General features: G+C 59.6%; 56 protein-coding genes (2 of these 56 only partly in view). 37 read left to right on the top strand and 19 right to left on the bottom strand.

Features of this window, described 5'->3' with window-relative positions:
* Both fabF and mltG read left to right on the top strand, forming a co-directional pair.
* Positions 1 to 1,125, top strand: partial view of a beta-ketoacyl-ACP synthase II gene (gene fabF / locus ACR0DB_RS01390; protein ID WP_170770498.1) — the 3' portion only. The gene continues 141 nt to the left of window position 1, outside the view; only the last 1,125 of its 1,266 coding nucleotides appear in the window; the start codon falls outside the window, past its left edge; it ends in the stop codon at positions 1,123 to 1,125.
* The gene (gene mltG / locus ACR0DB_RS01385) at positions 1,126 to 2,286 is read left to right on the top strand and encodes an endolytic transglycosylase MltG (RefSeq protein WP_480548382.1); all 1,161 of its coding nucleotides are present in this window, start codon (positions 1,126 to 1,128) and stop codon (positions 2,284 to 2,286) included. It abuts the gene before it with no gap.
* 38 nt (positions 2,287 to 2,324) lie between these two features.
* Here mltG and ACR0DB_RS01380 read toward each other — a convergent pair whose 3' ends face one another.
* Positions 2,325 to 3,581, bottom strand: a complete 1,257-nt coding sequence (locus ACR0DB_RS01380) for a DEAD/DEAH box helicase (protein WP_170782625.1) — start codon at positions 3,579 to 3,581, stop codon at positions 2,325 to 2,327.
* Between the two features lie 372 nt (positions 3,582 to 3,953).
* On the opposite strand from ACR0DB_RS01380, the gene ACR0DB_RS01375 reads away from it, so the two are divergent.
* From ACR0DB_RS01375 to ACR0DB_RS01285, 19 genes are all read left to right on the top strand, one after another.
* On the top strand, positions 3,954 to 4,832 hold the full coding sequence (locus tag ACR0DB_RS01375; RefSeq protein WP_480548380.1) for a DMT family transporter: 879 nt from the start codon (positions 3,954 to 3,956) through the stop codon (positions 4,830 to 4,832).
* Positions 4,833 to 5,374: 542 nt separating this feature from the next.
* Positions 5,375 to 6,676 (top strand): DNA-packaging protein, encoded by a 1,302-nt coding sequence (locus ACR0DB_RS01370; protein WP_480549084.1) that lies wholly within the window; start codon positions 5,375 to 5,377, stop codon positions 6,674 to 6,676.
* 87 nt (positions 6,677 to 6,763) lie between these two features.
* The gene (locus tag ACR0DB_RS01365; RefSeq protein WP_480548378.1) at positions 6,764 to 7,162 is read left to right on the top strand and encodes a hypothetical protein; all 399 of its coding nucleotides are present in this window, start codon (positions 6,764 to 6,766) and stop codon (positions 7,160 to 7,162) included.
* Between the two features lie 486 nt (positions 7,163 to 7,648).
* Positions 7,649 to 8,809, top strand: a complete 1,161-nt coding sequence (locus tag ACR0DB_RS01360) for a phage portal protein (RefSeq protein WP_480548377.1) — start codon at positions 7,649 to 7,651, stop codon at positions 8,807 to 8,809.
* Positions 8,802 to 9,020, top strand: a complete 219-nt coding sequence (locus ACR0DB_RS01355) for a GTA head formation protein, RCAP_rcc01685 family (RefSeq protein ID WP_480548376.1) — start codon at positions 8,802 to 8,804, stop codon at positions 9,018 to 9,020. The genes ACR0DB_RS01360 and ACR0DB_RS01355 overlap by 8 nt, the downstream gene beginning before the upstream one ends.
* Before the next feature lie 26 nt (positions 9,021 to 9,046).
* The gene (locus tag ACR0DB_RS01350) at positions 9,047 to 9,592 is read left to right on the top strand and encodes an HK97 family phage prohead protease (protein ID WP_480548374.1); all 546 of its coding nucleotides are present in this window, start codon (positions 9,047 to 9,049) and stop codon (positions 9,590 to 9,592) included.
* Between the two features lie 36 nt (positions 9,593 to 9,628).
* Positions 9,629 to 10,807, top strand: coding sequence for a phage major capsid protein (locus ACR0DB_RS01345; RefSeq protein WP_480548372.1), 1,179 nt, complete (start codon positions 9,629 to 9,631; stop codon positions 10,805 to 10,807).
* A 174-nt stretch (positions 10,808 to 10,981) separates the two neighbouring features.
* Positions 10,982 to 11,581: a head-tail connector protein gene (locus ACR0DB_RS01340; RefSeq protein WP_480548370.1), complete on the top strand. Its 600-nt coding sequence runs from the start codon at positions 10,982 to 10,984 to the stop codon at positions 11,579 to 11,581.
* Entirely contained in the window at positions 11,578 to 11,916 is a 339-nt protein-coding gene (locus ACR0DB_RS01335; RefSeq protein WP_480548368.1) for a head-tail adaptor protein, read from the top strand. The genes ACR0DB_RS01340 and ACR0DB_RS01335 overlap by 4 nt, the downstream gene beginning before the upstream one ends.
* Positions 11,913 to 12,326: a DUF3168 domain-containing protein gene (locus ACR0DB_RS01330; RefSeq protein ID WP_480548366.1), complete on the top strand. Its 414-nt coding sequence runs from the start codon at positions 11,913 to 11,915 to the stop codon at positions 12,324 to 12,326. Before ACR0DB_RS01335 ends, ACR0DB_RS01330 begins: the two co-directional genes overlap by 4 nt.
* 20 nt (positions 12,327 to 12,346) lie before the next feature.
* Positions 12,347 to 12,760, top strand: a complete 414-nt coding sequence (locus ACR0DB_RS01325; RefSeq protein ID WP_170788812.1) for a phage major tail protein, TP901-1 family — start codon at positions 12,347 to 12,349, stop codon at positions 12,758 to 12,760.
* A 4-nt stretch (positions 12,761 to 12,764) separates the two neighbouring features.
* On the top strand, positions 12,765 to 13,082 hold the full coding sequence (locus ACR0DB_RS01320) for a gene transfer agent family protein (protein WP_480548364.1): 318 nt from the start codon (positions 12,765 to 12,767) through the stop codon (positions 13,080 to 13,082).
* On the top strand, positions 13,079 to 13,291 hold the full coding sequence (locus ACR0DB_RS01315) for a rcc01693 family protein (RefSeq protein ID WP_480548362.1): 213 nt from the start codon (positions 13,079 to 13,081) through the stop codon (positions 13,289 to 13,291). The genes ACR0DB_RS01320 and ACR0DB_RS01315 overlap by 4 nt, the downstream gene beginning before the upstream one ends.
* A complete protein-coding gene (locus tag ACR0DB_RS01310) occupies positions 13,275 to 13,940 on the top strand; it encodes a phage tail tape measure protein (RefSeq protein ID WP_480548360.1) in 666 nt (221 codons plus the stop codon). The genes ACR0DB_RS01315 and ACR0DB_RS01310 overlap by 17 nt, the downstream gene beginning before the upstream one ends.
* A gap of 15 nt (positions 13,941 to 13,955) precedes the next feature.
* Positions 13,956 to 14,588, top strand: a complete 633-nt coding sequence (locus ACR0DB_RS01305) for a phage distal tail protein, Rcc01695 family (RefSeq protein ID WP_480548358.1) — start codon at positions 13,956 to 13,958, stop codon at positions 14,586 to 14,588.
* Complete coding sequence (locus ACR0DB_RS01300) at positions 14,588 to 15,475, top strand: DUF2163 domain-containing protein (protein WP_480548356.1); 888 nt, start codon at positions 14,588 to 14,590, stop codon at positions 15,473 to 15,475. The genes ACR0DB_RS01305 and ACR0DB_RS01300 overlap by 1 nt, the downstream gene beginning before the upstream one ends.
* A complete protein-coding gene (locus ACR0DB_RS01295; protein WP_480502553.1) occupies positions 15,472 to 15,918 on the top strand; it encodes an NlpC/P60 family protein in 447 nt (148 codons plus the stop codon). The genes ACR0DB_RS01300 and ACR0DB_RS01295 overlap by 4 nt, the downstream gene beginning before the upstream one ends.
* Positions 15,919 to 19,887, top strand: a complete 3,969-nt coding sequence (locus ACR0DB_RS01290; RefSeq protein WP_480548354.1) for a baseplate multidomain protein megatron — start codon at positions 15,919 to 15,921, stop codon at positions 19,885 to 19,887.
* Positions 19,888 to 19,889: 2 nt separating this feature from the next.
* Complete coding sequence (locus tag ACR0DB_RS01285) at positions 19,890 to 20,186, top strand: DUF7742 family protein (protein WP_480548352.1); 297 nt, start codon at positions 19,890 to 19,892, stop codon at positions 20,184 to 20,186.
* Here the strand turns inward: ACR0DB_RS01285 and ACR0DB_RS01280 are convergent.
* Positions 20,167 to 20,505 carry a TraR/DksA family transcriptional regulator gene (locus ACR0DB_RS01280; RefSeq protein ID WP_480548350.1) on the bottom strand — a complete coding sequence of 113 codons (339 nt, stop codon included), beginning with the start codon at positions 20,503 to 20,505 and terminating at the stop codon, positions 20,167 to 20,169. The genes ACR0DB_RS01285 and ACR0DB_RS01280 overlap by 20 nt on opposite strands.
* 84 nt (positions 20,506 to 20,589) lie before the next feature.
* On the opposite strand from ACR0DB_RS01280, the gene cysE reads away from it, so the two are divergent.
* Positions 20,590 to 21,399 (top strand): serine O-acetyltransferase, encoded by an 810-nt coding sequence (cysE, locus tag ACR0DB_RS01275; RefSeq protein ID WP_170770542.1) that lies wholly within the window; start codon positions 20,590 to 20,592, stop codon positions 21,397 to 21,399.
* A 7-nt stretch (positions 21,400 to 21,406) separates the two neighbouring features.
* On the opposite strand, the gene ACR0DB_RS01270 is transcribed toward cysE, so the two are convergent.
* The 7 genes from ACR0DB_RS01270 to ACR0DB_RS01240 form a co-directional block, all read right to left on the bottom strand.
* Positions 21,407 to 21,643: a hypothetical protein gene (locus tag ACR0DB_RS01270; protein ID WP_480548348.1), complete on the bottom strand. Its 237-nt coding sequence runs from the start codon at positions 21,641 to 21,643 to the stop codon at positions 21,407 to 21,409.
* 154 nt (positions 21,644 to 21,797) lie between these two features.
* Positions 21,798 to 23,096: a pyruvate dehydrogenase complex dihydrolipoamide acetyltransferase gene (locus ACR0DB_RS01265; RefSeq protein ID WP_480548346.1), complete on the bottom strand. Its 1,299-nt coding sequence runs from the start codon at positions 23,094 to 23,096 to the stop codon at positions 21,798 to 21,800.
* Positions 23,096 to 23,404 carry a DUF5076 domain-containing protein gene (locus ACR0DB_RS01260; protein ID WP_480548344.1) on the bottom strand — a complete coding sequence of 103 codons (309 nt, stop codon included), beginning with the start codon at positions 23,402 to 23,404 and terminating at the stop codon, positions 23,096 to 23,098. The genes ACR0DB_RS01265 and ACR0DB_RS01260 overlap by 1 nt, the downstream gene beginning before the upstream one ends.
* A gap of 9 nt (positions 23,405 to 23,413) precedes the next feature.
* The gene (locus ACR0DB_RS01255; protein ID WP_480548342.1) at positions 23,414 to 24,778 is read right to left on the bottom strand and encodes a pyruvate dehydrogenase complex E1 component subunit beta; all 1,365 of its coding nucleotides are present in this window, start codon (positions 24,776 to 24,778) and stop codon (positions 23,414 to 23,416) included.
* A gap of 15 nt (positions 24,779 to 24,793) precedes the next feature.
* Positions 24,794 to 25,783, bottom strand: coding sequence for a pyruvate dehydrogenase (acetyl-transferring) E1 component subunit alpha (pdhA, locus tag ACR0DB_RS01250; RefSeq protein WP_170770551.1), 990 nt, complete (start codon positions 25,781 to 25,783; stop codon positions 24,794 to 24,796).
* A 164-nt stretch (positions 25,784 to 25,947) separates the two neighbouring features.
* Complete coding sequence (locus ACR0DB_RS01245) at positions 25,948 to 26,247, bottom strand: FtsB family cell division protein (RefSeq protein ID WP_170770553.1); 300 nt, start codon at positions 26,245 to 26,247, stop codon at positions 25,948 to 25,950.
* A gap of 128 nt (positions 26,248 to 26,375) precedes the next feature.
* Complete coding sequence (locus ACR0DB_RS01240; protein ID WP_480548340.1) at positions 26,376 to 27,563, bottom strand: phosphoglycerate kinase; 1,188 nt, start codon at positions 27,561 to 27,563, stop codon at positions 26,376 to 26,378.
* 132 nt (positions 27,564 to 27,695) lie between these two features.
* Between ACR0DB_RS01240 and ACR0DB_RS01235 the strand changes: the two genes are divergently transcribed.
* Complete coding sequence (locus ACR0DB_RS01235; RefSeq protein WP_170770558.1) at positions 27,696 to 28,202, top strand: peptidylprolyl isomerase; 507 nt, start codon at positions 27,696 to 27,698, stop codon at positions 28,200 to 28,202.
* A complete protein-coding gene (locus ACR0DB_RS01230; protein WP_170770560.1) occupies positions 28,195 to 28,743 on the top strand; it encodes a peptidylprolyl isomerase in 549 nt (182 codons plus the stop codon). The genes ACR0DB_RS01235 and ACR0DB_RS01230 overlap by 8 nt, the downstream gene beginning before the upstream one ends.
* A gap of 39 nt (positions 28,744 to 28,782) precedes the next feature.
* On the opposite strand, the gene aqpZ is transcribed toward ACR0DB_RS01230, so the two are convergent.
* The 6 genes from aqpZ to ACR0DB_RS01200 all read right to left on the bottom strand — a co-directional run bounded on the left by aqpZ (position 28,783) and on the right by ACR0DB_RS01200 (position 33,790).
* Positions 28,783 to 29,469 (bottom strand): aquaporin Z, encoded by a 687-nt coding sequence (gene aqpZ / locus ACR0DB_RS01225; protein ID WP_170770562.1) that lies wholly within the window; start codon positions 29,467 to 29,469, stop codon positions 28,783 to 28,785.
* Between the two features lie 66 nt (positions 29,470 to 29,535).
* Positions 29,536 to 30,345, bottom strand: a complete 810-nt coding sequence (locus tag ACR0DB_RS01220; RefSeq protein ID WP_170770564.1) for a M90 family metallopeptidase — start codon at positions 30,343 to 30,345, stop codon at positions 29,536 to 29,538.
* 90 nt (positions 30,346 to 30,435) lie between these two features.
* On the bottom strand, positions 30,436 to 30,936 hold the full coding sequence (locus ACR0DB_RS01215; RefSeq protein WP_170770566.1) for a bactofilin family protein: 501 nt from the start codon (positions 30,934 to 30,936) through the stop codon (positions 30,436 to 30,438).
* Positions 30,926 to 32,251 (bottom strand): DUF5930 domain-containing protein, encoded by a 1,326-nt coding sequence (locus tag ACR0DB_RS01210; protein WP_480548338.1) that lies wholly within the window; start codon positions 32,249 to 32,251, stop codon positions 30,926 to 30,928. Before ACR0DB_RS01210 ends, ACR0DB_RS01215 begins: the two co-directional genes overlap by 11 nt.
* A 180-nt stretch (positions 32,252 to 32,431) precedes the next feature.
* Positions 32,432 to 33,247: a ferritin-like domain-containing protein gene (locus tag ACR0DB_RS01205; RefSeq protein ID WP_480549082.1), complete on the bottom strand. Its 816-nt coding sequence runs from the start codon at positions 33,245 to 33,247 to the stop codon at positions 32,432 to 32,434.
* An 81-nt stretch (positions 33,248 to 33,328) separates the two neighbouring features.
* Positions 33,329 to 33,790 (bottom strand): peroxiredoxin, encoded by a 462-nt coding sequence (locus ACR0DB_RS01200; RefSeq protein WP_170782603.1) that lies wholly within the window; start codon positions 33,788 to 33,790, stop codon positions 33,329 to 33,331.
* Between the two features lie 83 nt (positions 33,791 to 33,873).
* On the opposite strand from ACR0DB_RS01200, the gene ACR0DB_RS01195 reads away from it, so the two are divergent.
* The 4 genes from ACR0DB_RS01195 to ACR0DB_RS01180 all read left to right on the top strand — a co-directional run bounded on the left by ACR0DB_RS01195 (position 33,874) and on the right by ACR0DB_RS01180 (position 40,405).
* Entirely contained in the window at positions 33,874 to 37,245 is a 3,372-nt protein-coding gene (locus ACR0DB_RS01195; protein ID WP_480548336.1) for a YhdP family protein, read from the top strand.
* A gap of 44 nt (positions 37,246 to 37,289) precedes the next feature.
* Positions 37,290 to 38,339 carry a tRNA preQ1(34) S-adenosylmethionine ribosyltransferase-isomerase QueA gene (queA, locus tag ACR0DB_RS01190; RefSeq protein ID WP_480548334.1) on the top strand — a complete coding sequence of 350 codons (1,050 nt, stop codon included), beginning with the start codon at positions 37,290 to 37,292 and terminating at the stop codon, positions 38,337 to 38,339.
* 109 nt (positions 38,340 to 38,448) lie between these two features.
* Positions 38,449 to 39,720, top strand: coding sequence for an MFS transporter (locus ACR0DB_RS01185; RefSeq protein WP_170788778.1), 1,272 nt, complete (start codon positions 38,449 to 38,451; stop codon positions 39,718 to 39,720).
* A 109-nt stretch (positions 39,721 to 39,829) separates the two neighbouring features.
* Entirely contained in the window at positions 39,830 to 40,405 is a 576-nt protein-coding gene (locus ACR0DB_RS01180) for a DUF924 family protein (RefSeq protein WP_480548332.1), read from the top strand.
* Here the strand turns inward: ACR0DB_RS01180 and ACR0DB_RS01175 are convergent.
* Positions 40,402 to 40,836, bottom strand: coding sequence for a hypothetical protein (locus ACR0DB_RS01175; RefSeq protein WP_480548330.1), 435 nt, complete (start codon positions 40,834 to 40,836; stop codon positions 40,402 to 40,404). The genes ACR0DB_RS01180 and ACR0DB_RS01175 overlap by 4 nt on opposite strands.
* Positions 40,837 to 41,052: 216 nt before the next feature.
* Between ACR0DB_RS01175 and lpdA the strand changes: the two genes are divergently transcribed.
* The gene (gene lpdA / locus ACR0DB_RS01170; protein ID WP_480548328.1) at positions 41,053 to 42,447 is read left to right on the top strand and encodes a dihydrolipoyl dehydrogenase; all 1,395 of its coding nucleotides are present in this window, start codon (positions 41,053 to 41,055) and stop codon (positions 42,445 to 42,447) included.
* 132 nt (positions 42,448 to 42,579) lie between these two features.
* On the opposite strand, the gene ACR0DB_RS01165 is transcribed toward lpdA, so the two are convergent.
* Complete coding sequence (locus tag ACR0DB_RS01165; protein WP_170782596.1) at positions 42,580 to 43,965, bottom strand: dipeptidase; 1,386 nt, start codon at positions 43,963 to 43,965, stop codon at positions 42,580 to 42,582.
* A gap of 313 nt (positions 43,966 to 44,278) precedes the next feature.
* Here ACR0DB_RS01165 and hemA point away from each other — a divergent pair, with 313 nt between their 5' ends.
* The 4 genes from hemA (at position 44,279) to ACR0DB_RS01145 (ending at position 48,799) form a co-directional block, all read left to right on the top strand.
* Positions 44,279 to 45,502 carry a 5-aminolevulinate synthase gene (hemA, locus tag ACR0DB_RS01160; RefSeq protein ID WP_170782595.1) on the top strand — a complete coding sequence of 408 codons (1,224 nt, stop codon included), beginning with the start codon at positions 44,279 to 44,281 and terminating at the stop codon, positions 45,500 to 45,502.
* A gap of 126 nt (positions 45,503 to 45,628) precedes the next feature.
* Entirely contained in the window at positions 45,629 to 46,843 is a 1,215-nt protein-coding gene (locus tag ACR0DB_RS01155) for a helix-turn-helix domain-containing protein (RefSeq protein WP_480548326.1), read from the top strand.
* Between the two features lie 72 nt (positions 46,844 to 46,915).
* Complete coding sequence (gene ispG, locus ACR0DB_RS01150; protein WP_480548324.1) at positions 46,916 to 48,037, top strand: flavodoxin-dependent (E)-4-hydroxy-3-methylbut-2-enyl-diphosphate synthase; 1,122 nt, start codon at positions 46,916 to 46,918, stop codon at positions 48,035 to 48,037.
* A gap of 93 nt (positions 48,038 to 48,130) precedes the next feature.
* Entirely contained in the window at positions 48,131 to 48,799 is a 669-nt protein-coding gene (locus tag ACR0DB_RS01145; RefSeq protein WP_170782592.1) for a DUF1194 domain-containing protein, read from the top strand.
* Between the two features lie 42 nt (positions 48,800 to 48,841).
* Here the strand turns inward: ACR0DB_RS01145 and ACR0DB_RS01140 are convergent, their stop codons facing one another.
* Both ACR0DB_RS01140 and ACR0DB_RS01135 read right to left on the bottom strand, forming a co-directional pair.
* A complete protein-coding gene (locus ACR0DB_RS01140; RefSeq protein ID WP_170788772.1) occupies positions 48,842 to 49,600 on the bottom strand; it encodes a DsbA family protein in 759 nt (252 codons plus the stop codon).
* Complete coding sequence (locus tag ACR0DB_RS01135; protein WP_480548322.1) at positions 49,597 to 50,979, bottom strand: M48 family metalloprotease; 1,383 nt, start codon at positions 50,977 to 50,979, stop codon at positions 49,597 to 49,599. The genes ACR0DB_RS01140 and ACR0DB_RS01135 overlap by 4 nt, the downstream gene beginning before the upstream one ends.
* Here ACR0DB_RS01135 and ACR0DB_RS01130 point away from each other — a divergent pair.
* The 4 genes from ACR0DB_RS01130 to prfB form a co-directional block, all read left to right on the top strand.
* Complete coding sequence (locus ACR0DB_RS01130) at positions 50,978 to 52,132, top strand: pyridoxal phosphate-dependent aminotransferase (RefSeq protein WP_480548320.1); 1,155 nt, start codon at positions 50,978 to 50,980, stop codon at positions 52,130 to 52,132. The genes ACR0DB_RS01135 and ACR0DB_RS01130 overlap by 2 nt on opposite strands.
* 66 nt (positions 52,133 to 52,198) lie before the next feature.
* Positions 52,199 to 53,419, top strand: coding sequence for an N-acetylmuramoyl-L-alanine amidase (locus ACR0DB_RS01125; protein WP_480548318.1), 1,221 nt, complete (start codon positions 52,199 to 52,201; stop codon positions 53,417 to 53,419).
* 95 nt (positions 53,420 to 53,514) lie between these two features.
* Complete coding sequence (locus tag ACR0DB_RS01120) at positions 53,515 to 56,001, top strand: penicillin-binding protein 1A (protein WP_480548316.1); 2,487 nt, start codon at positions 53,515 to 53,517, stop codon at positions 55,999 to 56,001.
* A 90-nt stretch (positions 56,002 to 56,091) separates the two neighbouring features.
* Positions 56,092 to 56,361 carry the 5' portion of a peptide chain release factor 2 gene (prfB, locus tag ACR0DB_RS01115; protein ID WP_170774573.1) on the top strand. It continues 855 nt past the right edge of the window, so only the first 270 of its 1,125 coding nucleotides appear in the window; its start codon is at positions 56,092 to 56,094; its stop codon lies off the right edge, out of view.

The following is a 56,361-nucleotide window of genomic DNA, read 5'->3' as shown; positions in this document are numbered from 1 at the left end:
ACGACCTATGCCTGCGAGGTTCCACGCGGTGATGGCACGAACGGAACGTTCAACCCCGACGATTGGATGTCGCCGAAAGAACAGCGCAAGATTGAGGACTTTATCCTGTACTCGATTGCGGCTGCCGATATGGCCTGCGAAGACGCTGGCTGGATGCCCGAAGATGAAGAAGCGCGCTTGAGCACGGGTGTTCTGATAGGCTCGGGTATTGGTGGGCTTGGGTCTATCGCGGATACCGCCAATCTGATCCGTGACAAGGGCCCCCGCCGTGTGTCGCCCTTCTTTATTCCTGGCGCGCTGATCAATCTGGCCTCGGGTCAGGTGTCGATCCGTCGCGGGTTCAAAGGGCCGAACCATTCGGTCGTGACTGCTTGTTCGACCGGTGCCCATGCAATTGGCGATGCAAGCCGTATCATTCGTGCAGGCGATGCGGATGTCATGGTTGCGGGCGGCGGCGAAGGCTGCATCTGTGAGATCGGAATTGCCGGGTTCAACGCGTGCAAGGCATTGTCGACCAAATATGCCGATGATCCCAAGAAAGCCAGCCGCCCTTATGACATCGACCGCGACGGCTTCGTCATGGGCGAAGGTGCGGGCATTGTCGTGCTGGAAGAATATGAACACGCCAAGGCGCGGGGGGCGAAGATTTACGCCGAGGTGCTGGGCTATGGCATGTCCGGTGACGCCTATCACATCACGGCTCCATCCGAGGATGGTGACGGGGCCGAGCGCTCGATGAAAGCCGCGCTACGCAGCGCCGGGCTGGAGCCGAAAGATCTGGACTATATCAACGCGCATGGCACCTCGACCATGGCGGATACGATCGAACTGGGCGCGGTCGAACGCCTGCTGGGCGATCACGCGGCGAATGCGACCATGACCTCGACCAAATCGGCGACCGGCCACCTGCTGGGCGCGGCGGGCGCGATCGAGGCGATCTTCTCGATCCTGGCAATCCGCGATCAGGTTGCACCGCCTACGATCAACCTAGATAACCCGGCTGTCGAGACGCCGATTGACCTGGCCCCCAACGCCAAGCGCGAGCGTGAGATCAACGTGGCCCTGTCGAACTCGTTCGGGTTCGGTGGCACCAATGCCAGCGTGATCTTCGGAAAGGTCAGTTAAATGTGGCGGGCCCTTGCATCGAACATGCTGACCGTTTTGGTGGTTGGCTTGTTCCTGATGGGTGGTCTGATCTTGTGGGGGCAATCCCGTTACAAAAACGCGGGCCCGCTTAAAACTGCGATCTGTCTTCAGGTCCAGCGCGGTTCGAACATGGGTGCGGTCAGCCAACAGCTGCAAGAGCAAGGCGCTATCACCAGCGCCGTGCTGTTTCGGATGGCGGCAGACTACACCGACAAGGCGCCGCAGCTTAAGGCTGGCAGCTTTCTGGTGCGCGAAGGTGCGTCGATGGAACAGATCATAGATGAGATCACCAGCAGCGGTGCCAGCACCTGCGGGTCCGAGATCGAATATCGCATCGGCGTCACCCGAATTCAGACCCGCGTGCGCGAGCTGAACCCGGCGACGCTGGATTTTGATGAGATTGCGACTTTTGATGTGACCTCGGACGAGGTGCCTGCCGCCTATGTCGAGAAACGCGAAGATGCGGATACGCGCTATCGTGTTTCGGTGGCCGAGGGTGTGACCTCGTGGCAGGTGGTCGAAGGGCTGAAGCAGATCGACGCGTTGACGGGCGAGGTGGCTGAGATACCCGCCGAGGGGATGTTGGCGCCTGACAGCTACGACATCGCGCGCGGAGCCGACCGGACGGCCGTGCTGAGGGGGATGCAGGACAAGCAGCAACTTCGGATCAACGCGATCTGGGAAAGCCGTCAGGATGATCTGCCGATCTCGAACCCCGAAGAGATGTTGATCCTGGCTTCGATCATCGAAAAGGAAACCGGCGTCCCGCATGAGCGTGGGCAAGTGGCCAGTGTCTTCGTGAACCGGTTGGAGCGCGGTATGAAACTGCAAACGGACCCGACGGTTATCTATGGCGTGACCGAGGGCAAGGGCACGCTGGGGCGTGGCTTGCGCCGCAGTGAACTGCGCCGCGCAACTCCTTGGAATACCTATGTGATTGACGGTCTGCCACCGACCCCGATTGCCAATCCGGGGCTGGCCAGTCTTGAGGCCGCCGTGGCACCGGAGGAGACAAACTTTGTGTTCTTCGTCGCGGATGGAACAGGTGGGCACGCTTTTGCCGAAACGCTGGAAGAGCACAATCGAAACGTCGCCAAGTGGCGCGAGATTGAGGCCGAGAGAAACAGTTCGGGCAACTAAGAAAAAAGGGCCGCGTCGAAATCGCGGCCCTTTCTTTTTTACGCAGCGGGGCGTCTGCGCGGACGCCGCCGTTTAGACGCTGAAGGCTTGGAGGATGTGTTGCCCCCCTGTGGCCTACGCGCCCGAAAACCGCCCTGTTTGCGCGGCTTTTTGGGCTCGGCGAATTCGGGCATGGTGCCGCTGGCGACCGGAATGTCGATCTTCATCAGCTTCTGGATCTGCTTCAACTGGTCCAACTCGTCCGGGGCACAGAAGGCGATGCCTTCGCCCTCGCGTCCCGCGCGGGCTGTACGACCAATGCGGTGGACATAGTTATCGGGCACCTCGGGCAGGTCATAGTTGATCACATAGGCTACGCCGGGGATGTCGATGCCACGCGCGGCAACGTCTGTCGCGACGAGGATGTTGATCTCGCCAGCGCGGAACGCCTTGATGGCGCGATCCCGCTGACCTTGGCTTTTGTTGCCGTGGATCGAGGCCGCGTTGAAGCCATCCCGAACGAGGTCCTTCATCAACCGCTCGGCCCCGTGTTTGGTGCGGGAGAAGACCAGCGTCAGAGCGTCCAAGTCGGCCGAGAGGATTTCACGCAACTTGCGGGGCTTGTCCGCGCGGGACAGGAAGTGCACGGACTGAGTGATCTTGTCCGCCGCCTTGCCAGGAGGCGACACCTGTATGCGCTGTGGGTTGGTGAGGTAGGACTGGCTTAGCTCCTCCATCTGTTTGGGCATAGTGGCCGAGAACAGCATCGTCTGGCGCGGCGTGCCCAAAGCGGGCGCGATTTTGCGGAGCGCGTGGATAAAGCCCATGTCCAGCATTTGATCAGCCTCGTCCAGCACCAGATGGCGCACAGAACCAAGATCGACGGCTCCACGCTCCATCAGGTCGATCAGCCGTCCCGGGGTGGCGACCAAAATATCGGTGCCGCGCGATAGGAAAGAAATCTGCTTGCCGATTGATTGCCCACCAACAACGGTGGCGACGCGTAGTTTTGTCTTTTGCGTGAGGGTACGCAGGCTGTCAGCGATTTGGTTCACCAGTTCGCGCGTCGGGGCAAGGATCAGCGCCTTGACTGTCTTGGGGGCAGGTTTGGCCGGTTGCGCCAGAAGGTGATCAATCAGCGGCAGACCAAAGGCCAGCGTTTTACCAGTGCCGGTCTGAGCCAGCCCAAGAATGTCATGTCCATTCAGCGCCATTGGGATGGCCTGGTTTTGGATCGGTGTGGGTTGAGTAAAGTTTGCCCGTTTCAGGGCGTCATTCAAAGCCGGGGCAAGGCCCAGCATGTCGAAGTCGAACACGTAATAATCCTTTGATATCCGCAACTTTGCGCGCGGATGCGTGTGACCGCGCAAAAGCGCGGCAGGCAGGGTTTAGCGAGACCTCGGGACGCACAGGCGTATCCTGCGCCATCCGGCCGTCGCATCAAGAACCCTGCGTGAAGGGGAACCAGGAGAGATATGGTGCGCCGTGGGGGCAAAGGCCCGGATGCTCACGCGGCGGCGCTGATGGACGGCACATGAGCGTTGGCGCGGGCATTGTCAAGTATTTGTCTGATGGACTGGCGGTCGGAGTTCTAAATTCTGCTGGCGTTCTCAATCAGTTTGAGCCATCGATTTCCGAGTGGCGGTTCAGCGCGTCGTAGCATTGCGAGGCGAAGTTTGGGGTTGGGAATGACGGGAAGTGCACAGCAGGGCCATAGCCTCAAGCTCGCCAGTGGTGCCCTGGTTCTTGGCGGTATGATGTGGGGACTGTACTGGATCCCTGTCCGCTACTTCGTGGATCAGGGGCTGGAAGGGGCTTGGCCGGGGATCGTGATGTATTCGGCAGCGCTGCTTTTCCTTTTGCCGCTTTTGTGGCGCGACCGGCATGGTTTGGCACGGCGCTGGCAGGATTTGATGTTCAGCGGCATGTTCACGGGTGCGGCCTTTGGTCTGTTCACGATCAGTCTGGTCTATACGGATGTCGTTCGAGCCATCCTGCTGTTTTACCTGACGCCGGTTTGGGGCACGATCTTAGGCCGGGTTTTTCTAGGCGAGCATCTGACCAGAACTCGCGTTTTGGGGTTGATATGTGGCCTAGGCGGCATGGCGATCGTCCTTGGCGGCGGTCAGGGGATCCCTTGGCCCAGCAATGTCGGAGATTGGGCGGCGCTGGTATCCGGCATGGCTTGGGCGGTGGGCACGCTGGGTTTGTATCGCTCCTCGGGCATTTCGGTTCCGGGGCAGGTTTTTGCGTTTATTGCCGGGGCTCTGATGCTGTCGCTGATCAGCCTGGTGTTCAGCGCGGGCGGAGTGCAAGAGCAAAGCGCGATTGTCGGTGTGCTGCCCATTGCGATACTGTCGGTGCTGTACACTCTGCCGATGATCTTTCTGACGATCTGGCCCGCGACCTTACTGACACCGGCTCGGGTGGGGTTGTTATTGATGAGCGAGGTTGTGGTCGGCCTGATTTCGGCGGCTGTGTTTTCGGGCGAGCCCTTTGGGCTGCGCGAGGCCGCGGGGGCGGTACTGATTGTAAGTGCCGCCGTGCTGGAGATCGCTCGGGGTTGAGCGAGTTTACCGCTGGATAGACAGATCAAACGCCAACAGTCTTAACAGGCAGTGCTGTTCCTGTTGCATGGGTGTTGCGCAACATATTGACTTTGCGTGCTTTTTGTCGTATTGATTGTGTCATGCTAGAAGAAATGAGCAACGGCCGCGGGGCAACCCGGCGGTCGTTTTTTCGTTTCTCTCGTGCGGAGAAAACTCACGCATGAGGTCACAGGCACACATGACTTTAATTACCCCGGAAGAGCGGATGTCCCAGACGGCGGAACTGTTGCAGTCGCTGGAAACATCCATTCGCGGTTTGCGCCAAGCAGCAGAAGAACTGCGCAGGCAAATCGGAACCGGGGAGGATGCAGATCTTGCCGGAACGGCAAAACAACTGGGTCAGTTAGAGGGGCTGATCCGAAGTTGTCAAAAAGTGGAGACAAGCTTTGTCGAACAACATCACAGGCAAGCCGGAATTGCCCAAGGGGGATATGCGCTCGACCTTGAGCGCGCTCGATTTGAAATCGGGTGCAGGCTGGCTCGCCTCCGCCGATGCTGCGATGAGGGACAGATTTCTGAGTGAGATCGGGGAGGGGGGGCTGTGTGCCCTCCCTTTCCTGTTTGAATTCTGGGCGCTGCCGCATCAACTACCGCCTGAGGGTAACTGGCGGTCCTGGGTGATCATGGGCGGGCGCGGGGCTGGCAAGACGCGGGCGGGGTCAGAATGGGTGCGGTCGATGGTCGAAGGGTCCAAGCCGCTGGACAAGGGCGAGGCCAGCCGGGTGGCGCTGGTCGGGGAGACCTTTGATCAGGTGCGCGATGTGATGATCTTTGGCGATAGCGGCATATTGCAATGCTCGCCTCCGGATCGTCGGCCGGTGTGGAAAGCGTCGGAGCGCAAGCTGATCTGGCCAAACGGGGCCGAGGCGCAGGCGTTTTCGGCGCATGATCCTGAGGGGCTGCGGGGCCCGCAGTTCGATGCGGCTTGGGTGGACGAGTTGGCCAAGTGGAAAAAGGCGGGTGAGACTTGGGATATGTTGCAATTTGCTTTGCGCTTGGGTGAGCGTCCGCGTGTTTGCGTGACCACGACGCCGCGCAATGTGAAGGTTTTGAAGGAGTTGCTGGCGTCTCCGTCCACCGTACAGACCCACGCGCCAACCGAGGCGAACCGGGCCAATCTGGCGGACTCGTTTCTGGCTGAGGTTCGCGCGCGCTACGCTGGAACGCGGCTGGGGCGGCAGGAGTTGGACGGCGTGCTGTTGTCGGATGCCGAGGGCGCGCTGTGGACCGGCTCGATGCTGGATGCGGCGCGGGTGGAGGATGTGCCCAAACTGGACCGTGTCGTGGTGGCACTGGACCCGGCAGTAACGGCGGGGTCCAGTGCGGATGCCTGCGGGATCGTGGTTGTGGGGGCTCAGCTACTGGGGCCGCCCGAGGAATGGCGGACCTACGTGCTGGCTGATCGCACCGTACAGGGCGTTGGCCCGGCGGGCTGGGCGCAGGCGGCGATTGACGCGATGGATGAATTCGGGGCCGAACGGCTTGTGGCCGAGGTCAATCAGGGCGGGCAACTGGTCGAAGAGGTCGTGCGGCAGGTGGACCCTCTGGTCTCGTTCCGCGCGGTGCGGGCCTCACGCGGCAAGGTTGCGCGGGCTGAGCCGGTGGCAGCGTTGTACGAGCAGGGGCGGGTGAGCCATGTGGCCGGACTGGACGCACTGGAGGAGCAGATGTGCCAGATGACCGCGCGCGGGTTCGAGGGGCAGGGTTCGCCAGACCGGGTCGATGCGCTGGTCTGGGCGCTGCATGAGTTGGTTGTGGGGCCTGCGGGGGCGTATCGGCGGCCTAGGGTGCGGAGTTTGTGATCCCACTCTGGATTCGGTTCAGAGAAAATGATTGAAAAACATGTGCCTGCCACCAATGTTCTATCATTGAATACTTGGAGATTGTGAATGCTCGCACGGCTTGTTCGAAACTATAAGTTGCTCAGAGCGCAACGACTGGTTGCAAAATGTGAGTATTCCAAAGCAGAGCGAATTATTTGCCGACTGTTGGAGAAACACCCCCGTTCGGTAGGTTACAATCTGTTTCTAGCGGATATCAAGTTGTTCGAAGGCGACATCGAACGAGCTTTGCAGATGTATAGCGCAACAAAGCAGATACTGGATAGCGAGCAGGAAGTGACTCAGGAAAACAGACGGTTCTATGCGGCTTATATGAACTTTGGAACAACCGCGATCCAATTTCATAAAAAGGGTCAAGATTTTGCGAAATGGCGTGAGTTCGCTACGCTGATAAATAAACTTGAGGCTGACCGTCTTATCAAAAGGCTGTTTCCGTTACCTGAGTAGCCCCTGCTACGCCTTTTCGAACTAGTCTACATCTTTCTGAGTTGTTCTTTGTGCCCGGCAGGCAACAGGTCTTCGGCATCGTGTGCCGCTTGTGCGACCCGCTGGTAAAATCCGTCGAGACTTTTTTGTAGTCATCGACCGTGCTCATTTCTTTATGCAACACATAGCGTAGGTCACACAGAACTTCGTAGATTTCGATTATCTTTTCGTCTTGTCTGCTCACTACTAGTTTCTCAAGTTCGAATGCTAAGAAGACAGGCTTTTGCTGTACGGTTCGGAACCGCATTTTATTGGCAGCAAAGAACCCGGGCTTCCCGTTTCTTCAAATGGTTATGTCATTCGACTTTGCAATAAAACTACAAACTCGCACCTTCTTTGACTTACCCGTTGCCCTCCCCCCGTACGCCCCATTCCCAAGGCTTAAACTTCTTTCCTGCATAACTCCTTTCAACAAGCCGGACACAGCGGCGAAAGAAAGGAGCACAGATGGTATTCGATTTCTTGCGTCGTGGAGCGGCCGGGGAAACGCCCGAGGTGAAGGCCAGCGCGGCGGGCCCCGTGGTGGCGTGGCAGACGGGCGGGCGCGTGGCGTGGAGCCCTCGGGATGCGGTGTCGCTGACCCGCACGGGGTTCTCGGGGAACCCGGTGGGGTTTCGCTCGGTCAAGCTGATTGCCGAAGCGGCGGCGGCGCTGCCCCTGGTGTTGCAGGATCAGGCGCAGCGCTATGAAACGCATCCGATCCTGTCGTTGATGCGCCGCCCCAATGCGGCGCAGGGGCGGGCGGAGTTGATGGAGGCTCTGTTCGGGCAGTTGCTGCTGTCGGGTAATGCCTATGTCGAGGCCGTTCAGGCCGAAGAAGGCTTGCCGCTTGAGCTGCACGTTCTGCGCTCGGACCGGATGAGCGTGGTTCCGGGCGAAGATGGATGGCCCAAAGCCTATGACTACACGGCGGGCGGCAAGACGCACCGGTTCCCGGTGGATGCGATCTGTCACATCAAATCCTTCCATCCGCAGGACGACCACTATGGATTTTCGCCCATGCAGGCGGCGGCGATGGCGATTGATGTGCATAACAGCGCGTCTCGGTGGTCCAAGTCGCTGCTCGACAATGCGGCGCGGCCTTCGGGGGCACTGGTGTGGAAGGGCGACGGCCATGGGGTGATGGCCGAGGATCAGTTCCGGCGTCTCTCGGATGAGATCGAGCAGAACTATCGCGGGGCTCGCAATGCTGGCCGTCCGATGGTTCTGGAAGGAGGCTTGGATTGGAAGCCGATGGGCTTTTCGCCGTCCGATATGGAGTTTCAAAAGACCAAGGAAGCCGCCGCCCGCGAGATCGCGCTGGCCTTTGGTGTCCCGCCGATGTTGCTGGGGATACAGGGCGATGCGACCTATTCGAACTATCAGGAGGCCAACCGGGCGTTTTACCGCCTGACCGTGCTGCCTCTGGTGACGCGGGTGGCGGCGGCGGTGTCGGAATGGCTGGTGGGCTATACCGGCGAGGATCTGGTGCTGAAACCCGATCTGGATCAGGTGCCTGCGCTGTCGGCGGAACGCGATGCGCAATGGGCGCGGGTCAATGGCGCCGACTTCCTGACCGACGCTGAAAAGCGCGCCTTGCTGGGGCTGCCGGAGCGCGCGGATGGCTGAGGGGTATCCCCCGTTCGATTGCGCGCCGGGCCTGCGCCTGGCCGCGCATGAGAGGGTGGCCGAAATCCAGCACGACCATCTGTGTCGCCGGCTGGATCAGATCGAAGAGATGATGGAACGGCTGGAGAAACGGTTGTGGCTGACGGTCTACGGTGTGGCGGGGGCAATCCTGGCGCAGGCATTCCAGTCGTTTCTGGTCGCAACGCCATAATTTCAGAGTCTTACGAGGAGGTGTTCATGGATTTGGAACACAAGTTTGCGCGGTTCGGAGAGGGTCTGTCCGTTTCCGGTGACGCGATGATCGAGGGCTATGCCAGCCTGTTCGAACAGGTCGATCAGGGCAGCGACGTGGTGCAGAAAGGCGCCTATCGCGCCTCGCTGGCGGGGCTGGAAAAGGCCGGTCAGCGGGTCAAGATGCTGTGGCAGCACGATCCGGCGCAACCCATCGGTGTCTGGGACGAGGTGCGCGAGGATGACCGGGGCCTTTGGGTCAAGGGACGTCTGCTGGAGGCCACGCAAAAGGGCCGTGAGGCGGCCGAGCTGATCCGCGCGGGGGCCTTGGATGGCCTGTCGATCGGCTATCGCACCAAACGGGCCGTGAAGAATGACAAGGGCGAGCGGGTCCTCACCGAACTGGAGCTGTGGGAGGTGTCCTTGGTGACGTTCCCGATGCTGCCCAGTGCGCGGGTGGCAGCGAAGGGCGTTGAGCCTGACACGCAAGACACCTGGCGCAGTATTGCCGAGGTGTTCAACACCGCCCGGCAGGAGCTGGCGCGGACATAGCGCGCCTCAACCCCCACCCAAGAAATGGAAGTGCTGATGAGCAAGACCGAAACCCCGGCCTTGACCGGAGAGGGTGCGCCCCTGGTTCAGGAGGTGAAGCAGGCGATGGCTGGCTTCGTCAATGAGTTCAAGGGCCTCAAGGCCGAAGTGAAAACCCAACTGCAACAGACAGAAGAGCGACTGACCATGCTGGATCGCAAATCAACCATCGCGGTGCGTCCGCACCTTGCGGCCTCGATCGAGGACGGCGCACCGCATCAAAAGGCGTTCGACGCCTATGTGCGTTCGGGCGAAGATGACGGCCTGCGCGGGCTTGAGATGGAATCGAAATCCCTGTCCAGCGCTGTGAACAGCGATGGCGGCTATCTGGTCGACCCGCAGACCGCCGAGATGATCAAGTCGGTTCTGAAATCCACCGCCTCGATCCGCTCGATTGCGTCGGTCGTGAATGTCGAGGCGAACTCGTTCGACGTGCTGATCGACCACACGGACGTGGGCGCAGGCTGGGCCGATGAGAACGCCGCCGCGACCGAGACGGCGACCCCGTCGATCGACCGTATCTCGATCCCGCTGCACGAGCTGAGCGCGCTGCCCAAAGCCTCGCAGCGTTTGTTGGACGACAGCGCCTTTGACGTCGAAGGCTGGCTGGCCGGGCGCATCGCCGACAAGTTCGCGCGAGCTGAGGCTTCGGCCTTTATCAACGGTGATGGTGCGGACAAACCCAAGGGTATTCTGAACCACACCAAGGTCGACAATGACGTTTGGGACTGGGGCAACATTGGTTACGTTCCCACCGGCATCGACGGCGGTGTTGATGCGGATGCGATTGTCGATGTGGTCTATGCGCTGGGCGCGCAGTACCGTGTGAACGGCACCTTCGTGATGAACTCGAAAACTGCTGGTCTGATCCGCAAGCTGAAGGACAGCGATGGCCGCTTCTTGTGGTCGGACGGTCTGGCCGCGGGTGAGCCCGCGCGCCTGATGGGCTATCCGGTGCTGATCGCCGAGGACATGCCGGATGCGGGCACCGATAGCTTCTCGATCGCCTTTGGTGACTTCCAGGCGGGTTACACCATTGCCGAGCGTCCTGACCTGCGCGTCCTGCGCGACCCGTTCAGTGCCAAGCCGCATGTCCTGTTCTATGCGACCAAGCGCGTCGGCGGCGACGTCAGCGACTTTGCCGCGATCAAGCTGGTGAAATTCGGCACCGCCTAATGCGGGCTGAATCCTCGGGGGGCCATTGGTCCCCCGGGGCGGCGGGCGCGTGCCGGGGTGAGATCCCTTGCGTTGTCTAGCTGCTCCCCTCCGTCCGAGCAACGTGGGGCGGCGCGTGCCCGTCAATTCCTGAAGTTACGGCCCCGGAGGGGTCCGAGATTGCGGAGTGAATGGATGATGTTGATCGAAGAAACCGCCATCGCGGATGCGGCGCTGCCGGTGGACCAGTTCAAGGCTCATCTGCGGCTGGGAACGGGTTTCGCCGAAGACAGTGTGCAAGATGAAGTGTTGAAAGGTTTTCTGCGGGCGGCGATTGCAGCGATTGAAGCGCGCACTGGAAAGGTGCTGATCTCGCGCGGGTTTTCATGGGATCTGAACAGCTGGCGCGATACGGCGGTTGAGGTGTTGCCGGTGGCCCCGGTCACGGCGATCAGCGCGGTGACTGTGACCGACGCAACCGGCACCGACACGGTGGTGGACAGTGGCCGGTATCGTCTGGCCCAAGACAGCCAACGCCCGCGTCTGCGTACTGCCGGAGCAAGCCTGCCGACCATTCCCACGGGTGGGTCGGTCAAGATTGCCTTTACTGCCGGGATGGCTGCGGATTGGGGGGCTCTGCCCGCCGATCTAGGGCAGGCGGTGCTGCTGTTGGCTGCGCATTACTATGAATACCGCGATGAGACGGCGCTGGGCGCGGGCTGTATGCCCTTTGGCGTCACCAGCCTGATCCAACGCTACAGGATTGTGCGCTTTGGTGCCGGGGTGGCGCAATGAAGACGCCCCGATTGAACAGAAAGCTGGTGCTTGAAGCTGCGGTGCGCAGCGCGGATGGGGCCGGTGGCTATACCGAGACCTGGGCGGCGGTTGGAACGGTTTGGGCCGAGATCACCGCGCGAAGTGGGTCCGAGCGGTCTGTTGCGGGCGTTCCGATCTCGCGCGTTGGCTATCGCATCGTGGTGCGCGGCGCGCCTCAGGGATCGTCGATGCGCCCAAGCCCTGATCAGCGGTTCTCTGAGGGCTCGCGCCGGTTCGTGATCCGCGCCGTGGCCGAGCGCGACCCACGCGGCCAGTACCTGACCTGTTTTGCAGATGAAGAGGTGGCAGCATGAGTTATGGCGTTTCGGCCGCATTGCAGGCGGCGGTGTTTCAAAAGCTGTCCGGTGACGCTCAGGTCAGTACGCTGTCAGGCGGCGCGATCTATGACGCGGTTCCGGCGGGTGCGGTGCCCCAGACCTATGTGACGCTGGGCTCGGAAGAGGTGCGCGATGCCTCAGACCGGTCGGGCACGGGGGCCGTGCATCGGTTCACTGTATCGGTGGTGTCCGAGGCCGCAGGCTTTGGAACGGCCAAGACGTTGGCGGGCGCGGTGTGCGACGCGCTGGAAGGCGCGGCACTAAGCTTGGACCGGGGCCGCCTTGTGGGGCTGTGGTTCGAACGCGCCAGTGCCCGTCGCACCGGAACGGGCGGCGCGATCCGCCAGATCGACCTGAGATTCCGCGCCCGCGTGGAAGACGACTAAGCAATCAACGGAGAGAGCATATGGCTGCCCAGAACGGAAAAGACCTGTTGGTCAAAGTGGATATGAACGGCTCGGGCCTGTTCGAGACCATCGCGGGCCTGCGCGCCACGCGGGTCAGTTTCAACGCGGAAAGTGTGGATGTCACCAGCCTTGAAAGCCAGGGCGGCTGGCGCGAGCTGCTGTCGGGGGCTGGGGTCAAATCGGCCTCGATCTCGGGCTCGGGTGTGTTCAAGGACGAAGGTACCGATGAACGTGCGCGTCAGTTGTTCTTTGACGGTGAGACGCCAGATTTCCAGGTGATCATCCCCGATTTCGGCATTGTCGAAGGCGCGTTTCAGGTGACTGGCATCGAGTATGCGGGCTCGCATAACGGCGAGGCCACCTATGAGATGAGCCTGGCCAGCGCCGGGGCTCTGACCTTTACGGCGCTGTAAGCTGATGGCCAATCCGTGGACGGGTGAGGTGGCATTGACCATCGACGGCGAGCCGCGGGTGCTCAAGCTGACGCTGGGTGCTTTGGCGGAACTGGAACAGGAAATCGGCACCGGGACGTTGGTGGAACTGGTACAGCGGTTCGAAGGCGGAGTCTATTCCAGCGGCGATGTATTGGCGCTGATCGTGGCGGGGCTGCGGGGTGGTGGGGCGGATGTGAGCCGCGCCGACATGCTGCGCGCCGAGATCGAAGGCGGCCCCATGGCAGGGGCCCGCGCGGCGGCTGAGTTGTTGGCCCGCGCCTTCATGGTGCCGGATTGTTGAGCGGGTTCGACTGGTCCACCCTGATGCGGGCCGGGATGACCGGCTTGCGTCTGACGCCGGACCAGTTCTGGCGTCTGACCCCGGCAGAGCTGCGGCTGATGCTGGGGCAGGGCGCAGGGATGCCTGCGATGAACCGCAAGGGGCTGGACGCTTTGCTGGCGGCCTACCCGGACAAGAAACAAGGAGAGCGTGATGACGACGGATCGTGATGGGCTGGACGACCTTCAGGAGCGGGGTGAGGCGTTGGGCGACGCGCTAGGCGATGCCGCTTCCATGGCGGCAGCATTTGACAGCCAGATGAAGCGGATCAGCGCAGCCTTCGAGGAAACTGGCAAGGACGTCGCCACGCTGGAGCGCGGCATGTCTGGCGGGTTGCGGAGGGCCTTTGATGGTGTGCTGCTGGATGGGATGAACCTGTCGGACGCGCTGGGTGCCCTGAAGAACTCAATGATTCAGACAGCTTACGCGGCGGCGATCAAACCGGTAACGGATCATTTCGGTGGCCTGCTGGCAAACGGGGTCGGCAGTTTTGTCCAAGGCATCCTGCCCTTTGCAGACGGCGGCAGTTCTAGCCAGGGCCGGGTAATGCCCTTTGCCAATGGCGGGGTGATCACCGGCCCGACGACTTTCCCGATGCGCGGCGCGACCGGCCTGATGGGTGAGGCTGGCCCTGAGGCGATTATGCCTCTGGCGCGCGGACCAGATGGCAAGCTGGGTGTTCGCACATCGGGCGGAGGTGGAGCGGTGAATGTGGTGATGAACATCACCACACCTGACGTGCAGGGCTTTCGACGCAGTCAAAGCCAGATCGCCGCACAGATGAGCCGCGCCTTGGGTCGCGGCAATCGCAATAGGTAAATCACGGAGCAGGTCATGAATTTCCACGAGGTGAGATTTCCCGCCAGCCTGAGTTTCGGCTCGGTCGGCGGACCGGAGCGGCGAACGGACATAGTGACGTTGGCCAATGGTTTCGAAGAACGCAACACCCCTTGGGCTCATTCGCGCAGGCGGTATGACGCTGGGTTCGGGATGCGGTCTCTGGATGATATCGAGGCTTTGATCTCGTTTTTCGAGGCGCGGCAAGGCCAAATGTTCGGGTTCCGCTGGAAGGACTGGTCCGACTACAAATCCGGTGCAGCAACCGCTGACGTGGGCAAAGGCGATCAGGTCATCGCGCACGGGGACGGCGTGAAGACCGACTTTCAGCTTGTTAAAACCTACAGTTCGGGCGGATTCCAGTATGTGCGCCCTATCACCAAGCCGGTTCTGGGTACGGTGCGGTTGGGCCTGGAACAGGATGAAATGCGCGAAGGGGTGGATTTCGAGGTTGATCTGCTGCGCGGGCAAGTGATGTTCGCCGACCCGCCGCCCGAGAATGTCGAGATCACCGCGGGGTTCGAGTTTGACGTGCCCGTGCGTTTTGACACCGACAAGATTCAAACCAGCGTTGCCAGCTTTCAGGCCGGTGACGTTCCCAATGTACCGGTTGTCGAGGTGCGTATCTGATGAGCGTGGATCGGGAAAGCTTGCAAGCGCATCTGCAAACCGGGCTGACGACTACGTGCCGGTGCTGGGCCATCACGCGACCGGACGGGCAGGTCTATGGGTTTACGGATCATGATCTGGAATTGCAGTTCGAGGGGCTGACCTTCAAAGCCAGCACCGGCTTGACCGCCGCAGCGGTAGAACAAGCTACGGGCCTGTCCATCGATAATTCCGAGGCGATGGGCGCGTTGTCCGATGCAGCGGTTCGGGAACAGGATATTGAGGCGGGTCGTTTTGATGGGGCCGAAGTCAAAGCCTGGTTGGTGAACTGGGCGCAGCCAGAACAGCGTATCCTGCAATTTCGCGGCTCGATTGGTGAGATACGTCGTGCGGGTGGGGCGTTTCATGCTGAACTACGGGGCCTGACGGATCTGTTGAACCGGCCTCTGGGGCGGATCTATCAAAAACCCTGTACGGCGGTTCTGGGCGACCGAAGTTGTCGGTTCGACGTTGAAGCACCGGGGTTTCAGGCCGAAGCCCAGATTACTCGTTTGACCGATGGTAGTGTGCTTGAGGTAACGGGTGCTGAAGCCGCTTTAGCCGCGTGGTTCGAACGAGGCCGCGTTGACGTTTTGTCGGGGCAGGCCGAGGGCCTATGGGCGTCGGTCAAGCAGGATGAGCCGATCTCGGGTGGTCGTCGCATCACACTGTGGTCCGGGATAAGCGGTGGTCTGGCCGCTGGAGACCACGTTCGCCTGACCGCAGGTTGCGATAAGCGCATGGAGACCTGTCGATTAAAATTTAGCAATCTCATAAACTTCCAAGGATTTCCTGATCTTCCGAGCGAGGATTGGGTGATGGCCGTACCCAAGAAAAGCAATCCGAACGCAGGGGGAAGCAGACGATGACCGAAGAAAGGCAGGATATCGTGACCGAGGCGCGAAGCTGGCTGGGCACGCCCTATGTTCATCAGGCCTCGACCAAGGGGGCGGGCGCGGATTGTCTGGGTCTACTGCGCGGCGTCTGGCGCGCGGTCATGGGGGTCGAGCCGGAGGCGGTGCCTTCCTACTCTATGGATTGGTCTGAACCGCAGGGTGAGGAACGGATGTGGGATGCGGCCCGCCGCCACCTGATCGCAAAGCCAGTTAAGGAGGCGGCAGTCGGAGATGTTTTGCTGTTTCGGATGCGTGACGGACGCGTGGCTAAGCATGTCGGACTTGTCAGCCAGATCAAACCGTTACCGCAGTTTATTCATGCGTATTCCGGCCATGGCGTTGTCGAGAATACCCTGAGCGATCCGTGGCGCCGCCGCGTGGTCGCCTGTTTCTGTTTTCCGCGGAAGGATATGTAAATGGCGACGATTGTACTTTCTGCGGCCGGTGCCGCGATTGGCGGCGCGATTGGGGGCACGGTCGCGGGGTTGTCTACGGCGGTCATAGGGCGCGCCATCGGGGCGTCGCTGGGTCGTGTAATCGACCAGCGGCTGATGAGCCAATCGGTCATGGGCAGTGGCAGCGAGGTCGTTGAAACCGGACGGCTGGACCGGTTCCGACTGACAGAAACGGGTGAAGGTGCCTCGGTCGCTACCTTATTCGGGCGGATGCGGGTTGGTGGGCAGGTCATCTGGGCCTCGGACTTTCTGGAAACGCTCAGTACCAGCACAACCACGCAGTCGGGCGGCGGCGGCAAAGGAAGCCCGAAAGCACCCGAGGTCACGACCACCACTCACAGCTACAGTTATTCGATCTCGTTGGCGATTGCAGTCGGGGCGGGACAGATCGCCGATGTGTCCCGCGTCTGGGCCGACGGAGAGGAGCTGGAACGCGCAGGCCTGAACATGCGGGTCTACCCAGGCGATGACGCGCAATTGCCTGATCCCCTGATCGAAGCGATTGAGGGGGCCGGTAGTGTTCCGGCCTACCGGGGGACAGCCTATGTAGTGATCGAAGATTTGCAGCTGGCGGCCTTCGGCAACAGGGTGCCGCAATTCTCGTTCGAGGTGGTGCGTCCGGATCAACCCAGCCTGCCAGAGACACCGAATGCACTGTCCAGTATCGTGCGGGGCGTGGCCCTGATGCCGGGCACCGGCGAATACGCGCTGGCGAGCACTCAGGTGAATTACACCAAGGGACGGGGGCAAAGCTGGGCGGCCAATGTGAACTCGGCGTCTGGCGTGCCGGATTTTGTAACCTCGACCCACGCGTTGGAAGCCGAACTGCCGTCTTGCGACGCGGCCTCTTTGATCGTGTCGTGGTTCGGGAATGACCTGCGTTGCGGCGAATGTCACTTGCAGCCCAAGGTTTTGCACAAGGAATATGAGGGCGAGAATATGCCCTGGACGGTTGCCGGCGTGTCTCGTGCCGAGGCGCAGCTTGTACAGTATGAAAATGACCGACCGGTCTATGGGGCGACCCCGGCCGATGCGTCGGTCGTGCAGGCCATCCAGCACCTGAAGCAATCGGGCAAACGGGTGATGTTCTACCCGTTCATTCTGATGGACCAACTCAGCGGCAATAACCTGCCAGACCCCTGGTCGGGCGGAACCGGTCAGCCCCATCTTCCGTGGCGCGGACGGATCACGCTTAGCACCGCTCCGGGACGCGCGGGCTCGCCGGATGGCACCGCTCAGGCCGATGCGCAGGTCAATGCATTCTTCGGTCAGGCGCGGGCGTCGGATTTTGCCATCGCCGATGGTGCAGTGACCTATACCGGCCCGCAGGACTGGGGGATGTTCCGTTTTATCCTGCACTATGCCGCGCTGTGTAAAGCCGCAGGTGGGGTCGAGTCCTTCTGCATCGCGTCCGAGATGCGTGGTCTGACGCAGATCCGAGGGGCTTCGGGTTTTTCGGCCGTTGCTCAGATGCGCACCCTCGCGGCCGAAGTGCGCGCAATTCTGGGGCCTGACACCAAGATCGGATATGCAGCGGATTGGAGCGAATACTTCGGTTATCAGCCTGCGGATGGCAGCGGGGATCGGTACTTTCACCTCGACCCACTGTGGGCGGATGACAATATCGACTTCGTCGGCATCGACAACTACATGCCACTGTCGGATTGGCGGGACGGCGAGGATCATGCCGACCTGAAGGCCGGCGCGAATGCGATCTACGATCTGGACTACCTGCGCAGCAATATCGAAGGCGGCGAGGGGTATGACTGGTTCTATGCCTCACCCGAAGAGGCCGAGGCGCAAATCCGCGCGCCCATTGAAGACGCGCAACACAACGAGCCGTGGATCTGGCGCTACAAGGACCTGCGCAATTGGTGGTCCAACCCGCATCACGAACGCATCGGCGGAGTGCGACAGACGAACCAAACAGCATGGGTTCCGGGGTCGAAACCGATCTGGTTCACAGAACTTGGCTGTGCGGCCATCGACAAGGGCACGAACCAGCCGAACAAATTTCTGGACCCAAAGTCCTCGGAATCCAGCCTACCCGCCTATTCCAATGGGTTGCGTGATGACTTCATGCAGCTTCAATATCTGCGCGCGGTGCTGGGGTACTGGTCCGACCCGACCCTGAACCCGGTATCGGATGTCTATGACGCGCCGATGATTGACATGTCCAACGCCTATGTCTGGGCCTGGGACGCACGGCCATATCCAGCTTTCCCGAACCTGCGCAGCCAGTGGAGCGACGGCGAAAACTATGCCCGTGGTCATTGGCTGAACGGACGCTCGAGCGCGCGCAGTCTGGCGTCCGTGGTGACGGAAATTTGCCACGGAGCCGGAGTGACCGATATCGACACCACGCAGCTTTATGGTGTTGTCCGCGGTTATGTGATCGAGCAGGTCTCGGACGCGCGGGCGGCTTTGCAGCCTTTGATGCTGCGCTATGGATTCGATTCCATTGAACGCGATGGCGTTTTGATCTTTCGGATGCGGGCGGCGCAGACGCCACAGGTGATTGACCCCGAGCAACTGGCCATCAGCCCGGATGTCGAAAGCACTATTGAACACGGACGTGAAGCCGAAGCCGAGATGACGGGGCGCGTGCGGTTGCGTTTCGTGCAATCGGATGCCGATCACGACATCGTCTCGGAGGAGGCCGTTCTGCCAGACGATCAGACACATTCCGTCTCGGTCAACGAGATGCCCCTGTCGATGACCCGCTCCGAAGGGCGCCAAACGGTCGAGCGCTGGCTCAGCGAGGCGCGGGTGTCGCGTGAAACTGTCCGCTTTGCCCTGCCACCATCGATGCTGAATATCGGCGCTGGCGATGTGATCAGCCTGTCCGGGGATGAACAGGGCGCGCGGTATCGCATCGACCGCCTGGAACAGGCCGAATTGCAATTGGCGGACGCGGTCCGGGTCGAGCCGGGCGTCTATAGCGCCTCGGACCTTCCCGAAGATGCGGTGCCCGAACGGCCCTTTGTTGCTCCGGTTCCGGTTCTGCCCGTATTTCTGGACCTGCCGCTGATCACGGGGGCCGAGGCGCCTCATGCGCCCTACATCGCGGTGTCGGCCGATCCGTGGCCCGGTGGGGCGGCGGTCTATTCCTCTGGCAGTGATGAGGATTTCAGCTTGCAGGATGTGATCTCGCGGCAGGCGGTGATCGGCTTCACGCAAACACCGCTGCGGCGCGCAAGTGCCGGAGTATGGGATAATGGCGCGCCTTTGCGTGTCGAGCTGATTGCAGGGCTATTGGAATCCCGACCGCGCGACGCGTTGCTGAATGGAGCCAATCTGGCAGCAATTGGCGACGGATCGCCCGACAATTGGGAGGTGTTTCAGTTCGCCCAAGCAACATTGGAAAGCCCCGGCACTTACGCGTTGTCTGGCCGCCTGCGTGGTCAGTTGGGCAGCGACGCCGCAATACCGGATGTTTGGCCAGAAGGTTCGACCTTTGTCTTGCTGGATCAACGGATCGCGCAGACCAACCTTCTGAGGTCCGAACGTCGTGTCGCCAAGCATTATCGCATAGGCCCGGCAGCGCGAGGGTACGATGATCCGTCCTATGTGCATCAGGTTCTGGCTTTCAACGGCAATGGCTTGCGGCCCTATGCTCCGGTTCATCTGCGCGCGCATCGCGCTGCGTCCGAGGACCAGATCAGCTGGATTCGCTGCACCCGTCTGGATGGCGACGACTGGGAGGGGTTGGACGTACCACTGGCGGAAGAAGCTGAAACCTATCTGGTACAGGTTCGCTCCAGCGGGTCCTTGATCCGAGAAGAGATCACTGCAGAACCGCGTTGGGTCTATAGCGCCGCGATGAAGCTAAGCGATGGTGTCCTAGCGGGGTACGACGTACAGGTCGCGCAGGTTTCCGCCAGCTTTGGCCCAGGCCTGTTTGCGCGACTGTCGGTCGGGCAGGGCTGACCATGCGCCCGGTGCTTCATGGCGATGTCAGCGCCGCCGCGCGGGTGCTGTTGCGGGTTGACCCGCTGGACCGGGACCGCCTGTGCCAACGTATGATCCACGAAGCAGAGCTGGCCGACGCCTATGTCGGTCAGACCGGGCGTATGCATCCGCTGTTCGGAAATGGTTCCCTGATGGCGGCGGCGCGCAACAGGAAGCTGGCGGATGAGCCCAGCTTTGACGATCTGCGCTATTGTCAGTGCTTTGAACTGGTGCTGCGTCACCTGATAGACACCCGGATCAACCAGACGCGCAACTAACGCATTTGCTGGCCGCCAGGTCCAAATTCAGGCGGCCAGCGGGGATATCCTCTCCACAATCATCGCAAAACCCGTATTCCCAGTCCTCCATACGCTGCAATGCGGATTGCAACCTACGCATTTCCAGATTCCTGTTTGCTTGCTGCGCCTTGGCCATGGCCTGATTTTGCAAAGCGTCCATTCGGCTCAGGCGACCGACGGCTTTCTGGTCCAGCTCGACAACCGCTTGCGCGTCCTGTCCAGCGGCTGAATCCTCCGCCAGTTCTTCCAACCGCGCTCGAATTTTGGCTTCGAATTCTGCCAGTTGCGATGCATTCATTTTCGTTGCCTTGCAGATCACGGGTTTGCGTTTGGCGTTTTTGCCACTAAATGGCATTCTAGGCGCAGCAAAGGATGAAAAGCCATGTTGGAAAAGCGCAGTCTTGTGACCCCCGTCGACCCCGTCTGGGACCGCATCACGACCGAGGCCGAAGCGGCCGTTGAAAATGAGCCCCTGATGGGTGGGCTGGTGCATGCCTGTATCCTGCATCACCGCAGTCTTGAGCGCGCGTTGTCGTATCGTGTAGCGGCCAAGCTGTGCTCGAACGAGATGTCGATGATGGTGCTGCGTGAGATTGTGGACGAAGCCTATGCCGACGATCCGTCATTGATCGAGGCGGCTCGCGCTGACCTTATGGCGGTCTACGAACGCGATCCAGCCTGCCACCGCCTGCTGCAGCCGATCCTGTACTTCAAAGGTTATCAGGCGATGCAGGCCTACCGTGTGGCGCATTGGCTGTGGCAGAAGAAACGCTACGATCTGGCCTATTTCTTCCAGATGCGCTCGTCCGAGATTTTCGGGATCGACATTCACCCCGCCGCGAAAATCGGCAAAGGGATCATGATCGACCATGCCCATTCCATAGTGATTGGCGAAACTGCTGTGGTGGGGGACAATGTCTCGATGCTGCATTCAGTCACGCTGGGCGGGACCGGTAAGGAAGAAGAGCAGCGTCATCCCAAGATTGGCAACGGTGTTCTGATCGGGGCCGGGGCCAAGGTTCTGGGCAATATCGAAGTGGGTCATTGCAGCCGGATCGCTGCGGGCTCGGTTGTGTTACAGGAAGTGCCCGCGTGCAAAACAGTGGCGGGCATTCCGGCCAAGATCGTGGGCGAAGCAGGGTGCGATCAGCCCTCGATCTCGATGGATCACATGCTGGGAAAGGACCAGTAAGTGATTATTAGTTCGAGCGGTTGTTCTTTTCGTTCAACCGCTTGAGCCGCCGTTCTTCCCGCCGTTTCTTACGCTCTTCAATTCGTTTGGAACGTTCTGCTTCCCATTTGGCAACCGCGCTTTTTGAATTGTATTTCGAGTTTTCGCCGGGATAGCTATTGGGCTTGGCATAGGCGTCGGCGGGTGCAATCGCAGCCAGCATCAGCAAAACCAATCCTGTTCGAGTTGTTCGCGTGAAGGTCATGGGGCACCTGTGCATTCGTTTCTGATCTGCACTCAATTTGGTGTGCTGCGCAGAACCTAGCAACAGTCGGGCAGATCACGCTTGCTCACATCCCGTCAGGGCACCAAAAAGCCGCGCCGGAAAATCGGGCGCGGCTGTTTTGTGTTATTAGATGTTAGGCCAGCATAACCATCGGGTTTTCAAGGTTTTCCACGATAGCTTGCAGCAGTTCTGCCCCAAGCGCACCATCGATAACCCGATGATCGACGGACATGGTGACGGACATCACGGTTGCTGCGGTCAGCTCTCCATCATCGCCTACAACCGGTTTCTTGACACCGGTGCCCACAGCCAGAATTCCAGCGTGCGGCGGGTTCACGATAGCGTCGAAATTGTCGATGCCAAACATGCCCAGATTCGAGATCGCAAAGGTACCGCCCTGATATTCATGCGGTGCCAGTTTGCGTTCACGCGCGCGCCCGGCCAGGTCCTTCATCTCGGTCGACAAAGCAGACAGCGACTTGGTGTCGGCATCCTGCAGAACCGGGGTGAACAGACCGCCCTCGATCGCGACAGCGACGGCCACGTCCGATGGCTTCAGCTGCAGCACCCGATCACCGGCCCAAACCGCGTTACAGGCTGGAACCTGTTGCAGCGCGTTGGCGACAGCTTTGATGATGAAGTCGTTGACGCTGAGCTTCACGCCACGGCCTTCCAGCTGCTTGTTCAACTGGCTGCGGAACTTGAGCAGCGCGTCCAGTTTGATATCGCGGCGCAGGTAGAAATGCGGGATGGTCTGCTTGGCCTCGGACAGGCGCGCGGCGATGGTCTTGCGCATGCCGTCGAGCTTGATTTCCTCGTAGTCGCGACCCTCGTACATCTTGGCAACTGCGTCTGCCGAGGGGCCAGCCGGTGCCGCCGCCGCCGGAGCCGCTGGTGCAGGTGCGGGCGCTGCCGCTGGGGCCGTCGCTGTTGCGCCTTCCACATCTGCTTTGACGATACGTCCATGCGGACCCGAACCGGTGATCTGCGCCAGATCAAGGCCCTTTTGCGCGGCGATCCGGCGGGCCAGAGGCGAGGCAAAGATACGACCGCCATCGGCCTTGACCGGAGCAGCCGGGGCAGGGGCGGGCGCCTCGGACGCCGCAGGGGCGGCCTCGTTACCCGCAGCGACTGCCGGGGCAGCCGCGGGGGCTGCTGCGGGTGTTGCGCTGATATCATCGGCGCTTTCACCATCTTCCAGCAGGATCGCGATGGCCGTGTTGACCTTCACGCCTTCGGAGCCTTCCGGGATCAGGATTTTGCCAATGGTGCCTTCGTCAACGGCCTCGAATTCCATCGTCGCCTTGTCGGTTTCAATCTCGGCCAGCAGGTCGCCAGACGACACGGTATCGCCCTCTTTGACCAGCCATTTGGCAAGCGTGCCTTCTTCCATAGTCGGCGACAGGGCGGGCATCAGAATTTCTGTGGGCATTAGTGCTTACTCCCCTGGAGCGATCCCGAAAATTCCGGGTATTGATTCAAACGATCTGCAAACCCTGCTTCGATTTGAGCCAGAAGTAGGTCTGAGGAACCTGCGTCCGGGCGGTCTTGCAGCATTCCGTTAACAGCGTGTTGTGCGATATCGGCCAAGATGGAGCCCCAAAGTCGGGGCTCCTCATCGGGGTCAAATAGCCCGATATTCAATGTTAGTTGATGCTCTTCATCAGCTATCCAGAAACGAACCATCTCGTGGGCCGTTTCATTGGTTTCTACATCTTCTGGAGGGGCGAGCGGCCGCATGACAATTCCTTACCGGTAGGTCACTTGTTTGACGGCGGCGATGACCTCATCAGTGGTGATCAGGGCCAGCCTTTCGAGGTTCGCGGCGTAAGGCATCGGAACGTCCTTGCCGGTGCAGTTGATGACCGGCGCGTCGAGATAGTCGAACGCCTCCTGCATCACGACCGAGCTGATATAGCTGCCGACCGAGCCTTGCGGCCAGCCTTCCTCGACGGTCACAAGACGGTTGGTTTTCATCACCGAGTTGATGATCGCGCCAGTGTCCATCGGGCGGATGGTGCGCAGGTCGATGACCTCGGCGCTGATACCTTCTTCGGCCAGCTTGTCGGCGGCTTCTAGCGCGTATTGCATCCCGATGCCGAAGCTGACGATGGTCACATCCGTGCCTTCGCGCCAGATACGCGCTTTGCCCAGCGGGATGGTCAGATCATCCACTTGGGGCACGTCGAAAGACCGGCCATAGAGGATTTCGTTTTCCAGGAAAATCACCGGGTTGGGGTCGCGAATGGCCGATTTCAGCAGACCTTTGGCGTCGGCTGCCGAATAGGGCATGACGACTTTCAGGCCGGGGATTTGCATATACCACGCCGCGTAATCCTGGCTGTGCTGCGCGGCAACGCGGGCGGCGGCACCGTTGGGGCCACGGAACACGATGGGACAGCCCATTTGACCGCCGGACATATAGAGCGTCTTGGCGGCGGAGTTGATGATCTGGTCAATCGCCTGCATGGCGAAGTTGAAGGTCATGAACTCAACGATGGGTTTCAGGCCGCCAAAGGCAGAACCCACTGCGATACCGGCGAAACCATGCTCGGTGATAGGGGTGTCGATCACGCGTTTGCTGCCGAATTCGTCCAGCAGACCTTGGCTGATTTTATACGCACCTTGATATTCGGCGACTTCCTCGCCCATCAGATAGACGTCTTCGTCACCGCGCATTTCCTCGGCCATCGCGTCGCGCAGGGCTTCGCGGACGGTTTCCGATTTCATCTCGGCGTCTGCAGGCCAGTCGGGCGACAGGTCTATCACGGGCGCGGAAGGGGCAGAAGCGGGGGCCTCAACCGCCGCAGGGGCGGCCTCGGTTACCGCTGCGGCTGCGGGCGCAGCCGCGGGCAGGGCGGAAGCGTCTTCGCCTTCTTCCACAAGGACCGCGATAGGCGTGTTGACCTTGACGCCTTCGGTGCCTTCAGCGATCAGGATCTTGCCGACGATACCTTCATCGACCGCCTCAAACTCCATCGTGGCCTTGTCGGTTTCGATCTCGGCCATGATATCGCCGGATGATACAGTGTCGCCTTCTTTGACCAGCCATTTGGCCAGCGTGCCCTCTTCCATTGTAGGCGAAAGGGCGGGCATGAGAATTTCGGTTGCCATGTCTTAGTCGTCCTCTCAGGCGTAGATATCTGTCCAGAGCTCTTCCACGGAAGGCTCGGGGCTTTCTTTCGAGAATTCGGCGGCCTGGTTGACGATCTCTTTGATCTCTTTGTCGATCGCCTTCAGGTCATCTTCGCTCGCGTGTTTACCGGTCAGCAGTAGCTCACGCACATGTTCGATCGGGTCGCTTTGTTCGCGGACCTTCTGAACTTCTTCGCGGGTGCGGTATTTGGCCGGGTCGGACATCGAGTGGCCGCGGTAGCGGTAGGTTTTGACCTCAAGGATATATGGGCCTTTACCCGCGCGGCAGTGGGCGACGGCTTTTTCACCGGCAGCTTTGACTGCAAGCACATCCATGCCGTTCACGATCTCGCCGGGGATGCCGAAAGCCTCGCCACGATGGTAGATATCTTTGGTCGAGGTCGAGCGTGCCTGTGATGTTCCCATTGCGTATTGGTTGTTCTCGATCACGAAAACCACGGGAAGGTCCCACAGGGCCGCCATGTTAAACGTCTCGTAAACCTGACCCTGGTTCGCAGCACCATCGCCAAAATAGGTAAAGGTGACGCCGCCGTTTTCTTTATACTTATCTGCAAACGCCAGACCTGCACCCAATGGAACCTGCGCGCCAACGATGCCGTGGCCGCCATAGAAATGCTTCTCTTTCGAGAACATGTGCATCGAGCCACCCTTGCCCTTGGACAGGCCGCCAATTCGTCCGGTCAGTTCGGCCATCACGCCGCCCGGATCCATGCCGCAGGCCAGCATGTGGCCATGGTCGCGGTAAGAGGTAATTCGCTTGTCACCCTCTTTCGCTGCGGCCTCGAGACCCACAACAACGGCTTCCTGACCGATATAAAGGTGGCAGAAGCCGCCAATCAGGCCCATTCCATAAAGCTGGCCGGCCTTCTCCTCGAATCGGCGGATCAGCAGCATTTCCCGGTAATATGTGGTGAGTTCTTCAGCAGAAACATTTGGTTTCTTTGTGGTTTTTCGCGCAGCCATATTGGCGATCTCCCCCTCTCGGCAAGATAGTTTAGCGTTAAACTATTTCATAAAGCATTTCTGATGCTCTGGCGAGGGAAAATATGTGGCGACACTGACCCTGCAAGCACAGGTATCAAAGGGTGTGACGTCAGAGATTTTTCGTCGAAAAATCTTGGCCGGGCTCAGCGGATAACAATTTCGTCCGAGCGGATCATGCCCAGTACCGAGCGTGCCTGTTGATCCAGCAGATCCAGATCCAGATAAGTGTCCGAGAGGCGACGGGTCAGGTTCTCCATCTGGGCGATCTTGGCTTCCAGCTTTTCCAGATCGCGCGACAGGGCGTCCCGTTCCGCTGCAATCTCGACCCGTCGGAACAGGCCATAGTCCCCCTGCACGGCAGCGAAGGTGAAGTAAACACCCAGCATAAAAGCTACCATGAAGAAAACGACTGCGCCCAAACCGGGCCGATTGGAACGGGACACTCTGTTTACCGCCGTATGAAACGCCTCAATAACGGGCCCTTTTCGGACCTCTGAAAGCACTATGTCACAGGTGATTCGGGTTGTGAATCCCCTGATTCGCAAAAAAGTGTCAGGGGCCGTGAATTTTATTACTCTAGCGCGGCGACGCCCGGCAGGGTCTTGCCTTCCATCCACTCCAAAAACGCGCCGCCTGCGGTCGAGATATACGAGAAATCTTTGGCCGCGCCGGATGCGTTCAGCGCCGCAACCGTGTCGCCGCCGCCGGCGACGGACACCAACTGGCCCGAGCGGGTCAAGGCGGCGGCTTTCAAGGCTGCGGCGTTGGTGGCAGCGTCAAAGGGCTCGATCTCAAATGCGCCCAGCGGGCCGTTCCAAATCAGCGTTTTGCTTTCTGCGAAGATCTGGGAAATTGCGGTAAAACTGTCAGGGCCGGCGTCTAGGATCATGCCGTCATCGGTGCATTGATCCACGGGCAGAACCTGATGTGGGGCACCTGCCTCGAACTTGTCGGCCACAACGATATCCGTTGGCAGAACGATCTTGCAGCCCGAGTTTTCCGCTTTGGCCATGATTTCGGCTGCGGTGTCCTTCATGGCGGTTTCCGCCAGCGACTTGCCGACATTCAGGCCTTTGGCAACGAGGAAAGTGTTGGCCATTCCGCCGCCGATGATCAGATAGTCCACTTTTTCGATCAGATTGCCCAGCAGCTCCAGCTTGGTGGACACTTTGGCTCCGCCCACAACCGCCGTCACCGGGCGTTTTGGCGCGCCCAGAGCGCCCTCAAGGGCCTCGAGCTCGGCTTGCATCAGGCGACCGGCGCAGGCGGGCAGAAGGCGGGCAACGGCCTCGGTCGAACTGTGCGCGCGGTGCGCGGCCGAGAAAGCGTCATTGCAATAGACTTCGCCGAGTTTGGCCATTCCAGCGGCCAGATCAGCGTCATTCTTGGTTTCAGCAGCGTGGAAGCGGGTGTTTTCCAGCAACAGAACCTGGCCGGGCTGCAGCTGCTCTGCAGCCAGCTCGGCCTCGGTGCCGACGCAATCGGCGGCAAACAGCACATCTGCGCCAAAGGCAGTGGTCAGGGTGGGGATCAGCTGTTTCAGCGACAGGTTCTCACGTCGCTCGCCACCCGGGCGGCCGAAATGCGCTAGCAGGATCGGTTTGCCGCCTGCCGCAAGGATATCGCGCACGGTGGGCACGATGCGCTGAATGCGGGTGGCGTCGGTCACAACACCGTCAACGACCGGCACGTTGATATCGACGCGCACCAGCACGCGTTTGCCGTTCAGGTCCATATCGTCCAGTGTTTTCCAGCCCATCACTCTGTCCTTGTCGTTACAACCGATTTAGGCGGTTCTTTTCCTGCATTTTGCCCTCAGGTCAATGCGTCACTTGGCATTCACGCCCATGCCGCATAGGTATTTGCGCAAGATAAACGACAGGAGGGCCACATGGCCGAGATCAAGGATCCCGAAAACACCATCATCATCGAGCTGAAAGACGGCAATGTCGTCATCGAACTGCTGCCTGACGTGGCCCCTCAGCACTCGGCCCGGATGAAAGAACTGGCCCGTGGTGGCGAGTATGACAACGTGGCCTTCCACCGTGTGATCGACGGCTTCATGGCGCAGACCGGCGATGTGCAGCACGGCGACATGGAAGACGGGTTCAACATCCGTATGGCGGGTACAGGCGGCTCGTCGCTGCCGAACGTTCCGGCAGAGTTCTCGAAACTGCCACACGACCGGGGCACGCTGGGCGCGGCACGCTCGCAGAATCCGGATTCGGCCAATTCGCAGTTCTTCATCAACTTCAAGGACAATCACTTCCTGAACGGCCAATACACCGTCTACGGTCGTGTCATCGAAGGGATGGAGCATGTCGATGCCATCACTCGTGGTGAACCGCCGATGAGCCCTGACCGCATGATCAGCGTCAAGGTGGCCGCCGATGTATAAGCTGGCCGCTGCATTTGCCTTGCTGGCTAGCCCTGCGCTTGCCACAGGCCTTGAGATTGAGATCGAGGGTGAGGGTGCCAATGGCACCGTGACCGTTGATCTGTTTGACGATCTGGCCCCGAAACATGTGGAACAGATCAGCACTCTGGCTGCCGAAGGTAAGTATGACGGGGTGGTCTTTCACCGCGTGATCGAAGGCTTCATGGCGCAGACCGGGGATGTAGAGCATGGACGTCTGGGCAGTGATCTGCGTCGGGCGGGCACCGGCGGGTCGGATCGCCCGGATCTGCCTGCTGAGTTCTCGGACTTCAATTACGACCGGGGTGTAGTAGGCATGGCGCGGGCGCAGGATCCCAACAGCGCCAACTCGCAGTTCTTTATCATGTTTGCGCCCGGTCCGTTCCTGAACGGTCAGTATACGGTTGTCGGTCAAGTGACCGGCGGTATGGACGTGGTGGATTCGATCAAGCGCGGCGACGGACCCAACGGCGCGGTGATCGGCCAGCCGGATGTGATGAAAAAAGTCACCGTCACGGAATAATAGTAAAAGCCCCGATGCATTGCATCGGGGCTTTTTGCTTCAGTCGTCGCCCATTGCTTTCCAGATCAGTGCCCCGATTGCGGCCCCGATCAGGGGTGCAACCCAGAACAGCCAAAGCTGCGCCATCGCAGGACCGTCTGCAAAGAGGGCAACGCCGGTCGAGCGCGCTGGGTTTACCGATGTATTCGTCACGGGGATCGAGATCAGGTGGATCAGCGTCAGGCCCAGGCCAATGGCGATCGGCGCAAAGCCTTCGGGTGCAAAATTCGATGTCGCTCCAAGGATGATGATCAGAAAGAACGCGGTCATCACGATCTCGATCACCAGCGCGGATAGCATCGAATAGCCTTCCGGTGAGGCCTCTCCATACCCGTTCGAGGCAAACCCGCCTGCGCCTTCAAACCCTGGTGCGCCGCTTACGATCAGATACAACACAGCTGCTGCTGCGACCGCGCCTATCACCTGCGCGATCCAGTAGGGAATCAGATCCTTGGCATCGAACCGTCCGCCGATCATCAGACCAAGGCTGACCGCCGGATTGAAATGCCCGCCCGAGATGTGACCGACCGCATAAGCCATGGTCAGTACCGTCAGACCAAAGGCGAATGAAACGCCTAGCCAGCCGATACCCACATCGGCCACTCCGGCTGCCAATACCGCACTGCCGCACCCGCCCAGCACCAGCCAGAACGTGCCGAAAAACTCGGCCAGAAGTTTTGATGACATGAAAAGCCCTCCGAAAATCAATGGGCTTAGCGTAATTCAAAAATTCATTTTTGTTAAATGTTTAGGTCATTCCCAGTCTGCCGGGTTCAGTTGGAACAGCTTTGAAAGCTGGTCGTAGACCTCGGGCGCGTCGGCTTTCAGGGCTTTGGGCCGCTCGAAAAAGACCTCGACAGAGACGGCAAAGAATTCCTCGTGTCCGGTGGCGCCATAGGGGTCGATGACCGTGGGGCGGCCATGTTCCACGGCGTGAACATGGGTGTCATAGGCGGTCAGAAAAACCCGTTCCCATTCTGCGAAACTCTGCCCGTCGCTCAGGATCGGGACGCCGTTGGTGCCGCCGGACAGATCATCGACCTGATGCGCGAATTCGTGCAACACGACGTTTTGCCCGTCGCGATCGTCCAACGCGCCTTGCTGGCTGTGGCGCCACGACAGGATGACCGGGCCGCGATCCCAGCTTTCGCCGGTGCGCACGATCTCTTTCTCGCTGATCACATAGCCGTCTTGCCTGCGCTGACGCGACTTGAAGGCGTTGGGATAGATCAGAATGGTGGTCAGGTTGTCGTACCAGATGTCACGGTTGACCAGCAGCAAAGAGGCCTGCGCAGCAATGGCTAGCTTCATCTCCTCGGTGACGTCCAGTCCGTCGCAGCCGTGGAATTGTACCTGATCCAGGAATAGGTTGATTTTGCCATCCAGCTTGTCCCGCAGACCGACGGGCAGGCGGCGCAACAGCGGAACCTGTGCGTCGATGATCCGACGCTGATGCTTGGTCAGAGGAGCTGCCAAAAGCGCATTGCGTGCTTGGATTTTGGACCAATGACGATAGGCGAAGAAGCCAGCGATCAGCAAAAGAACCGAGAAAAAAATCAACATTTGCAAAGACTACAAGCGAAAATGGCGGCGTGAAACCAAAAACGCCGCAGGTCTCCCCGCGGCGTTGATAGAATTGATTTCGTGTCAGCTTTACTGCTTGACTTCAGCAGCCGGGTTCGCGCCGCCTTTGCCGCCGCGACCGGGGTTCAGCGGGTCGTCCTGACGCTGCACCGAACCTTCGAAATGCGCGCCGCTTTCGATAGCGATGGTCTTGTGAATGATGTCGCCTTCGACCCGTGCGGTCGACGTCAGACGGACTTTCAGACCACGTACCCGGCCTACGATACGGCCATTGATCACCACGTCATCGGCGGTCACTTCGCCCTTGATGGTGGCGGTTTCGCCAATAGTCAGCAGATGGGCGCGGATGTCGCCTTCGACCGTGCCTTCGACCTGGATATCGCCCGAGGTTTTCAGGTTGCCGGTGATGTGTAGGTCCGCAGACAGAACCGACGCCGGAGGCTTGGGCTTGGGTGCAGTGCTGGCCTTGGTTTCAGACGGGGCAGGTGCCGCCGGTGTGGCCGGAGCCGCAGGCTTTGCCGCCTCGGACGCATTGGATGCGGGCTCGTTGATTTTGCTCTTAGAAAACATTTCTCGCAGCCTTAATGTAAGTCATTGGGTTAACAGGTTTTCCGTTCACGCGCACCTCATAGTGAAGATGCGTGCCGGTCGACCGTCCGGTGCTACCCATATCAGCAATATGATCCCCGCGCGAGACCCTTTGACCAACCTTTACACGTATCTTGGTGTTATGAGCGTAAAGTGTCTCAATTCCGAAGGCGTGCTTGATTTTCACCAGCCGTCCGAACCCGGACTGCCAGCCAGCATGGGTGACCACACCATCGGCGGTCGCAAAGATATCCGTCCCGTGCGCACCAGCGAAGTCTGCACCGTTGTGCATGCGCCGGCCACCGGTTTTGGGGTCCCGGCGGGTGCCGAAGCCACTGGTGTAACGCACAACGGCGTTCACGGGGCTGGCAAACGGCGCCTTCTCGGCAGCGATACGGTACAGGTTTAGCTGGTCCATCTGCTGTAGCAGAGTGTTGGCGCGGATTTCGTCGGGGGTCAGTTCCTCACCGCGCGTGCTGAAGGATATGGGGGTCAGGGGGCCACCCATGCCGCTGTAACCACGCCGCACTTCTTCGATGATGCGGTCTGTGGGCATTCCTGCCTGACGGAACATCTTGTCGAGCGGTTCGACCGAGATGACCATTGCCTCTTCCAGTTGACGGAAAATCTCGTCACTGCGTTCCTGCATGAGCCGGATTTCCAGCTCAAGATCGTCACGTTCTTCCAGCGCATCCTTGGCATCAGCTGCGATCTGGTCCCGTTCCAGCGCCGTACGGGCCAGCGCTTGGGTCATGAAATCCATCTGGGCGGGGTCGCTTGCGCTGGCCATATAGGCCTCGTCCGCGCCGCCTTCCTGCTTGAGCTGAGCTAGTTCCAGACGCGCGTCTTCGCGCTGTTTCATCGTCGCGCGCAGGGTGGTCTGAATGACCTCAATGCCCGTTTCCAGTTCGCGACTGCGGTTTTCCGAAGCTAGCAATTCGGATTGCATGGCCGAAATTTGCTGAAGCGCCGCGTTGAACCGGTCCTGCGCCAACAACGCCTCGGCGGCGCGCATGTCACGTTCCGCTGACAGGACGTTTAGACGTTCTTGGTAGGTCGCCTGATCCCGTTTCGCCTGATCGCGGAAATTGCCCGATCCGATACTGTCCATCAACAGGATCGCGGTTGCCACGGCGGTCCAGCCGACGATCAGCGCGACCCCAGCAACAGCTGCCACCTGCGTCTCGGAGCTGAGACGGATGAACCGTGTATCATTGTCGGATTTCAGAAATACCCGGCGTTCTGGTAGGTGCCGCTCGAGCAGTGAATGTAGTTTAATTGCCAGACGTGTTCGCACGCGTCTTCCCTCTGTCCATCCCCAATTCGGGACCGGTTGTGAGTTGTCTCCGTCCCTTGGGCCAACTGCATAGAGGGGACGTGCGATTTGGGCAAGTTTGTTAACCAGTTCACACAACGAACCGGTTTTTTCCCGCCCATTTTAGGCGGGAAGTTGCCGATAACGTCAACTTGTGTAGGTTTAACGCGCTTGACCGGGCGCAGGTAGGTCCTCGGTCAGGGGCCAGTAGAAATCGGGGGGCAATCCGGCCTCAGCGCGTTTTTCTTCGTTGAAGGGTGGTTTCAGCACACCGTGGAAGTAGCGCCGCACCAAGGAGTGGAACACATCCTTGGGGTCGGCATTCTCGCGCCCGCAAAGGAAATGGAACCATTTCGAGCCATAGGCCACATGTCCTACCTCTTCGGCATAGATCACCTCGAGTGCGGCAATGGCGTGCTCATCCTTAGCTTTGCGGAAGATGCCGATCATGCCCGGTGTGACATCCAGCCCGCGCGCCTCGAGCACCATGGGGACGACGGCCAGACGGCCCATCAGGTCCTCGGCGGTGTCTTCAGCGGCGCGCCACATCCCGGCATGGGCAGGCAGGGCACCATAGTGGCTGCCCATGCGTTCCAAACAATCACAGACCATCTCGAAATGGCGCGATTCTTCTTCGGCGCATTTCACCCAGTCGTCATAGAATCCGATGGGCATGGGGACATGCCCGAAACGTGCGATGATGTCCCAATGAAGATCCACTGCGTTCAGTTCGATATGGGCAACCGCATGCAACAATGCGATCCGGCCTGCCTCGGTGCCGGGTTTGCGCTTGGGCACCTCGCGCGGGGACAGAAGCTCGGGCTTATCTGGGCGCGCGGGGGACAAAGGCGGAGACGCCGTGCCGATTTCAATCGCGGGCGCATCCCCGCCGCGGGCGGCGAACCATTCGGCGGCATAGCGTTTGGACAGCGCGGTTTTTGCGTGTCCATCCGCGGTCGTCAGAACTTCGGTCGCCATCTGGGTCAGGGTTTTGGACACCGTTTTTCTCCGCTTGATCGGACTGCGTCATAGACCGGATGGCGACCGCAAGAAAAGGGGTCAGAGGTCGCGGACGGCCTCAAGCACCTCATCCACATGGCCGGGTACTTTGACCTTGCGCCAGACCTTGGCGACCTTGCCCTCGGCGTCGATCAAAAAAGTGGATCGTTCGATCCCCATCGACTTGCGCCCATACATGTTCTTTTCAACCCACACGCCATAATCCTCACAAACGGTCGAGCTTTCGTCGGACAAAAGTGGCGTGGTCAGGCTGTGTTTGGCGACGAATTTGTCGTGCTTGGCCACGCTGTCGCGCGAAATGCCGAAAACGTGAGCGCCCGCATCCGCAAAGGCCTGAAGTTGTTCCGAGAAACCGATGGATTCCTTGGTGCAGCCCGGCGTATCATCGCGGGGGTAAAAGAACAAAACGACGGCACCGCCGCGCAGGTCTGACAACGTGACCTCGCCACCGCCGTCGCGAGGCAAAGTGAAATCAGGGGCGATGTCTGTAACGTCGGGCATTGGAAACTCCGCTAAAGGTTTTTAAGTGCTGCCCGTGATCATAGGGCGGTGCGAGCGGGTTGAAAGGCGTGGATAGCAATTTGGTGCAGCACGACGATAAAAGTGCAGACCAGAGCAAGACACCCCGGCGTCGCAGGTCGCGCCGTCGGCTGGTTGCCTATGTGACCCTTGGCTTTACGTTGATGCTTGGCGCGCTGGCTGTCGCCGGTTGGTTCTTTCTGATCGGTCACCAGTTACACGCGCCCCAATGGATGCGCACGCAGGCTGAAAAACGGCTGGATCAGACGCTGGGCGGGCTGAAAGTTCGGTTCGGTGATGCGACGTTTTTCGTGAATGAACAATGGCTTCCACGGCTAAGGTTACGTGACGTGACGATCAGTGACGCGGCGGGTCAGCAGATCGCGCAGGTCGGCGACTTGCGGACGCGCCTGTCTATGCGCGGCCTGTTGCGTGGCCAGATCCGCCCGCGTCGCATCATCCTGCAAGATGCCCAGATAGCCCTGACGCGCAACAAGGACGGGGCGTTGTCGCTGACGGTCGGGTCCGGCAGCTCTCCGATGCAGCAGGCCCCGACGCTAGCTGAACTGATCGAGGAATCGGATGATGTGTTTCTGTCGCCAATCCTGTCGGGTCTGCGGTCGGTCGAGTTGCAATCGCTGACGCTGGACTACCAGGATTTGCGACTGGGTAGGGCCTGGGTTTTCGATGGCGGCCACATTACCGTCACACGCGAAGGTGACGAAATGCGCCTTGCCACCGGCTTTTCGGTTCTGACCGGGCGGGACTATGCCAGCTCGATCGAGGCCAATTATACCAGTCTTCTGGGTAGTCCTCAGGCAAGTTTCGGATTTTCGATCACCGATTTACCTTCCGAGGATATTGCTGGGCAAAGCCTTGCACTAGCCTGGCTGCAAGTGCTCAAAGCGCCGATTTCAGGGTCCTTGCGGGGCAGCATCGACGATCAAGCCGCGCTGGGCCCGCTGTTTGCCACCCTGAACCTTGGCGCAGGGGCCGTTCAGCCTACGCCCGAGACAAAACCCATTCGCTTCGAGTCTGCCCGGACGTATTTCACCTATGACCCAAGCCAGCAGGTGCTAGATTTTAACGAGGCGTCCGTGGTCTCGGACCTTGGAGCCATTCAGGCCGAGGGCAAGGCGTTTCTGCAAGGCATCGAAGACGGTGCGTTGGAAAGCCTGACCGCTCAGTTGCAGCTCAACAGCATCGACATCTATCCCGGCGGCCTGTTCCCGGAATCGTTGGAATCCGCGCGGGCCGAGCTGGACTTCCAGATGAAACTTTTGCCGTTCGAATTGCGTTTGGGACAACTGACCCTGACGGATGCCGATCACACATTGCGGGCCTCGGGGCGCTTACTTGGGCGACCCGACGGGTGGGTCGCGTCTCTGGATGCGCATCTGGATACGATGACCTCGGACCGGCTTTTGAACTACTGGCCCGAGATTTTGGCCCCCAAACCCCGCCTATGGGTGTCTGAAAACCTGTATGAGGGTGATTTCGCGGACATCGAATTCTCGCTTCGGGTCCGTCCCGAAACCAAACCTGATCTCTATCTGGGTTTCGGGTTCGACAACGCGAAGATCAAATTTGCCAAGACCCTGCCGCCCGTTCAGGACGCACAAGGCCGGGTAAGCCTTCTGGAAAACCGCTTCACCGCCTCGGCCGAAAGTGGGGTGGTGATGGCCCCCGAAGGGGGCGCAGTAGATGCGTCGGGGACGTCCTTCATCATCCCCGATACGTCGATCAAAAAGGACTCGCCTGCGATTGCCCGGATCAAAGCCAAGGGCAAGGCGACTGCTGCGCTGTCGCTTCTGGACCTGCCGCCGCTTGAATTGCTAAGCAAGGCCAATTTGCCCGTTGATTTAGCAGCGGGTGATGTCAGCCTGTCGGGCACGCTGTCCCTGCCGTTGATAAAAGGGCTGAAATTCGAAGATACCGAGTTTCATTTCACCGGTGACATCGACAATGTAAAAAGCGACCGGCTGGTTCCTGGTTTCACGATCAGTGCCGATCGACTGACATTGTCGGGCGATCAAGCTGCTGTCGAAATTGGCGGCTACGGTCTGTTTGGCGACGTGCCCTTGCAAGCAACATGGCGCCAACCCATCGGTGGCACCGAGCCGCAACGCAGTCAGCTGTCGGGCGAGATTGAACTGTCCCCGCGACTAATGACCGAGTTGAAGGCGGGCCTGCCTCAGGGGATGCTGACCGGGCAGGGTACAGCCGATATCAATCTGGGAATTGGGGCGGGTGAACCGATCGCGCTGACGGCGACTTCGGATCTGGTCGGTGTCGCGCTGTCGATCCCTGAGTTGGGTTGGCGCAAGGGGCGGCAAGCCCAGGGAAGAATGACGCTCGACGCGACGTTGGGCGATCAACTGAGGGTCAATTCGCTGAAACTGGATGCGGCAGGGCTGCGCAGCACCGCGTCGATCTCATTCCGCGACGATGGTGAATTCGACAAGGTCGAGTTCAGCTCGTTCGATTTGGGCAATTGGCTTGCCGTCCCGGCCGAGTTGGTCAGCCGTGGCGCCTCGGTGCCTGATATTCGGGTGCAAGGCGGGGTGGTCAATCTGGGTGGCGCCACCTTTGGCGGCGGTAGCAGCGGCAGCGGGGGGACCGGGAACGGGCCGAATCTGGATGTGGTTCTGGATCGGTTGCAAGTGACGGAAAGTATAGCACTGACTGGTTTCAAGGGCGATTTCCGTACCACGGGCGGTGTCACGGGCGGCTTCACTGCGCGGATCAACGGCAGTGCCCCGGTACGCGGGACGATCACTCCACGCGGTGCACGCAGCGCGGTCGAGTTGATCTCGGATGATGCAGGCGAGGCGCTTCGCGCTGCCGGGGTAATCACACAGGCGCGGGGCGGCACACTGACCATGACGCTGGAGCCGGTCGGCAACGGCAGTGACTATGACGCCAACTTGAAAATCTCGAACACGCGGATCACCGATGCGCCTGCCATGGCGGCCCTGCTGAACGCAATCAGCCTGGTCGGGTTGATTGACGAAATGGCCGGGCAGGGGATCTTTTTTGCGACAATTGAAAGCCGAATGCGCATCACACCGACCGAGATCAAGGTCCTCAGCGGCAGCGCGGTTGGTCCTTCAATGGGGCTGTCCTTCGATGGAACAGTCGACCTTGCGAATGGGCTGCTGAACCTGCGCGGCGCGATTTCACCAATATACCTGGTCAACGCGGTGGGCAGCCTGTTGACCAAAAAGGGTGAAGGGGTCATCGGGTTCAACTATTCCCTGACCGGTCCGCTCACCGCGCCCAAGGTTGCGGTCAACCCTTTGTCGGGCCTTGCGCCTTTGTTCTTGCGTAATTTGCTTAGACCACCACCGCCAAAAGTGACGGACGGGCCGAATTCTCAGCCGGTCAAGTCGGACAACACGAAAGCAGCCTCTGGGACCCGCGGCGAGGACCGCTAAATTGGGTTGTTGCTGAATCCAGCGGGGCCTTGTAATGCGCCCGCATGAAACTCAGCGATTTTGATTTCCATCTACCCGAAGACCTGATTGCCACGCGGCCCGCGACCCCTCGGTCGTCGGCGCGTTTGCTGGTTGCGCACGGCAATGCCATTTCGGATGCGCATGTGTTCGATCTTCCCGGCTGGTTGCGGGCCGGGGATCGCCTTGTCCTGAACGACACCCGCGTCATTCCCGCCCGTCTGAATGGTCGCCGCCACCGCGACAGCGCGCAGGGGCCGGTCTCGGCCGCGATCGAGGCCACCTTGTTAGAGCCGCAGGCGGATGGCACGTGGACCGCGCTGATCAAACCGTTGAAAAAGGTCAAACCGGGCGAGGATATCCGGTTCTCGGACGACCTCAGCGCGACGCTGGACCGGGTCGAAGAGAGGCAGGCCTATCTGCGGTTCAACCTGACGGGTGAGGATTTTGATGCCGCGCTTGAACAGGCCGGGGCGATGCCTTTGCCGCCCTATATCGCCGCCAAGCGCCCGGCGGATGAGCAGGACAAGACTGATTACCAGACCATCTGGGCGCGTAATTCTGGCGCGGTCGCAGCCCCGACCGCATCACTGCACTTCGACACCGCGCTGATGCAGGCCCTTGAAGCGCGTGGCGTGGAGTTCAGCCATGTCACTTTGCATGTCGGCGCGGGCACCTTCCTGCCGGTCAAGGTCGAGGATGTGACAACCCACAAGATGCACGCCGAATGGGGTCGTGTCAGCGAAGAGGCCGCGCAGCAGATACGCGCCACCAAGGCTGCCGGAGGCCGCGTGATCCCGGTGGGTACCACCGCCTTGCGCCTGATCGAGAGCGCCGCGCGCAGCGGAGAAATCGCGCCGTGGGAAGGCGAGACCGACATTTTCATCTATCCCGGCTTCCAGTTCCACGTCACCGATGCGCTAATGACAAACTTCCACCTGCCGAAATCCACTTTGCTGATGCTGGTCTCGGCACTGATGGGGCAGGACAGGATTCACGATGTTTATGCTCATGCAATTGAACAGAAATATCGGTTCTTCTCATACGGCGATGCATCGCTTTTGATCCCGGAATAAGTCGCGTGTCGGGATCAAAACATGGTAATGTCGTAGACAAGCACGACCCAAGCCGCTTTTCATCTGAAACTGATCAAAACTGTCAAACCGCTTCAACTCGGAGGCCCCAATGATTCAGGTCCTTTCCAGCGCGTGGGCGCTTCTTCTTGGTATGGGCCTGCTTATGGTTGGCAACGGCCTGCAGGGTACAATTCTGGGCGTGCGGGGTGAGATCGAAGGGTTTTCAACCCTCGAGATGTCCTTTGTCATGTCCGCCTATTTCCTGGGTTTTCTGGGCGGCTCACGTCTTGCCCCCGAGATGATCCGCCGCGTGGGCCATGTAAGGGTCTTTGCGGCGCTGGCCTCTTTCATTTCAGCGGTGATGATCATGTATCCGCTGTTGACCAATGAAATCGCATGGATTTTGGGTCGTATGGTGATCGGGTTCTGCTTTTCCGGCGTTTACGTCACCGCTGAAAGCTGGCTCAACAATGCGGCCAATAACGAGAACCGAGGACAAGCGCTGTCACTTTACATGATTGTGCAGATGACGGGGATTATCGCTGCACAGGGGCTGGTTCTGATTGGTGATCCGTCAGGCTATGAAACCTTTGTCATCGCCTCGATCCTGGTGTCCGTATCATTTGCTCCGATCTTGCTGTCGATCTCTCCGACGCCCGCTTTTGACAGCACCAAACCAATGACCCTGCGCGAGTTGATGGGCAATTCACCTCTGGGCTGTATCGGCATGTTCCTTCTGGGGGGTGTGTTCTCGGCTCAGTTCGGCATGGCGGCAGTTTACGGCGCACGGGCCGGGCTGACACTGGTCGAGATATCGACCTTCGTCGCCGCGTTCTACGTGGGCGCCGTGCTGCTGCAATATCCGCTGGGTTGGTTTTCAGATCGGATGGACCGGCGCTTCCTGATCATGCTCGTGGCTCTGACCGGGGCGGGGGGCGCAGTTACGGCCATGCTGTTTGGGACGGTCTTTCCGATCCTGCTCGCCTCGGCCTTTGTGATTGGTGGCATGTCGAACCCGCTCTATTCGCTACTGATTGCCCATGCGAATGACTTTCTGGACAATGAAGATATGGCAGCGGCTTCGGGCGGTTTGGTGTTTATCAACGGTATGGGGGCAATCGCGGGTCCGCTGATCACCGGTTGGCTGATGGGCGACGCAATCTTTGGGCCTCCGGGCTTCTTCCTGATCATTGCCGCCCTGCTGGTGGCACTGGCCGGATACGCCATGTACCGCATGACACAGCGCGCCGCTATTCCGGTGGATGAGACAGGCACTATGTCGCCGCTGTATCCAACCGCCTCTCCGGTGGCGTTCGAGGTCGCGCAGGAAGTGGCCATCGAAGCCGCCGAGGCCGATCAGGATACGCAAGATGTTGCCTAAAACACGGAATTATTGCGCAAATGTTGCAATATGTTACTGTCATAAATCTGTAAAACGCCCTTAAATGACGTTACGTCCCTGGGGAGGCGAACAGACGGAGTATTGGGCAATGGCAGGGCCTGAAGACGTACTGAGTTTTTGGTTGGATGAAGTTGGTCCCAAAGGGTGGTATGAGCAGGATGAGGCGCTTGATGCCGAAATCCGCAAAAAATTCCTGACCACATGGGAACAGGCGTGCGAGGGCAAATTCTCGCTATGGCTGACCTATCCCAGCGGATCATTGGCTTACATCATCCTGATGGATCAATTCCCACGCAATATGTTCCGAGGCAGTGCTAAAGCCTTTGCATCGGACCGCGCCGCTCTGACGGCTGCGAAATGCGCGGTGGACAAGGGTTGGGACCTCAAGATCGACGAACCCGCACGGCAATTCTTTTATCTACCGATGATGCATTCGGAAAACTTGTGCGATCAGGAACGCTGCGTGCGATTGATGTGTCAGAACATCAATTCGGACTCCAGCAATCTGCTGCACGCGCGGGCCCATCGTGAAGTGATCCGCCAGTTCGGTCGCTTCCCCTATCGGAACGAGGCTTTGTCGCGCCCCATGACCGCGCCCGAAGCCGCCTATGTGGACATGGGTGGCTACGGTGCAACGGTCCGTGAATTGCAGGCCGCGACCTAAGACGAAGGCACACAGCCACGAATGGCAATCACGCGGTCGGCGATTGCGTCGGCCGTCGTGTTTATGGCGGTATTGATTAAGTGGTCCGGCAATTCAGTGAGATCGGCGATACGCGCCTGTGACGTTTGCAGCTTGGTTTCAAGCTGTTCAAGCTTGGCCATGGCCGTCGATATCTGTGCTGCGACGGCGCTGTCTGCGATAACCGCCGCCGATTGTAGTGACGACAATTCACTGCGCAGGGCGGTCAATTCGCCACGCACGCCCTTCACCTCTTCTTTCAGCGGAGCAACGATTTGAAACTTTTCCGTGAGAGTCGTCGTTAAATCGTCAACGGTCGAGGCGAGCTTCCACCCCAGAAACAGGCACAGGGCCACCAGGATCAGGGTCGCGTTCAATAGGGCAAGCAACAGGTCTGTCAGCGTTCTGGCCATGGTCGAAACTTCCAATACAATACAATCAATGAGTGCCGGGCGGACCCGACGTCTATGTTCTAGCCATTGTGCCTTGCGCGGTATAGGCTGAAAACAGCGTGTATCTTGTGCGCTGACCCTGCGTCGCTTTTGCCGCGGGACGATATTGTTGATGCATTTAGAAAGTTAGTTTAATGGTAAACTAATCTCTGAAACGACCTGCGCCGAGAGGGAACAATGGCAGCACACTCTTTTGATCTGATCGTAATCGGCGCCGGGCCCGGCGGGTATGTAGCAGCAATTCGTGCAGCGCAGCTCGGTCTGAAAACGGCCGTTGTCGAGCGTGAGCACCTGGGCGGTATCTGCCTGAACTGGGGCTGTATTCCAACAAAGGCGCTGCTGCGATCTTCAGAAGTGTTTCACCTTATGGAACGCGCCAAGGATTTTGGTCTGAAGGCCGACAAGATCGGGTATGATCTGGATGCGGTGGTTAAAAGGTCGCGCGGGGTCGCGGCGCAATTGTCAGGCGGCATTGGTCATCTGCTGAAAAAGAACAAAGTGACCGTTGTGATGGGCGAGGCAACGATCCCGGCCAAGGGCAAGGTCTCGGTCAAAACCGAAAAAGGGACCGAGGACATGACGGCCAAGAACATCGTGCTAGCGACGGGCGCGCGAGCGCGCGAGTTGCCCGGTCTTGAGGCGGATGGCGATCTGGTCTGGACCTACAAACATGCACTTCAACCTCCCCGGATGCCTAAAAAGCTGTTGGTGATCGGGTCAGGCGCAATTGGGATCGAATTTGCCAGCTTCTACAATACACTGGGCGCGGACACGACCGTGGTCGAGGTGATGGATCGGGTTCTGCCGGTCGAGGACGCTGAGATCAGCGCCTTTGCCAAAAAAGCCTTCACCAAGCAGGGCATGACCATCATGGAAAAAGCGATGGTCAAGCAGCTTGATCGCGGCAAAGGCAAAGTCACCGCGCATATCGAGGTGAAGGGCAAGGTCGAAAAGCACGATTTCGATACGGTAATCTCAGCGGTTGGCATTGTCGGTAATGTCGAGAATCTAGGGCTCGAGGCCTTAGGGGTGAAAATCGACCGTACCCACGTGGTCACAGATGAGTTCTGCCGGACCGGTGTCGAGGGGCTATATGCAATCGGGGACATCGCCGGCGCGCCCTGGCTGGCGCATAAAGCAAGTCATGAAGGCGTGATGGTCGCCGAACTGATCGCAGGTAAACACGCACACCCGGTCAAGCCCGAGAGCATTGCGGGTTGCACCTATTGTCAGCCGCAGGTCGCCTCGGTCGGGTATACAGAAGCCAAGGCCAAAGAACTGGGTTATGACATCAAAGTCGGCCGCTTCCCCTTCATCGGCAACGGCAAGGCTATTGCCTTGGGTGAGCCTGAGGGGATGATCAAAACGATCTTTGATGCCAAAACTGGCGAATTGCTGGGTGCGCACATGGTTGGCGCGGAAGTGACGGAAATGATTCAGGGCTATGTAGTCGGTCGTCAATTGGAGACCACGGAAGAAGATCTGATGAACACAGTTTTCCCGCATCCAACCTTGTCTGAGATGATGCATGAAAGTGTATTGGATGCCTATGGGCGCGTGATCCACATGTAAGTGAAGGGGGGCTCTGCCCCCGCCGCGGCAAGCCGCGACTCCCCCGGGATATTTTTAGCCAGATGAAGCGGGAATCCTTCATTCATCTGGCCTTAAATATCCCGGAGCGCGAGGCAGAGCCTCGCTTAGCCCCTAGTTGCTCAGTGCGTGCAGGATACGGGCCCAGGACCGGATGCCTTTGTGGAAGCTCTTTACGTCGTATTTCTCGTTCGGCGAATGAATCGCATCGTCGTCATTGGCAAAACCGACCAGCATGGAATCCAGCCCCAATTCGGTGCTGAAATATCCGACGACCGGGATTGATCCTCCCATGCCGGTGAAGACAGCCTCGCGCCCCCATTCGTCCGATAGCGCGCCGCGTGCGGCCTCGAATTCGGGGCGATCCAGGTTCATCACCGATGCCGGGGCGCCTTCAAGGTCGTTATCCCATTCAACCGTTGCATCTGCCGAAAGGCGATCCTCCACATGTTTGCGGATTTTGTTGCGCAGATCGTCAGGGTCCATATCGCCAACAAGGCGGCAGGTGATCTTGCAATGGGCGCGCGAGGGGATCACCGTTTTGGACCCCGCACCGTTGTACCCGCCCCAAAGCCCGTTGACCTCGAGTGTCGGGCGCGCCCATTGTTGTTCAAGGGTGGAATAGCCCTTTTCGCCATGCGGTTGCGAATAGCCGACGGAGTTCAGATAGTCAGCTTCGTCGAAACCGCAGTCTTGCCATTGGCGCAACTGGTCAGCGGGAACCTCGTGGACGCCATCATAAAAGCCGTCGACTGCAACCCGACCGGTTTCGTCATCATAGAAAGAGGCAACAATCTTCGACAATTCTCGCAACGGGTTCAGACCCGGTCCCCCGTAGTGGCCCGAGTGCAGGTCGATCCGGGGGCCGACGATGGTGAATTCGTCCTTGAGCATCCCGCGCAGCTGAGACGCGATTGAGGGCACCCCACGCGACACCATCGAGGTATCGCAAACCAGGGCCAGATCGGCTTTCAACTCGGCCGCGTTTTCGCGCAGGAAGGGCACAAGTGAGGGCGAACCGGATTCCTCTTCGCCTTCGAAGAAAAAAGTAATGCGGCAAGGCAGGGTGCCGTGAACGGCTTTCCAGGCGCGGCAGGCCTCGACAAAAGTCATCAACTGCCCCTTATCGTCCGAGGATCCCCGCCCCCGGATGACAGGGCCGTTGTCGGTGTCTTCGATGGCCGGGTCGAACGGGTCGCGGTTCCACAGGTTCAGCGGGTCCACTGGCTGCACATCATAGTGCCCGTAAAACAGTACATGCGGCGCGTCGTTATCTTCTCCGATATGCCCAACGACCATCGGGTGGCCCGTGGTTTCGCGCTTTTCTGCCTGAATGCCGATGGTTTTCAGGTCGGCCACCAGCCAGTCCGCAGCTTGGCTGACTTGAGCGTCAAAAGCCGGGTCAGTCGAAATCGAAGGGATGCGCAACAATTCCATCAACCGGTCGATTGAGGTTTGCAGATCGGCGTCGATGCGGGTGAGAACTGCGTCAAGCGTCATGAGGGGGACTCCGGCCAAAAGGATTTCTGGCGGCACCCTAACAGGGCGATCCTTGCCGTCCAGTCCGTTTGCTGTCAAAAAAGGCGCAATAACTGACGCATGCGACCGCCCCCTGCGTCGTTTCCTCGCGTTTCTTGGACGTAAGTTTACTTGTCGGGTAGGATGTGAGGCGATATTTGATGCAAATCAAATAAGCATTCCCAGACTCACTTATATGGTGCGATCACTTGGGACCATATCGGCGTCGGATGAAAACGGGGTCGGGGAAGATGTTCGGTCAATGCGGATTGGCCGGGCTTTTAAGGAGAAACCGGTGGACTATACTGCTCAGCTCGATACCGCGATTGCCAGGCTGCACGACGAAGGACGCTACCGGACCTTCATCGACATCGAACGTCGTAACGGCCATTTCCCGCATGCGGTACACACGCGCCCGGACGGGTCCACACAGAACATCACCGTCTGGTGCGGCAATGACTACTTGGGCATGGGCCAGAACCCGGTTGTCCTGAACGCGATGCACGAAGCTGTGGATTCGGCAGGGGCCGGTTCGGGTGGCACGCGCAACATCTCGGGCACGACGGTTTACCACAAGCAGCTTGAGGCTGAACTGGCTGATCTGCATGGCAAAGAGGCGGCGTTGCTCTTCACCTCGGCCTATATTGCCAATGACGCAACGCTGAGCACGCTGCCCAAACTGTTTCCTGGTCTGATTATCTATTCGGATGCGCTGAATCACGCTTCGATGATCGAAGGCGTGCGCCGCAACGGTGGCGCCAAGCGGATCTTCCGTCATAACGACGTCGCTCATCTGCGCGAACTGCTGGAGGCTGACGATCCGGCCGCTCCCAAGCTGATCGCGTTTGAATCCGTCTATTCGATGGATGGAGATTTCGGCCCGATCGAAGAAATTTGCGATCTGGCAGATGAATTTGGTGCTCTGACCTACATTGATGAGGTTCATGCGGTTGGCATGTACGGCCCCCGCGGTGGCGGTGTGACCGAGCGGGATCGTCTGGCGCATCGGATCGACATCATCAACGGAACGCTGGCCAAAGCCTTTGGTGTGATGGGTGGCTATATCGCGGCAAGCGAGAAAATGTGTGACGCTGTGCGCTCTTATGCGCCGGGCTTCATCTTTACCACGTCGCTGCCGCCTGCCGTTGCTGCGGGTGCGGCGGCCTCGGTTGCCTATCTGAAGACTGCCCCGGAACTGCGTGAGCTGCACCAAACACAGGCGAAAATCCTGAAGCTGCGACTGAAAGGGTTGGGCCTGCCGCTGATCGACCATGGCAGCCATATTGTGCCGGTGATCGTTGGCAATCCGGTTCATACGAAAAAGCTCAGCGATATGCTGCTGGACGACTATGGAATCTACGTGCAGCCGATCAATTTCCCGACCGTTCCGCGCGGAACCGAGCGTTTGCGGTTCACTCCATCGCCGGTTCACGGGCCGGATGAAATGAACGCTCTGGTGCAGGCGATGGACGAACTTTGGTCACATTGTGCGCTAAATCGCGCCGAACTCGCCGGTTAACCTCACGCCAAAGTGTGCAACGCGTTCATAGCGTGTTAGGCTTAAGCTAACAAAAGTAGCAGACGAATCGGTAGGCATGATTCGGCTCTGGCGTGAAACACGCGTAGGCAGAATGGGGCAGCAGGAATGATTGGGCGCAGATCTCAGCGCGGATCGGATGAGGACAGTGACGTCCGGCCGAAAGGCTATGACGATTATGAGGTCCGACTTGGCGACATGATGCGCGGCGAACGCGCGACGATGGGCAAGTCTCTTCTGGATGTTCAACGCGAACTGCGGATCAAAGCCACCTACATCGCAGCGATTGAAGAAGCGAACCCCGACGCTTTTGACACACCCGGCTTTATCGCCGGGTATGTGCGGTCTTATGCACGCTATCTGGGGATGAACCCGGATGAAACCTTTGCCGCCTTCTGCAAGGAAAGTGGGTTCGAAGTGGCCCATGGCATGTCTGCGCAAGCGTCGGTAGTGCGCAAGCCTATAGGCGGGCTGCCGGCCCGTGGCCCGATGGGTCATGATCCGTTCATGTCGCCCAATACACCCTATATTCCGGGAAAAGAACCGCTGGTCAGCCAGATCGACCCACGTGCCATCGGCTCATCGCTGGTGTTGCTTGCTGTGATCTGCGGGATCGGCTATGGCGGCTGGTCGGTGCTGAACAGAATACAGCAGGTTCAGGTCAGCCCGGTTGAACAGGCGCCGGTCGTTTTGTCCGATCTTGATCCTCTGGATGTTGCCCGCGCAACAATATCGACTGAAACCACGGCTGAGATCGAACCACCCAGCGTCGAGGCGCTGGATCGTCTGTATCGCCCACAGGCGCTGGATGTACCGGTTCTGGTCGCGCGTGACGCTCCGATCTCGACCCTTGATCCGCGTACGGTCGGGACTTTCCTGCCGCCCGAGCCGCCTCAGATTGAAGTGGCCGAGGTGCATACTGTTGAACGCCCGGTGCTGCCACAAGTGGTCGAGCAATTGGACACCACGCTCAAGATCGTCGCGGTCAATCCGTCCTGGATGCGCGTGACAGCCGCAGATGGCAGCGTCATCTTCGAAGGCACGCTGGGCACGGTCGAGCAAGGCAACACGTTCGAGGTTCCGTTGACCGAAGAACCACCGCAACTGCGCGCAGGCGCGTCGGGGTCGGTCTATTTCTCGATGAACGGTAAACATTTCGGCCCGGTCGGTGCGCCGGGTACCGTGGCTAAAGGCGTAGTCTTGTCCAAGGATGCCGTGGCGGAAAACTACACGGTCGCCGATCTTGAGGCCGAGCAGAACAGCGCGCTCAAGCGCTTGGTTGCCGAGCTTCAGGCACAGGAACCCGTTGCCGCGTCTGAATGATCTAGCCATTGCGATGGCGGGTTAAGAGAACTATCTAAATGCGCAACTCTGGCTGTCTTGGACCCAACCTTCATGTCCCTCAATCACGTGCGCCCGTGGCGAAACATATATCGCCGCAAATCCCGTCAGATCATGGTTGGCGACGTTGCCATCGGGGGCGATGCGCCGATTGCAGTTCAGACGATGACCAACACGCTCACCACGGATGTGGCCGGGACGGTAGCACAGGTGCAGGCCGCAGCCGAGGCGGGAGCGGATATTGTGCGGGTCTCGGTCCCGGATGAGGCGTCGTCTAAGGCGCTGAAAGAGATCGTGCGCGAAAGCCCTGTACCGATCGTGGCCGATATCCATTTCCACTATAAACGCGGCATCGAGGCTGCTGAGGCAGGCGCTGCCTGCCTGCGGATCAATCCGGGCAATATCGGCGACGAAAAGCGGGTGCAGGAGGTGATCAAGGCCGCCCGCGACCACAATTGCTCGATCCGGATCGGCGTCAATGCGGGGTCGCTGGAAAAGCACCTGCTTGAGAAATACGGCGAGCCATGCCCCGAGGCGATGGTCGAAAGCGGGCTCGAACATATCCGCATTCTGGAAGACAACGACTTTCACAACTTCAAGATCAGCGTGAAGGCCAGCGACGTGTTCCTGTCGGCTGCGGCCTATCAGGGCATTGCCGAGGCCACAGATGCCCCCATCCATTTGGGTATCACCGAGGCCGGAGGGCTGGTCAGCGGCACCATCAAATCCGCCATTGGGTTGGGCAATCTGCTGTGGATGGGGATCGGTGACACGATCCGCGTCAGCCTGTCCGCGGACCCGGTGGAAGAGGTCAAGGTGGGCTATGAGATCCTGAAATCACTGGGCCTGCGCCATCGCGGTGTGAACATCATCTCATGCCCGTCCTGCGCGCGGCAGGGCTTTGACGTGATTAAGACGGTCGAAGCGCTAGAGCAGCGACTGGAGCATATCAAGACGCCGATGAGCCTGTCGATCATCGGCTGCGTCGTGAATGGCCCCGGTGAGGCGCTGATGACCGATGTTGGCTTTACCGGCGGCGGTGCGGGCTCAGGTATGGTCTATCTGGCGGGCAAGGCAAGCCACAAGATGTCCAACGATCAGATGATCGACCACATCGTTGAACAGGTCGAAAAGAAAGCGGCTGAACTGGACGCAGCGGCCGAGGCTGCGGAATAACCCAAGCGCGCGGTTCCGGGGAGGGATGTGTTCTCGACAGGGTGAACCGGTCTTTGTTGACAGGCCGCGCCGTTCTGGGGCCAAGTCGGGCCTATGAAGGCTACACTCGTCCTTGTTCTACTAATGTGGACCGCTCCCATCGGCGCGGCGCGCGCGTGTGAATTGGCATTGGCTTTTGCGTTGGATGTGTCGGGCAGCGTCGATGAGGCCGAACATCAGTTGCAACGCGATGGCGTCGCCGCTGCGTTGCTGGACCCTGACGTTGTAACGGCGATTTCGGCCCAACCCGGTGGCGTGGCCCTGATGGTGTATGAGTGGTCAGACTCGCGCCAGCAGACGCAGATTTCGGCCTGGCGTCTGGTCAAAGGGGTGGCAGGGTTGAAATCGATCGCTGCCGAGGTTCTGGCGGCCCCTCGAAGTGCAACGGGTGGAACCGGCATAGGCCCGGCGGTCGCGTTCGGAGCGTTGATGTTCGACTATGGGCCCGATTGCCGTCGGCGCGTCATAGATGTGTCAGGGGACGGCAAACACAATAACGGCTTTCGCCCCCATGTCGCGCGCGAGATGCAGGTGATGCAAGGTGTCACCGTGAATGCGCTGGTGATCGAGGGGGCAGAGCCCGAGGTGCTGGCCTACTACGTCGAGCACGTCATTTCAGGGCAGGGCGCTTTTGTGGAAATTGCGGCAGGGTATGAGGACTATGCCGCGGCTCTTCGGCGGAAATTACTGCGTGAAATTCCGATGGCTGTAGCCGATCGGTAAGGGATAGGGCGGTGCACGAACGCGCACCGCCTGTGTTCATATTTAACCCTGCTCAGCCCGCACGGCGTCTGCGATTTGTAGCATCTGGTCGGCAGTCAGATAGCCGCGCAACATTTCGGTGCCAAGAACGAAGGACGGAGTGCCTTGGATTTGCATCCGCCGCGCCAATTCGCGGGTCTGGTTGATCTCATCGGTCACACGATCGCTGTCCATCGCTGCCAAAATGGCATCGCTATCCAGCCCCAGACCATCCGACAAACGGCGCAGAGAAACCTCGTTTGGCTCACCACCAAAGTCCAGCAGAGCGTCGTGCACCAGCTTATAAGCGTCATCGCCCGCCACATGCTTGGTGGCCACGGCAAAGCGCGAAGAGATCACCGAGGCTTCGCCCAGGATCGGGAATTCCTTGATCACCAGACGGATATTGCCGTCTTCGGACAACAGCTCGGCTACTTCGGGAACGGCCCGGCGGCAATAGCCGCAGCGGTAGTCCATGAATTCGACCAGCGTGATGTCGCCATCGGGATTGCCACCCACCCAGCTGTAGCCATCATTGAACAACTCGTCGGCATTGACTGCGACCAGTTCTTGATCCGCGGCGGCTTCGGCCTGAGCGTTGCGTTGTTCAAGGATGTTGATCGCTTCGATGATGACCTCGGGGTTTTCCAGAAGATAGGCACGTACCTGCGCGCCGAACTGCTCTCTCTCGGCATCGCTCATGGTGTTGAGGTCCAACGCCTGCGCCGGGGCGGCAAGCAGGGAAAGCCCCAGAAGGGCCGGTGCAGCATGTCTGAGGATCATTTCCGTTTCCTTTTCGATTTCTTTGCGTTTTCCGAGGCAATCAGCACATCCTGTGCCCGTTGCCAACCTGTTGAACCCTCGGGTAGTTGCCCGAGAGCGCGTCTTGCGTGAATACCTGCATCGGTAAGCTTGCCTTGCAAGGCATATCTTTCCGCCGTAACGACTGAGGCCATGCCAGTGTTGCCGACCCGCGCATATGCCACGCTCAGATCTCGCAGAGAGCCAGTGTTGCGATGGTCGCGGGCGCGTGCCTTTTCAAGCACTTGCAGGGCGTCTTTCGTCCGATCCTGTGCTAAAAGCGCGCGACCGTAGCCTGCAAGGATCAAGGCGTTGTTTGGTGCCATCTCCATCGCGTGACCATAGGCCGCAACGGCCTCGGGCAACTGACGGTTTTCCAGCAGGATCTGGCCTTTCAGTTCATAGTAATAAGGATCGTCGGGGCGAATGGCCAAGGCGCCGTCAATGGCGCCCCTCGCTTCCGCAAGATTGCGGTTCTGGTGATGGGCCGCCGCCTCGCGCATCAGGCGAATGTCTTGCGCGGTTTCCTCTTTCGCGCGTCGCAATGTCCACGAGGGCGCGCGCAGGAAGGCGGATAACTTTCCTTTCACGCGGGCAAACCAATATTCTGCCTGCGCGTTGGGGACCGCAGACGCGCCAAATTCCCCTAAAAACGTCTGGGCCGCGCGCAGACGATCGCGGTTGGTGGGGTGCGAGCGCATATAGGGGTCCTGATTGGCCTCGCTCAGCAGCTCCTGACCCACGAATTTCTGGTGCAGGGCAACCATCCCGCTGGGTGAAATACCTGCCCATCGCAGATAGCTTGCTGCGCTGCGGTCGGCCGAGGATTCCTCGGCCCGTGTGTGCCCCAGAAAACTGCGCAAGGCCGAGCTCGAGGTGCCCGCAGCGATACCTGCCGCTGCTTCACCACCTCCGGCGACGGCAACGGCCAGCGCAAGCGCTGTTCCCCACCCGGCATTGCGTTTGGCGGCTTTCAGGTTTTCGAACCGGCGGGCGAGATGGCCGTTGGCAATATGGGCGGCCTCATGCGCGATCACCGCTTGCAGCATCTCGGGGGTGTCTACGGACAAGATCAGGCCGTAGTTCAGATAGATCGCGTTGTTGTCGATAACGAAGGCATTGAATGTGCTGTCATAAACGACCAGAATTTGCACCCGATTGGTGTTCAGCCCGGCGGCCCGCAGCACAGGAAAGGCCAGTTCACGTAGGCCGTTTTCGATGTCGGGGTCGCGGATCAAGCTTTGCGCATTGGTTTGAGCGGCGCTGACGAACCAAGTCATCACACATAGAAACAGGGCCGGGATTGACGCCAGCCTGGATACACGCTCAAAAGCCATACAAGCAACATGGGAGATGGGCATGAGAAACTCAACCCGGTCCGGCGTCGATCCGTTTATTGTGATGGACGTGATGGAGGCCGCACGAAAGGCCGAAGAGGCGGGTCGCCACATCATCCATATGGAGGTCGGTCAGCCCGGAACCGGGGCCCCCAAGGGCGCGACCGAAGCACTGGCGAAGGCTATGCAGGACAACCCTTTGGGTTATACTGTGGCGCTTGGAATGCCCGCGCTGCGACAGCGGATCGCGCAGCTTTATGGTGAATGGTACAATGTCGATCTAGATCCCAACCGAGTTGTGGTGACGCCGGGCTCGTCGGGCGCGTTTCTGCTGGCCTTCACGGCCCTGTTCGACAGCGGCGACCGCGTCGGAATCGGCGCTCCGGGCTACCCGTCTTATCGTCAGATCCTAAAGGCTCTGGGCTTGGTTCCGGTTGATTTGCCAACCGCGCCCGAGAGCCGATTGCAGCCTGTGCCTGCGGATTTCGCCGGGCTCGATCTGCAAGGGCTGATGGTGGCCTCTCCTGCAAACCCGACCGGCACCATGCTGGACCACGCAGCAATGGGCGCGCTGATCGAAGCGGCGCAGGGGCAGGGCGCGTCCTTCATCAGCGACGAGATTTACCATGGGCTGGAATATGAGGCCAAAGCCGTCACCGCGCTGGAGCTGACGGATGAATGCTATGTGATCAACTCGTTTTCCAAGTATTTTTCGATGACTGGCTGGCGCGTCGGCTGGATGGTCGTGCCCGAGGGTCAGGTGCGTGTGGTTGAGCGGATCGCCCAGAACATGTTCATTTGCGCGCCGCATGCCAGTCAGGTGGCGGCTCTGGCTGCGATGGAATGCGAGGATGAGTTGCAAGCCAATCTGGACGTCTACCGCCAGAACCGCGCTTTGATGCTGGAAGGTCTGCCCAAGGCCGGGTTCACCAATATCGCACCACCGGACGGGGCGTTTTACGTCTATGCCGATGTATCCGACCTAACCGACGACAGCCGCGCCTTTGCGGCCGAGATTTTGGACAAGGCCGGCGTGGCCGTCACGCCCGGTCTGGATTTCGATCCCGAACGCGGCCACGGCACCTTGCGCTTTTCCTATGCCCGCTCCACCTCTGATATCCGTGAGGGGCTGGACCGATTGCGCATCTTTATGACCGAGCGGGGCAATATGGGGTAGAGCGTTCACAAACCGGCGCGGCTGCGCTAGTCTGCTGGTCAAACGATCTCGGGATAACTTGAGGCCATGAGCAGGATTTTCTACGCCATAGTGCTGATCTGGGCGCTGACGGGGGCTGCGGTTGCGCATGAACTCAGCGCGCTGGCCCGTGTGTTGCCCGATGAAAGCCGCATCGTGGATGAGGGGCGCTCGGGCGTGCGGGTGCAGCTTGGGCTCAGCCAAGGGGTTCCCTACCGTGTGTTCACGCTGCGCGACCCCTACCGGATGGTTCTGGACTTTCAGGAGGTCGATTGGACCGGGCTGAAAGATGCGGATTTCTTGCAGACGGATCGGATCAGTGGCGTGCAATTCGGGGCCTATGTACCTGGATGGTCTCGCATGGTGTTGGACCTTGGCGCCCCCTTGGCGGTCGAAAGCGCTGATTTGCGGATCGACGAGGCAACAGGGACGGCGGCCCTGACGCTTGACTTGAAGGGAACCGACTTTGATACGTTTGTCGCCAGCGCCGGAGCACCCCGCCAACCGGAGTGGGACTTGCCCGAACCCTCGGTGTCCGCGCCAGATCAAGAGGCGGATGGCCCGCGCCCGCTGCGGGTGATGCTGGACCCCGGCCATGGCGGTATTGATCCGGGTGCCGAGGTAAACGGGCTGGACGAAAAGACCCTGATGCTGACCTTCGCCCGCGAATTACGCGAAGTTCTTTTGCGCACGGGGGGCTACGAGATCGTTTTGACCCGAACCAATGATCATTTCGTGTCGCTGGAGCGCCGTATCGCGCTGGCGCACCGGGCGGGCGTGGATGTGTTCATCTCACTGCATGCAGATATCCTGTCGGAAGGGCGCGCTCATGGGGCGGCGGTCTATACCCTGTCGGAAGAGGCTTCGGACGTGGCCAGCCACAAACTGGCCGAGCGGCATGACCGGGGTGATCTGATCTCGGGCATCGACCTCAGCGGGGCCGACGATCAGGTCGCCGATGTTCTTCTGGACCTGGCGCGTCAGGAAACCAAACCGCGCACCGATGCGCTGGCCGCAGCGCTGGCCAATGGCATGACGCAGCAGGGCGGGCCGATGAACAACCACCCGATCCGCACCGCTTCGTTTTCCGTTCTCAAAGCAGCTGACATTCCTTCGGTTTTGATCGAGCTTGGCTTTCTGTCCAGTCCCAGAGACTGGAAAAACATCAATAATCCAGAGTGGCGCTTGGGTATGGCACATGGCATCCGCGACGGGCTTGAAGTCTGGCGTCAGCAGGATGTGATCCGCCGATCCCTGATTGGCCAGTGACCCTACGGCGCAAAACGGCTAATATGGGGCATCGTGTTTTGACCCAACGCGCGGGCGTCCCTATATAGGCGGCACCGCGAGCAAAAGGCAGTGACGTGATCCGTTTCATATTTTCGATCTTTGGGGCGATCTTCAGCCTCGTGACCCTTGGATTTTTCATGGCCGCGCTGGTGATTGGCGCGATCTTCTGGATGTATGGTCGCGACCTGCCCAGCCATGAATCACTTGCGCAGTATAAACCACCCACGATTAGCCGGATCTATTCGGGTGAGGGTCAGTTGATCGACGAATTCGCGCAGGAACGCCGCCTGTTCACGCCTTCAGAAGAAATCCCTGATCTGGTGAAACAGGCCTTTATCTCGGCCGAGGACAAGAACTTTTACACGCACCAAGGCTATGACCCGCGCGGGATCATCGCAGCTGGCGTTGAGGCGGTGAAATCCAAGGGTGAAAACGTGCGTGGTGCGTCGACCATCACCCAACAGGTGATGAAGAACTTCCTGCTGTCCGGCGACCGTCGCGCCGAGCGCAAGATCAAGGAGATTATCCTCGCCACCCGGCTTGAGGATACGCTGGACAAGGAACAGATCCTGGAACTCTATATGAACGAGATATTTCTGGGGCAGAACTCGTATGGTGTGACGGCGGCTGCGCAGACCTATTTCAACAAGACGCTGCAGGAACTGGCCCCGCATGAGGCGGCGACCTTGGCGGCGATGCCCAAGGCGCCTTCGGACTACCACCCGGTGCGCGAGAAAGAGCGCCTGCTGGCGCGACGCAACTATGTGCTGCGCGAGATGAATCAGAACGGATACCTCGACTTGGCCACCTATGAGGCCGAGGTGGCGCAACCGCTGCGATCGGTCCAAAACGGCGATTTCGAAAGCTTCCGTACCGCATTGCCGCCGCGTGACTATTTCACCGACGAAATCCGCCGCCAATTGAGCGAGGATTTCGGTGAGGGTGAGTTCTTCACCGGCGGCTTCACCGTCCGCGCCTCGGTGGACGAAGAAATGCAGGTCGAGGCCGCCAAGGCTCTGCGCACGGCGCTGCAGAAATACGACCGATCACGTGGGAAATGGCGCGGTACGGGTGAGGTGATTGCCGAAGACAAGCTCGCGGATGAAGCGCAATGGCGCGAAGCACTGGCGATTACGGAAATCCCCCGCGACGTAGAACTGCCGACGCAATGGTATCCGGCCGTTGTGCTGAACGTCGCCGATCAGTCCCTTACCGTGGGTATCGAGGACGGCCCGGCTGACGGCATCGTTCCTCGCTCTGACATCCAGTGGATGCAAGGTAACTTCTTTGACAACTTCAAGCGCGGCGACGTCATTCTGGTAATGGCCGGGGAAGAGGGCCAGTGGTCCGCCCGTCAGGTGCCCGAAGTGCAGGGTGGCTTTGTTGCGATGGACGTAAACTCGGGCCGTGTTCTGGCAATGCAGGGCGGGTTCTCGTATCAGGATTCGGTGTTCAACCGCGCCACGCAGGCGCAGCGCCAGCCGGGTTCCAGTTTTAAGCCGTTCGTCTACGCCGCCGCGCTGGACAGTGGCTATAGCCCCGCCACCATCGTTGTGGACGCCCCGATTGAGGTGAACACGCCGCAAGGTTTGTGGCGGCCCAAGAACTCGTCGAACAAATTCTATGGCCCGACGCCCTTGCGGACCGGGATTGAACAGTCACGGAACCTGATGACCATTCGTCTGGCACAAGAAGTCACGATGCCGGTGGTCGCGGGCTATGCCGAACGGTTCGGGGTCTATGACCGCATGGGGGCGTTTCTTGCGAACTCGCTGGGGTCCGAAGAGACGACGCTCTATAAGATGGTCGCAGCCTATGCGATGTTTGCCAATGGCGGCGAGCGGGTCGAACCCACTCTGGTTGACCGCATTCAGGACCGGTTCGGCAAGACGATCTACCGGCACGACGACCGGGAATGTCTGGACTGCAACTCGGCCTGGTTGGAGCCGGACGAGTCGCCGACCATCGTCACTGACCGTTGGCAGGTCATGGATGCGATCACCGCCTATCAGCTGACCTCGATGATGAAGGGTGTGGTGGATCGTGGAACGGCGTCGTCTTTTGTGAACCTGCCTGTGCCGACCGCCGGCAAGACCGGCACCACCAACGATTCGAAGGATGCGTGGTTTATCGGCTTTACCTCGAACATCGTGGCGGGCTGCTATATCGGTTACGACCGCCCGCGTCCCATGGGGCGGGGAGCCTATGGCGGCACCATGTGCGGACCAGTTTTCCAAAGCTTTATGGAAACCGCGACCGAGAAATATGGCGGCGGTCCTTTCGAGGTTCCAGAGGGTGGTCATTTCATCAAGATTGACCGGTTCAGCGGCGCGCGCCTGCCACCGGAGGCGACCGGTGACTATGTGGTGGCCGAGTATTTCCGCGATGGTGTCGATGGGTTTATCGACCGTGTCTATGACGGTGGATTTGCGATGGGATCGGATCTGCCTTTGTTTGAAGAGGCCAGCTCGGGTCGTCAGGTGACAACCTCGACCGGGAACACCGTCACCGTCGGACCCAATGCCAGCCAGGGCGATGTGGCAACTGGCGGTCTTTACTGACACCTGATTGGTTTGCGGCCTCCGCTGTCTTGTGGTGGCCCCAACCTCTTGCTATCACGCAAGCCTGATTGAGCAAGTTGGGACCTGACCATGCGCGCCGAAACCCAGAATATCGTGGCGGAAATCGAAAAGTCGCTGGAGCTGCTGGCGCAGCGCATGGACTATGAGACCGCACCTCATCGTCTTGAGGAATTCAACGCGCGTGTTGAAGATCCGAACTTGTGGGACAATCCCGAAAATGCACAGAAGCTGATGCGCGAGCGGCAGATGCTGGTCGATGCGATTGAGACCTATGAAACCATCAAGACCGATCTGAGTGACAATATCGAGTTGATCGAACTGGGCGAGATGGAAGAGGAC

This window comes from Ruegeria sp. AB6, from assembly GCF_056542685.1.
Note: the sequence above shows the minus strand (reverse complement) of the source record. Positions and strands in the feature narration are given on the sequence as shown.

Coding starts and splice junctions, on each gene's coding strand:
- ACR0DB_RS01325 (WP_170788812.1), top strand. CDS start 12,347: ATGGCTGCCCAGAACGGAAAAGACCTGTTGGTCAAAGTGGATATGAAC.
- ACR0DB_RS01300 (WP_480548356.1), top strand. CDS start 14,588: ATGAGCGTGGATCGGGAAAGCTTGCAAGCGCATCTGCAAACCGGGCTG.
- ACR0DB_RS01175 (WP_480548330.1), bottom strand. CDS start 40,836: ATGGCCAGAACGCTGACAGACCTGTTGCTTGCCCTATTGAACGCGACC.
- ACR0DB_RS01185 (WP_170788778.1), top strand. CDS start 38,449: ATGATTCAGGTCCTTTCCAGCGCGTGGGCGCTTCTTCTTGGTATGGGC.
- aqpZ (WP_170770562.1), bottom strand. CDS start 29,469: ATGTCATCAAAACTTCTGGCCGAGTTTTTCGGCACGTTCTGGCTGGTG.
- ACR0DB_RS01180 (WP_480548332.1), top strand. CDS start 39,830: ATGGCAGGGCCTGAAGACGTACTGAGTTTTTGGTTGGATGAAGTTGGT.
- ACR0DB_RS01340 (WP_480548370.1), top strand. CDS start 10,982: ATGATGTTGATCGAAGAAACCGCCATCGCGGATGCGGCGCTGCCGGTG.
- ACR0DB_RS01200 (WP_170782603.1), bottom strand. CDS start 33,790: ATGCCCGACGTTACAGACATCGCCCCTGATTTCACTTTGCCTCGCGAC.
- ACR0DB_RS01235 (WP_170770558.1), top strand. CDS start 27,696: ATGGCCGAGATCAAGGATCCCGAAAACACCATCATCATCGAGCTGAAA.
- ACR0DB_RS01205 (WP_480549082.1), bottom strand. CDS start 33,247: ATGGCGACCGAAGTTCTGACGACCGCGGATGGACACGCAAAAACCGCG.
- mltG (WP_480548382.1), top strand. CDS start 1,126: ATGTGGCGGGCCCTTGCATCGAACATGCTGACCGTTTTGGTGGTTGGC.
- ACR0DB_RS01290 (WP_480548354.1), top strand. CDS start 15,919: ATGGCGACGATTGTACTTTCTGCGGCCGGTGCCGCGATTGGCGGCGCG.
- ACR0DB_RS01230 (WP_170770560.1), top strand. CDS start 28,195: ATGTATAAGCTGGCCGCTGCATTTGCCTTGCTGGCTAGCCCTGCGCTT.
- ACR0DB_RS01145 (WP_170782592.1), top strand. CDS start 48,131: ATGAAGGCTACACTCGTCCTTGTTCTACTAATGTGGACCGCTCCCATC.
- ACR0DB_RS01320 (WP_480548364.1), top strand. CDS start 12,765: ATGGCCAATCCGTGGACGGGTGAGGTGGCATTGACCATCGACGGCGAG.
- queA (WP_480548334.1), top strand. CDS start 37,290: ATGAAACTCAGCGATTTTGATTTCCATCTACCCGAAGACCTGATTGCC.
- ACR0DB_RS01370 (WP_480549084.1), top strand. CDS start 5,375: ATGAGGGACAGATTTCTGAGTGAGATCGGGGAGGGGGGGCTGTGTGCC.
- ACR0DB_RS01335 (WP_480548368.1), top strand. CDS start 11,578: ATGAAGACGCCCCGATTGAACAGAAAGCTGGTGCTTGAAGCTGCGGTG.
- ACR0DB_RS01305 (WP_480548358.1), top strand. CDS start 13,956: ATGAATTTCCACGAGGTGAGATTTCCCGCCAGCCTGAGTTTCGGCTCG.
- ACR0DB_RS01280 (WP_480548350.1), bottom strand. CDS start 20,505: ATGAATGCATCGCAACTGGCAGAATTCGAAGCCAAAATTCGAGCGCGG.
- ACR0DB_RS01355 (WP_480548376.1), top strand. CDS start 8,802: ATGGCTGAGGGGTATCCCCCGTTCGATTGCGCGCCGGGCCTGCGCCTG.
- ACR0DB_RS01220 (WP_170770564.1), bottom strand. CDS start 30,345: ATGTTGATTTTTTTCTCGGTTCTTTTGCTGATCGCTGGCTTCTTCGCC.
- pdhA (WP_170770551.1), bottom strand. CDS start 25,783: ATGGCTGCGCGAAAAACCACAAAGAAACCAAATGTTTCTGCTGAAGAA.
- ACR0DB_RS01165 (WP_170782596.1), bottom strand. CDS start 43,965: ATGACGCTTGACGCAGTTCTCACCCGCATCGACGCCGATCTGCAAACC.
- ACR0DB_RS01130 (WP_480548320.1), top strand. CDS start 50,978: ATGAGAAACTCAACCCGGTCCGGCGTCGATCCGTTTATTGTGATGGAC.
- ACR0DB_RS01350 (WP_480548374.1), top strand. CDS start 9,047: ATGGATTTGGAACACAAGTTTGCGCGGTTCGGAGAGGGTCTGTCCGTT.
- ACR0DB_RS01365 (WP_480548378.1), top strand. CDS start 6,764: ATGCTCGCACGGCTTGTTCGAAACTATAAGTTGCTCAGAGCGCAACGA.
- ACR0DB_RS01255 (WP_480548342.1), bottom strand. CDS start 24,778: ATGGCAACCGAAATTCTCATGCCCGCCCTTTCGCCTACAATGGAAGAG.
- ACR0DB_RS01360 (WP_480548377.1), top strand. CDS start 7,649: ATGGTATTCGATTTCTTGCGTCGTGGAGCGGCCGGGGAAACGCCCGAG.
- ACR0DB_RS01265 (WP_480548346.1), bottom strand. CDS start 23,096: ATGCCCACAGAAATTCTGATGCCCGCCCTGTCGCCGACTATGGAAGAA.
- ACR0DB_RS01330 (WP_480548366.1), top strand. CDS start 11,913: ATGAGTTATGGCGTTTCGGCCGCATTGCAGGCGGCGGTGTTTCAAAAG.
- ACR0DB_RS01215 (WP_170770566.1), bottom strand. CDS start 30,936: ATGTTTTCTAAGAGCAAAATCAACGAGCCCGCATCCAATGCGTCCGAG.
- ACR0DB_RS01135 (WP_480548322.1), bottom strand. CDS start 50,979: ATGCCCATCTCCCATGTTGCTTGTATGGCTTTTGAGCGTGTATCCAGG.
- ACR0DB_RS01345 (WP_480548372.1), top strand. CDS start 9,629: ATGAGCAAGACCGAAACCCCGGCCTTGACCGGAGAGGGTGCGCCCCTG.
- ACR0DB_RS01140 (WP_170788772.1), bottom strand. CDS start 49,600: ATGATCCTCAGACATGCTGCACCGGCCCTTCTGGGGCTTTCCCTGCTT.
- ACR0DB_RS01375 (WP_480548380.1), top strand. CDS start 3,954: ATGACGGGAAGTGCACAGCAGGGCCATAGCCTCAAGCTCGCCAGTGGT.
- ACR0DB_RS01155 (WP_480548326.1), top strand. CDS start 45,629: ATGATTGGGCGCAGATCTCAGCGCGGATCGGATGAGGACAGTGACGTC.
- ACR0DB_RS01240 (WP_480548340.1), bottom strand. CDS start 27,563: ATGGGCTGGAAAACACTGGACGATATGGACCTGAACGGCAAACGCGTG.
- lpdA (WP_480548328.1), top strand. CDS start 41,053: ATGGCAGCACACTCTTTTGATCTGATCGTAATCGGCGCCGGGCCCGGC.
- cysE (WP_170770542.1), top strand. CDS start 20,590: ATGTTGGAAAAGCGCAGTCTTGTGACCCCCGTCGACCCCGTCTGGGAC.
- ACR0DB_RS01310 (WP_480548360.1), top strand. CDS start 13,275: ATGACGACGGATCGTGATGGGCTGGACGACCTTCAGGAGCGGGGTGAG.
- ACR0DB_RS01295 (WP_480502553.1), top strand. CDS start 15,472: ATGACCGAAGAAAGGCAGGATATCGTGACCGAGGCGCGAAGCTGGCTG.
- ACR0DB_RS01260 (WP_480548344.1), bottom strand. CDS start 23,404: ATGCGGCCGCTCGCCCCTCCAGAAGATGTAGAAACCAATGAAACGGCC.
- ACR0DB_RS01270 (WP_480548348.1), bottom strand. CDS start 21,643: ATGACCTTCACGCGAACAACTCGAACAGGATTGGTTTTGCTGATGCTG.
- ACR0DB_RS01285 (WP_480548352.1), top strand. CDS start 19,890: ATGCGCCCGGTGCTTCATGGCGATGTCAGCGCCGCCGCGCGGGTGCTG.
- ACR0DB_RS01125 (WP_480548318.1), top strand. CDS start 52,199: ATGAGCAGGATTTTCTACGCCATAGTGCTGATCTGGGCGCTGACGGGG.
- ispG (WP_480548324.1), top strand. CDS start 46,916: ATGTCCCTCAATCACGTGCGCCCGTGGCGAAACATATATCGCCGCAAA.